This window comes from Pseudomonas sp. TWR3-1-1, from assembly GCF_049896545.1.
In the GTDB taxonomy this organism is placed as follows: Bacteria; Pseudomonadota; Gammaproteobacteria; order Pseudomonadales; family Pseudomonadaceae; genus Aquipseudomonas; species Aquipseudomonas weihenstephanensis.
Map to the genome: position 1 here is coordinate 337,379 of NZ_JAFCUO010000001.1, position 56,916 is coordinate 394,294.

The window sequence follows — 56,916 nt, forward strand, 5'->3', positions numbered from 1 at the left end:
ACATTTCAGCGGTGTCGATGAAATTGATGCCGGCGTTTTTGGCGTGTTCTATCTGAGCGAAGGCTTCATCCTGCGTGTTCTGCTCGCCCCAGGTCATGGTTCCAAGGCCAATTGCGCTCACGTTCAGATCGGTTCGGCCTAGCTGGCGGTAGTCCATACGGTGCTCCTTCGGGGAAAGAATCATAAAAGCAGGTTGTAATTTTTTTCGCAATCTGGATAATTGCCGACCTCTTTCTGCAGTGGAAGTGATGCGCCGCCTGCCGAAGAATCTTGCCGTTGAACGGACGCGCTGACCCGAGCCCCCGATAGCGTCTGTACCCGGCTGCCTTTGACTTGTCAAAGTACGCACTATTCAGTAAGATCCGCCGTCTAATTTACAGGGCGGCCCCTGAGGCTATAAAGAATGAAAACTTTTACTGCTAAACCAGAAACAGTAAAGCACGACTGGTTTGTCGTCGACGCTGCTGGCCAGACCCTGGGTCGTCTGGCTACCGAGATCGCGAGCCGTCTGCGTGGTAAGCACAAGCCGGAATACACTCCGCACGTTGACACCGGTGACTACATCGTTGTTATCAATGCTGAGCAGATCCGTGTCACTGGTGCAAAAACCTCTGACAAAATGTACTACTCTCACTCCGGTTTCCCGGGCGGGATTAAGTCGATCAACTTCGAAAAGCTGATCGCCAAAGCTCCTGAGCGCGTGATCGAGACCGCGGTTAAAGGCATGCTGCCTAAAAACCCACTGGGTCGCGACATGTACCGTAAGCTGAAAGTCTATGCGGGCGCTGTTCACCCTCATACTGCTCAGCAGCCCCAAGAACTGAAGTTTTAACGGAATAGTTCATTATGTCGGCGACTCAAAACTACGGCACTGGCCGTCGTAAAACCGCAACCGCTCGCGTTTTCCTGCGTCCGGGTACCGGTAACATCTCGATCAACAACCGCACTCTGGAGAATTTCTTCGGTCGCGAAACTGCCCGCATGGTAGTTCGTCAGCCGCTGGAATTGACTGAGACTGTCGAGAAATTCGACATCTACGTCACCGTGATCGGTGGTGGTGTAAGTGGTCAAGCTGGCGCAATCCGCCACGGTATCACTCGCGCACTGATGCAGTACGACGAAACTCTGCGTGGCGCTCTGCGCAAAGCAGGCTTCGTAACTCGCGATGCTCGTGAAGTTGAACGTAAGAAAGTCGGTCTGCGTAAAGCGCGTAAGCGTCCGCAGTACTCGAAGCGTTAATTCGCAGCTTCGTTCAAAAGCGCCCAGTCTCCTTCGGAGCTGGGCGTTTTTTATGGGTGATGATTTGTTGGTGTGACAACTTGCCACATCCAGCAAATGCCTATACTACAAGGCTTGTAGCCGCCCGAGAGCGGTAATTACCTTGTCAGAGTAGGGGCTTTTCATTACCATTCTGCAAAATTTTTATAAGTTCAGATTTTTACTTAGTAGATGCCTGATTTAACAGGCCACAAAGCTGATGGGAGAGGACTGAATGAGCAATGACGGCGTAAATGTCGGCCGGCGTCGCTTCCTCGTAGCAGCCACATCCGTGGTGGGTGCTGCAGGAGCGGTGGGGGCGGCAGTCCCGTTTGTGGGGTCGTGGTTCCCCAGTGCCAAGGCGAAAGCCGCTGGCGCACCGGTCAAGATCAATATTGCAAAGGTTGAGCCAGGTCAGCAGATGATTGCTGAGTGGCGTGGTCAACCGGTTTTCATTGTCCGACGCACCGAGGAGATTCTGTCGAATCTCAAGAAGGTTGAGGGGCAGCTCGCTGACCCGAATTCCGCACAGTCTGATCAGCCCGAGAATGCCAAGAACGAATACCGCTCTATCAAACCAGAAATTCTGGTGTTGGTAGGCCTGTGTACTCACTTGGGTTGTTCGCCGACGTTCCGCCCCGAGGTTGCACCTGTTGATCTTGGCAAGGATTGGGTCGGTGGCTATTTCTGCCCATGTCATGGTTCGCACTATGATTTGGCCGGTCGCGTTTACAAGTCTCAACCCGCCCCGCTGAACCTGCCGGTGCCGCCTTATCAGTATCTCGATGACAGCACTATTCTCGTTGGCGTCGCTGAAGGGGAAGCGTAATGAGTAAGTTCATGGATTGGGTGGATGCCCGCTTCCCTGCCACAAAAATGTGGGAAGACCATCTCAGCAAGTACTACGCCCCGAAGAACTTCAACTTCTTCTACTTTTTCGGCTCCCTCGCGTTACTGGTTCTGGTCAACCAGATCGTAACCGGTGTGTGGCTGACCATGAGTTACACGCCGTCGGCGGAAGAGGCTTTTGCTTCTGTCGAATACATCATGCGTGACGTCGAATACGGCTCCATCTTGCGCTATCTGCACTCAACCGGTGCATCGGCGTTCTTTGTCGTGGTGTATTTGCACATGTTCCGTGGCTTGCTTTACGGCTCGTACCAGAAGCCGCGTGAGCTGGTCTGGCTGTTCGGCATGATGATTTACCTGGCGCTGATGGCAGAGGCCTTCATGGGTTACTTGCTGCCTTGGGGGCAAATGTCCTACTGGGGCGCGCAGGTAATCATTTCGCTGTTTGGCGCGATTCCAGTGATCGGTAACGACCTGACTCAGTGGATTCGTGGTGATTACCTGATCTCTGGCATTACCCTGAACCGCTTCTTTGCCCTGCACGTTGTGGCCTTGCCAATCGTGATTCTGGGTCTGGTGGTGTTGCACATTCTTGCCTTGCACGAAGTCGGGTCCAACAACCCGGATGGCGTGGATATCAAGAAGCACAAAGACGAAAACGGTATCCCGCTGGATGGCATTCCTTTCCATCCGTATTACACCGTTAAAGATATTGTCGGCGTAGTGGTGTTCCTGTTTGTCTTCTGCTCGATTGTGTTCTTCTTCCCGGAAATGGGTGGTTACTTCCTGGAAAAACCGAACTTTGAACAGGCTAACGCCTTCAAAACGCCGGAACACATTGCGCCTGTGTGGTACTTCACGCCGTTCTACGCGATCTTGCGTGCGATCCCTGACAAGCTGATGGGCGTTATTGCCATGGGCGCAGCGATTGCCGTGCTGTTCGTGTTGCCGTGGCTGGACCGTAGCCCTGTCAAATCCATGCGTTACAAAGGCTGGATGAGCAAAATTTGGCTGTGGGTGTTCTGCATCTGCTTCGTGATTCTGGGTGTGTTGGGTGTATTGGCACCGACCCCGGGCCGCACGTTGTTGTCGCAGGTGTGTACGTTCCTGTACTTCGCCTACTTCATTCTGATGCCGTTCTACACCAGGCTTGAGAAGACCAAACCGGTTCCGGAAAGGGTGACTGGCTGATGAAAAAGCTATTTGCTGTATTGATGCTTGCTGTAATGCCTGCACTGTCTTTCGCTGCGGAGCAGGGTGTTCAGCTCGACAAAGTCGATATCGATGTGTCTGACAAAGCTGCCATGCAGGACGGCGCGCGTACGTTCGCCAACTACTGCATGGGCTGTCACAGTGCCAAGTTCCAGCGTTACGAGCGTGTTGCAGACGACTTGGGCATCCCCCACGACGTCATGCTCGATAACCTGGTGCTGACGGGCGCCAAGATTGGCGATCACATGAACATCGGCATGACGCCTGAAGATGCCAAGGCCTGGTTCGGGGCTGCACCGCCTGACCTGACATTGGTAGCTCGCGTTCGTGGTACCGATTGGTTGTACAGCTACCTGCGTGCTTTCTATGAAGACCCGTCGCGCCCTTGGGGTGTGAACAACAAGGTCTTCCCGAACGTGGGCATGCCTAACGTCCTTGCGCCGCTGCAAGGTCGTCAGGTCATTGGCTGCAAGCAAGTTCAGATCGTCGAAGACGGCAAGAAGCAGTATGATCCGCTCACCGGCACGCCTTTGACACATGAAGCGTGCGACCAGCTGACAGTGTTGCCAAAAACTGGCGCCCTGACTGAAGAGCAGTTCGATGAGAAGATCAAGAACCTTGTGACCTTCCTGGCCTATTCGGCCAACCCGGTGAAGCTTGAACATCAGCGCATCGGTACTTACGTACTGCTCTATCTGGCCTTCTTCTTTGTATTCGCCTATCTGCTGAAGCGTGAATACTGGAAAGACGTGCACTGATATCGTTACACGCATTGCTGTTAAACGTGCGCGCCCGAGGGTGTCTCTGAATAGGTAACAGTGCAGGATGGGTGGCAAGTGAGGTCTTACGACATTGCTTGCCACGGTTCTGCGGTTACTGGAGGCTCACCTCGGGCGCTTTCGTTTTTCTGCTTCTGACCATTTCAACAAGCGAGGAGGACCGCCATGGGCGTGACCAATCGGTTGGCCTGTTACTCCGACCCCGCCGACCACTATTCCCATCGAGTACGCATTGTGCTCGCCGAGAAAGGTGTCAGCGCCGAGATCATTAGTGTGGAAGCGGGTCGTCAACCGCCCAAATTGATCGAAGTGAACCCCTACGGCAGCCTGCCAACACTGGTCGATCGCGACCTGGCGTTGTGGGAGTCGACGGTGGTGATGGAATACCTGGATGAGCGTTATCCACACCCCCCTTTGCTGCCGGTTTATCCGGTGGCGCGTGCCAATAGCCGCCTGTTGATTCATCGCATTCAGCGTGACTGGTGCGCCTTGGTCGATTTGATTCTCGACACACGCACCAAAGAGCCTGCACGGGTGCAGGCGCGTAAAGAGTTGCGCGAGAGCCTGACAGGTGTATCGGCGTTATTTGCAGACAAACCTTTTTTCCTCAGTGATGAGCAAAGTCTGGTCGATTGCTGTCTATTGCCGATACTCTGGCGTTTGCCAATTTTGGGTATTGAACTGCCGCGGCCTGCCAAGCCGCTGCTTGATTATATGGAGCGCCAGTTTGCGCGTGAGGCTTTCCAGGCAAGCTTGTCTGGTGTCGAACGCGACATGCGCTAAGGCTTTAGGAGCCCTTGATGAATTCAAGTCGACCTTATTTGGTGCGTGCGCTCTATGAGTGGATTGTGGACAACGATTGCACGCCGCACATGTTGGTTAATTCCAATTACCCGAAGGTGCAAGTGCCTCAGGGTTTTGCCAGTGACGGGCAGATTGTACTGAACGTATCGCCCGTTGCTGTGCGCAACATGCACATGGACAACGAAGCTGTCAGCTTCGAAGGTCGCTTTGGCGGTGTGCCACATACGCTGTACGTGCCTATTGAGGCCATTTTGGGGGTTTACGCCCGTGAGAATGGTCAGGGCATGGTGTTTGACCTGGAAGAGTCTCTTGAGGCTGATGACGAGGTTGAGCCGGATGATGATCTGCCGCCTCCAGGTTCCGAGCCGCCGCGTCCTAGCGGTCGTCCAAGCCTGAAAGTGGTGAAGTAATAAAAAAGGCGACCTGAGAAGGTCGCCTTTTTTGTACCTGCGTTGCAGGCCTCAACGTGCTCGCGATGATGGCGGCGCGGTCTATTGCAACGTTCGGGGGGCGTCGTGATCAGTCGATGTATTCGAACAATTTGACGATTTTTTGTACGCCCGACACGCTCTGGACCAAGTTGGTGGCGCGGGTGGCTTCTTGCTTGGTGACCAGGCCGAGCATGTACACAATGCCGTTTTCCGTCACAACTTTGATGCGAGAGCCTGGAATGGCGCTGTCGGTCAGCATTTGCGATTTGATCTTGGTGGTCAGCCAGGCGTCATTGTTGCGGGCCAGGATTGAAGACGGCGCCATGACTTGCAGTTCATTGTTGACCTTCTTTACGCGCTGCACCGACGCGGCGGCTTGTTCGGCCATGGCTTTAAGGTCGGCACGCGGGGTTTGTCCGGCCAGCAGCACAATGCCGTTATAGCTGGTGACGACGATATGTGAGCCGTTGTCCAGATCAGGGCTGGCCTTGGCGACGTTGACGGCCACTTTGGTCTCGATCAGAGAGTCGTCAATCTTGCTGCCGAAGGTGCGGGTGCCCCGGTCATCTTCAATCGGCGTGTCGCGCGTAGCCGTCAAGACTGAGCTGCAACCGGCAGTCAAACCCAGGCACAAGGTCAGGGCTACTAAGCCAAGGCGATTAAAAGTCATTCTTCACTCCCGAACAGTTGGCTGTCGATCAGATCGCACAGGCAGTGGATCGCCAGCAGGTGGACTTCTTGGATGCGTGCGGTAACAAGGGCGGGTACGCGAATTTCCACGTCCTCTGGCAGTAGCAGGGAGGCCATGCCGCCACCATCCCGGCCGGTCAGCGCGACCACGGTCATCTCACGGTCGTGGGCCGCCTGAATGGCCTGAATGATATTGGCCGAGTTACCGCTGGTTGAAATTGCCAGCAGCACGTCACCGGGTTGACCCAGGGCGCGGATTTGCTTGGAGAAGATTTCGTTGAAGCTGTAATCGTTGGCTATCGAGGTCAGCGTCGAGCTGTCGGTCGTCAGGGCGATGGCCGGCAAGCTAGGGCGCTCGCGCTCGAAGCGATTGAGCAACTCGGAGGAGAAGTGCTGCGCATCGCCTGCTGAGCCGCCGTTGCCGCACGAAAGCATTTTGCCCTCGTTAAGCAAGGCATTGACCATCACTTGGCTGGCTAGCTCAATGTGGGGTGCAAGCACTTCCATCGCCTGCTGTTTGGTGTCGATGCTGGCCTGAAAAAGCTGGCGAATCCGGGATTGCATGTCCATCTATGTGACCTTAAGTAGGGCGGCTGGTCGGGCGTGATTCAGGTGTTCCTGAGTGACTTCCCGGCACAAAAAATGTGCGGCCCGCAAAGCAAAGCAAAATCGTTAATAAAAGGGTGCTGGAGTCGGTTCGCCAGCGTTTAGCTGTCGAAGGCATTCCGTAGCCAGTTCAAATGGGGTGTGGTGCTGTCGATGGCGACGACATCGAATCTGCACGGGTGATTGGCCCAGCGGGTTTCGCGCTGTAAAAAATACTCGGCAGCCAGCACCAGCTTTCGGCACTTGCTGGCATCAATGCTGGCCAGTGCACCACCCCATTGCGCGTGCGTGCGGTAACGAACTTCGACGAATACTACTGTATCGCCGTCGAGCATGACCAGATCCAGCTCGCCGCGCTTGCACAGCCAATTCTGGGCCAGCAAGCGCAACCCGTGTTGCTCAAGGTGCCGGAGCGCCAGGTGCTCGGCATCCTTGCCGGATTGTTGGCGTGAGCGGTCGGGCATCAGTTGCGCGTGTCCGGGAGGTTTTGAACCTGGCCGTTGACGAACTCGGCCCACGGCAATTGACGCTCGATGCGCTGGCTTTGGCTCATGCTCAAGCTGCCGGACAGGCCGTCAATGCGGCTGTCAGGTAGCGCCTTTAGTTGCCCCAGACTTGGCGTCAGGCGATAGGCGTCTACACCCATCGCGTAGAGACGGCCCAGGCTGCCGTTCGCTTGTGGCCATTGCGCAGACACTTGTTGGCGCAATGGATTGGACGGATTGAGCAGCCACGGGGTTTCGCAGAAATGGATGCCGTTCATGTCGTTGTATTGGTTTTGGTCGCCGCTGGCACTGAATACGTGGGACGTTGCGTAAACCGGCAAGTCACCCGCGTATTGGTAGTTAAGGGTCGGTTTGATCTGTTGGGCTTGCTGTGGGGTCGCGGCGAGGAAGATGAACTGCATGTCCTGGCGACGCGAAGGCTCGCTTGAGTTGCCGCTTTTGCGCAACTGCACCAGATCGGCCACTTGCTTGGCCAGTGTCACCGGTTTGTCGATGTGCTCGACCCCGACGAGGGTGCCGCCATTGGCTTCCCACTCCTGACGGAAGGCGTTGAGCACGCGATTGCCCCATTCACCTTGCGGAACCATCGCGCCAGCGCGGGTCAGGCCGTCAGCGCGAGCGCGGCGGGCAACTTCACGGGCTTCGTCTTCGGCAGCCAGGCCAAATTGGAACAGCTGTGCCGGGCCTTGTGCGCCCTCGCTGTAGTTCAGCGCCAGTGTGGTAATGGGCAGTTGCGCGCGTGCATTCAGCTGTTTGACCAGTGGCTTCTCCAATGGGCCTACCACCAGTTGCACGCCGTCGGCCTGGGCTTTGCGATAGAAGTCGTCAAGCGAAGTCAGGCGTGAGCTGTCATAGAACAAAATTTGCGGCGGGTTTTGACCGGCCTGCTGAGCCTGGTAGTGGGCGGCCATGAAGCCGTCGCGCAAGGCTTTGCTGACTGACGCCAGTTGGCCGTCCTGAGGCAGCAGCAGGGCAATTTTGGTCAAGGGTTGGTTGGCCAGTGCCTTGAGCTTGATCAGGGGTGTCGGGAGCTGAACGGCGGCCGGATGGGCGGGGTTCTGCGCGCGCCACTGGTCGATCGCGTTTTGCTGATCTGCGAGCGTGCCGGCGCTTTTGACCGCCAGTGCGAGGGACATCCAGCCGCCCAGCACGTCATTGCTTTGAGCTTTCAATTGATCGACTGGCAACGCGGCGACCAAGGACCAGAGAGCATCATTGTTGCTGGTGGCGGCATCGCCGGTCAGCAGGGTGTTCATGGCTGCGCGTTCACGGGCTGCCGCGAGTGTCTGGCCATCGGCTTCAAGGGCGCGAGCGTGAATGGTATGGGTGCGCACTTGCAAGTCGGCTGGCATCTCGTTGATGCGAGCAATGCTGGGGTGGCTCAAGGCAACCAGCGCTTCTTTGGTCTGATTGCGGCTCATGGCCAGCTCGGCTGACAAAGTGCTGGCAAACGCTTGCTGAGCCGGTTTGAGCTGATCCATCGGGATGAGCGCCAGAATTTGCGTCGCACGATCAAAATTGTGCTGTTTGTAGGCCAAGTCGGCAGCAGACAGTCGCAGCAGGGCTGCCTGATCTGGTTTTTGGCTCTGGGCGGCCTGCTGGAGCAACTGCTCTAGGCTGGCGTCCGGGGTTCTAGGGAGTTCGCCAAGGCTGGACGAGGGCGAGCTGGCGCAAGCCGCCAAAAGGGCAGCGAGGCAGAGGGCAGTGAACAGCCGCAGGCAAGCGATCATGTAGTGTTCCTGATACTCGATCAAATAAGGGGGGGAAGTGTACCCAAGCGCTGGCCGGGGTGCGATGTTACTGGTGATAAAGCCTAAATTTAGATGACTTCAGGCGTCTGTGACGGACAATCTTTTCCTTATATCTCTTTTGTGTCGCGCCTCAGGGTGCTGTGAGTGAGGTTCTACGCGCTACAATGGCGCCTTTCACTCTTTTGAGGTACGCGTTTTGACTGCTCCAGGTGCTCTGAATTCCGTTGTTGGCTCGCTTTATGTGGTGGCCACGCCCATCGGTAACCTGGACGACATCAGTGCGCGTGCGCTCAAGGTGTTGCGTGATGTTGCACTCATTGCGGCCGAAGACACCCGGCATTCGCTGCGACTGATGCAGCACTTTGGTATCTCTACGCCGCTGGGTGCGTGTCACGAACATAACGAACGTGATGAAGGTAATCGTTTCATTCAGCGTTTACTCGCCGGTGAAGACGTTGCCTTGATCTCTGATGCAGGCACCCCGCTGATTTCCGATCCTGGTTATCACTTGGTGCGTCAGGCGCGAGCGGCAGGCGTGCCCGTTGTGCCGGTGCCGGGTGCGTGCGCTTTGATTGCTGCGCTGTCGGCCGCGGGACTGCCTTCTGATCGTTTTATTTTCGAAGGGTTCCTCCCCGCCAAAGCAGTTGGTCGCCGTTCTCGGCTGGAGTTGCTCAAAGAGGAGCCGCGCACACTGATCTTTTATGAAGCGCCGCACCGTATTCTTGAGTGCCTGCAAGACATGGAGCTGGTATTTGGCGCGCAGCGCCCGGCCTTGCTGGCAAGGGAGCTGACCAAGACGTTCGAAACGCTCAAGGGTTTGCCACTGGCTGAGTTGCGGGCTTTTGTCGAGGCTGACAGTAATCAGCAGCGCGGTGAGTGTGTGGTGTTGGTGTCCGGTTGGACCGCCCCTCAAACCGACGAAGTCGTCAGCAGCGAAGCGATGCGCATTCTGGATTTGCTGCTCAAGGAAATGCCGCTTAAGCGTGCCGCTGCCTTGGCTGCCGAGATCACCGGTGAGCGCAAAAACGTGCTGTATCAGGTAGCGCTCGAAAAGCAAAAAACCGATCAGTAAGCGTCGAGCTGCTGGCCATTGGCTGCTTTTGAGTTGTTTTAGTGCCTGGTGTGAGCCTTTCAGATAAGGGCTTCAAGGCGTTGTGCGGCTTTTAAAGCTTGTCCTATACGCGTTGTGCCGTTAATCTTCGCGCCGGAGAGTCGATTGGACAGTCGCTGCCCTCTATGAAAATTAGGGGGGGGAGGAAAGTCCGGGCTCCATAGGGCGAAGTGCCAGGTAATGCCTGGGAGGCGTGAGCCTACGGAAAGTGCCACAGAAAATAACCGCCTAAGCGCGCAAGCGCCGGTAAGGGTGAAAAGGTGCGGTAAGAGCGCACCGCACGACTGGCAACAGTTCGTGGCTAGGTAAACCCCACTTGGAGCAAGACCAAATAGGGTTCCAAGGCGTGGCCCGCGCTGGAACCGGGTAGGTTGCTAAAGATGTCCAGTGATGGCCATCGTAGACGAATGACTGTTCACGACAGAACCCGGCTTACAGATCGACTCTCCACCTTTTTTATCTTCTGCTTGCGCTGCGAGCAGTTGGCACGATGAACACGCGCTTGACCCCCTCGCTTTAATCGCCAGAAAAAAACTCAATGTAATGCCAAAAAGTTCTTACTCTTAAGAAACTACTTTAAGTTTGAGCTTCAGGGCTTTGAGTTTGCTGCGCATCCCTCGTCAAAAAATCTTATCTCCTCCTGCTGTACGTCTATTTACCTAGCTAAATCTCCGTTATGTAAGGGTTTTCCTTCGGGCCGCGCCTTGACGGTGTGGTGGGCGCATTCCTATAGTGTGCGCAAGTGGCGAAAAGTGGCATAAAGTGGGTTTTCTAGACGTAAAACGCTAACATTTGGAGAAACGCAGCCGTGTTTCGTGGAGCCAACGCTATCAGTCTCGATGCCAAGGGTCGTCTCGCAATGCCGAGCCGGTACCGTGACGAGCTGATTTCGCGCAGTTCCGGGCAACTGATTGTGACCATTGATGCGGTAGATCCCTGCTTATGTGTGTACCCGCTCGATGAGTGGGAGCTGATTGAAACCAAGCTGCGGGCGTTGCCTTCATTGCGTGAAGAGAACCGCCGTTTGCAACGTCTGTTGATTGGTAATGCTGTCGACCTTGAGCTCGATGGCAGTGGTCGTTTTCTGGTGCCGCCGCGTTTGCGTGAATATGCCAAGTTGGAGAAGCGCGCAATGTTGGTGGGCCAACTGAACAAGTTTCAACTGTGGGACGAGGATGCCTGGGAAGCCGTTTCGGCCGCCGACCTTGCAGCCATTCAACAACCGGGCGCGATGCCTGACGAACTGCGTGATTTAATTCTGTGACTATAGATAGCGGCTTCAACCACATCACCGTACTGCTCGACGAAGCCGTAGAGGCTCTCGCCGTACGTCCTGATGGATGCTATCTGGATGGCACCTTCGGTCGCGGCGGACATAGCCGCCTGATACTCCAGAAGCTCGGCCCGCAAGGGCAACTGCTCGGGTTTGATAAAGATCCACAAGCGATTGCCACCGGGCAAGCGCTAGCGGCCGAAGACGGCCGCTTTGTCATTGTGCAACGCAGCTTTGCCGAAATGGGCTCAGAGGTCGCAGCGCGCGGCTTGGCTGGAAAGGTCAGCGGTGTATTGCTCGATCTGGGCGTGTCCTCGCCGCAACTCGATGACCCAGAGCGCGGTTTCAGTTTCATGAACGATGGCCCGCTGGACATGCGCATGAATCCGGACAGCGGTATCAGCGCTGCCGAATTTGTGAACAGCGCTTCTCAGGAAGAAATCGCCCGCGTGTTCAAAGAGTACGGCGAAGAGCGTTTTTCTGGCCGTATGGCGCGTGCGGTTGTCGAGCGGCGTGACATCCAGCCGTTCGAACGCACGGCTGACCTGGCAGAAGTGTTGAAAGTCGCTAACCCAGCCTGGGAGAAGGGCAAGCACCCGGCGACCCGCACCTTCCAGGGCCTGCGCATTCACGTTAACAATGAATTGGGTGATCTTGAGGCGGGCCTTGAAGCTGCGCTGGAGTCGCTGGAAATCGGCGGCCGGCTGGTGGTAATCAGCTTTCACTCCCTTGAAGACCGTATCGTCAAATTGTTCATGCGCAAGCTGGTCAAAGGCGAGCCGGACAACTTGCCGCGTGGCTTGCCGGTTCAGCACGTTGCCTTTGTTCCAAAAATTAAAATTCACGGCAAGGCGCAGACAGCCTGCGAAGCAGAAATCAAAGCCAATCCGCGCTCGCGCAGCGCTGTTATGCGCGTTGCGGAGAAGCTTCGTTGAACAAGCTCTTCGCCAAACCACTTCCCGGCGGAAGTTTTTTCATGCTGCTGTTGTTTATTGGCGTGCTGGTATCGGCTGTGGGCGTTTCTTACAGTGCCCACTGGAACCGTCAACTGCTCAACACCCTGTATGGGGAGTTGAGTGTGCGTGACAAGGCGCAGGCCGAATGGGGCCGCTTGATCCTTGAACAAAGCACCTGGACCGCCCACAGTCGCATCGAAACCCTGGCCAGTGAACAGCTGAAAATGCGCATCCCCGGCGCCGCAGAAGTGCGGATGGTGGCGCCATGATCAAACTCGAAGGCGCGCTTTACCCGTGGCGTTTTCGTGTAGTGCTGGCCTTGCTGGCACTGCTGGTAGGCGCTATCGCCTGCCAAATCATTTACCTGCAAGTGATCGACCATGACTTCCTCAAGGGTCAGGGCGATGCGCGCAGCGTGCGGCACATTCCGATTCCGGCGCACCGCGGCCTGATCACCGACCGTAATGGCGAGCCTTTGGCGGTCAGTACCCCGGTGACCACGTTGTGGGCCAATGCCAAGGAAATGCAGGTAGCCAAAGACCGCTGGCCCGCCTTGGCGCATGCGCTTGGGCAAGACCCCAAAGTGCTGACGGCGCGTCTTGAACAGCAAGCCAACAAAGAATTTATCTATCTGGTGCGTGGCCTGACGCCTGAGCAAGGGCAGGTCGTGCTCGATCTAAAAGTGCCTGGCGTGTATGGCATTGAGGAATTCCGCCGCTTCTACCCGGCCGGTGAAGTGACCGCGCACATGGTTGGCTTTACCGATATTGACGACAAGGGTCGCGAAGGTGTCGAGCTGGCTTACGACGAGTGGCTGGCAGGGGTTGCGGGCAAGCGACAGGTCATCAAGGACCGACGCGGGCGTCTGATCAAAGACGTGCAAGTGACTAAAAACGCCAAGGCAGGGAAGACCTTGGCGTTGTCGATTGACCTGCGCCTGCAATACCTGGCCAACCGCGAACTGCGCAACGCGCTGGTTGAAAATGGCGCCAAGGCGGGCAGCCTGGTGATCATGGATGTGAAGACCGGCGAGATCCTGGCCATGGTCAACCAGCCCACCTATAACCCGAACAACCGTCGTAACCTGCAACCGGCAATGATGCGTAACCGCGCCATGATCGACGTGTTCGAGCCGGGTTCGACGGTCAAACCGATCTCGATGAGTGCCGCACTGGAAACCGGTCGCTGGAAGCCCACTGACAAGGTTGAGGTGTATCCGGGCACGTTGCAGTTGGGCAAATACACTATTCGCGACGTGTCGCGTACCGAAGGCCCGATCCTCGACCTGACCGGTATTTTGATCAACTCCAGTAACGTGGGCATGAGTAAGGTGGCCTTCGATATTGGCGGCGAAGCGATTTTCCGTCAGATGGCGAAAATGGGCTTGGGTCAGGACACGGGCCTGGGTTTTCCCGGCGAGCGTGTTGGCAACCTGCCTAACTACCGCGAGTGGCGCAAAGCTGAAACCGCGACCCTGTCTTACGGCTACGGCGTGTCGGTGACCGCGATCCAGTTGGTGCACGCGTTCTCGGCCTTGGCCAACAACGGCAAGCTGGCCCCGCTGACGCTGCTCAAGGCCGACAAACCGGCCCAGGCGGCGCAGGTAATGCCTGAGCAAGTGGCCAAAACCGTGCAAGGCATGCTTCAGGAAGTGATCGAAAACCCGCGTGGTGTGTGGCGAGCCAAAGTGCCCGCGTACCACGTCGGTGGCAAATCGGGTACGGCGCGTAAAACGTCCTCCGGTGGCGTCAAAGGTTACGCGGTGAACTCTTATCGTTCCCTGTTTGCAGGCTTCGGCCCGATGAGCGATCCGCGTTACGCGATCGTGGTGGTGATCGACGAGCCGAGCAAAGCGGGCTACTTCGGTGGCCTGGTTTCGGCACCGGTGTTCAGTAAAGTCATGTCCGGCACCCTGCGCCTGATGAACGTTACGCCCGATAACCTGCCCACAGCGGCGGAGCAACAAGCAGCAGCGGCCGCTGCGGCAGCCAAAGGAGGGCGCGGCTAATGTCCCTGAGCCTGAACAAAATTTTCCCCCACGCCGGTCACGACTTGCTGATCCGCGAGCTGACCCTCGATAGTCGCAATGTGCGCGCAGGCGATCTGTTTCTCGCCGTGCCAGGTGGCAAGCTCGATGGGCGTGAGCACATCAGTGACGCGTTGGCCCGTGGTGCCGCCGCCGTTGCCTATGAAGTGGAAGGCGCCTCGGTGTTGCCTATCACCTCAGTGCCGCTGATTCCCGTCAAAGGGCTGGCGGCGCAATTGTCCGATATCGCCGGGCGGTTTTATGGCGAGCCGAGCCGCCAGCTCAATCTGGTGGGCGTCACCGGCACCAATGGTAAAACCAGCGTGACTCAGCTGGTGGCGCAAGCGCTTGACCTGCTGGGGCAACACTGCGGCATCGTCGGCACATTGGGCACCGGTTTTCATGGTGCGCTGCAAAGCGGTCGTCACACCACGCCTGACCCGATTGCGGTGCAAGCCATGTTGGCTGACTTGAAAAAAGCCGGCGCCAAAGCGGTTGCAATGGAGGTTTCCTCTCACGGTCTGGATCAGGGGCGGGTCAGCGCGTTGGCGTTTGATGTGGCGGTACTGACCAACTTGTCGCGCGATCATCTGGACTACCACGGCACGATGCAAGTCTACGCGGCGGCCAAGGCCAAACTGTTCGCCTGGCCAGGTTTGCGTTGCCGTGTACTGAATCTGGACGATGACTTTGGCCGTCAGTTGGCCGCTGAAAAACACGATTCGCGCTTGATCAGTTACAGCCTTGAAGACAGCAGCGCGTCCCTGTATTGCCGCGACGCGATATTCGATGACAACGGCGTGCGTGCCACCGTGGTAACAGCTCAAGGCGAGCACTTACTGCGCAGCAGCTTGCTGGGGCGTTTCAACCTGAGCAACGTGCTGGCTGCGATTGGCGCGCTGCTGGGGCTTGAGTACGCGCTGGATGAAATTCTCAAAGTGCTGCCAAAACTGGAAGGTCCGGTAGGTCGCATGCAGCGCTTGGGCGGCGGTTCTAAACCGTTGGTGGTGGTTGATTACGCGCACACCCCCGATGCGCTGGAAAAAGTATTGTTGGCGCTGCGTCCGCACGCCAAAGGCAAGTTGTTGTGCCTGTTCGGCTGCGGCGGCGACCGTGATCGCGGCAAGCGTGCGTTGATGGCCGAAGTGGTTGAACGTTTGGCAGATGGCGTCCTGGTAACGGACGACAACCCGCGCACTGAAGCGCCGTCGAACATTTTTGACGACATTCGGGCCGGTTTTACTGTGCCTGACCGCATCCAGTTCGTGCCGGGCCGTGGCGCCGCCATCGCCCGGATGATTGCCAGCGCCAGCGCCGACGACGTGATCGTACTGGCCGGCAAAGGTCACGAGGACTATCAGGAAATCAATGGCGAGCGCCATGATTTCTCAGATCTGGTCGAAGCCGAAAAAGCCCTGGCTATTTGGGAGGCTGCCCATGCTTAAGCCACTGCGGTTGAGTGAGGTCTGCGCCCAGCTGGATGGCCGTCTGGTTGAAGCTGACGCGAGCTTCAATGGTGCCAGCATCGACAGCCGTGCCATCACCAAGGGCCAATTGTTTATTGCCCTGACCGGCCCGCGTTTCGATGGGCATGACTACCTCAATGAAGTGGCGGCCAAAGGTGCCGTTGCCGCGCTGGTGGAGCGCGAAGTCCCCGAATCGACGCTGCCGCAACTGATCGTCAAGGACACTCGCATTGCGTTGGGCCAATTGGGCGCGCTCAATCGCGCTGACTACGACAAACCGGTCGCCGCGATCACCGGTTCCAGCGGCAAAACCACGGTTAAGGAAATGCTTGCCTGCATCCTGCGCACCCGTGGTCCGGTACTGGCCACTAAAGGCAATTTGAACAACGACCTGGGTGTGCCGCTGACCCTGCTGGAACTGGCGCCTGAACACACGGCCGCGGTGATCGAGCTGGGTGCCTCGCGTCTGGGCGAAATCGCCTACACCGTCGCCATGACCCGTCCTCATGTGGCGGTGTTGAACAATGCGGGCACGGCCCATGTCGGTGAGTTTGGTGGCCCCGAAAAAATCGTCGAAGCCAAGGGCGAAATCATTGAAGGGCTGGACGCTGATGGCGTCGCCGTACTCAATCTGGATGACAAGGCTTTTGCTATCTGGCAGGCGCGCGCTGCCGGGCGCAAGGTGCTCAGCTTTGCCCTGACAAATTCTGATGCACATTTTTACGCCAGCCAATTGTCCCGCGATGCACGCGGCTGCCCCGCTTTTACGCTGCACAGCCCTCTGGGTGCTGAGCGGGTTCAGCTCAATTTGCTGGGCACCCATAACGTCGCCAATGCCCTGGCCGCTGCCGCTGCTGCTCATGCGCTGGGTGTCTCGCTGTTTGGCATTACCTCAGGGCTTGAAGCCGTACAGCCGGTCAAAGGCCGCGCAGTCGCTCAACTGACCGCTGGGGGGCTACGAATTATTGATGACACTTACAATGCAAACCCCACCTCAATGTGCGCTGCCGTTGATATACTCGCCGGCTTTTCCGGTCGCACCGTCCTGGTGCTCGGAGACATTGGTGAGTTGGGTGAGTGGGCGGAGCAAGGACATCGTGAAGTAGGCGCATATGCCGCCGACAAGGTTTCAGCGCTCTATGCGGTGGGGCCGATGATGGCTCATGCCGTCGCTGCATTTGGACACCCGGCTCGTCACTTCGCCAATCAGGCCGACCTGATCAAGGCGCTTCGCGCTGAACACGAAACAAACACCACTATTTTGATCAAGGGCTCGCGCAGCGCAGCGATGGAAAACATCGTTGCGGCGTTGTGCGGTTCCAGCGGGGAGAAACATTAATGCTGCTGCTGCTAGCGGAGTATCTGCAACAGTTCTACAAGGGCTTCGCGGTCTTCCAGTACCTGTCCTTGCGCGGGATTCTGGGCGTACTGACCGCGCTGTCGTTGTCGCTGTGCCTTGGGCCGTGGATGATCCGCACCCTGCAAAACCGTCAAATCGGCCAATCGGTGCGTAACGACGGCCCGCAATCGCACTTGTCCAAATCCGGTACGCCGACCATGGGCGGGGCACTGATTCTGTCCGCCATTACCATCAGCACCTTGCTTTGGGCCGACCTGAGCAACCGTTACGTGTGGGTGGTGATGCTGGTGACTCTGTTGTTCGGAGCCATCGGCTGGGTCGATGACTACCGCAAAGTGATCGAGAAAAACTCCCGTGGCCTTCCGAGCCGCTGGAAGTATTTCTGGCAGTCGGTGTTTGGTCTGGGTGCAGCGATCTTTCTGTACATGACCGCGCCGAGCGCCGTCGAAACCACGCTGATCCTGCCGATCCTTAAAGACGCCAGTATCCCGCTGGGAATTGGCTTCGTGGTGCTGACCTACTTTGTAATCGTGGGTTCGAGCAACGCGGTCAACCTGACTGACGGCCTCGATGGCCTGGCAATCATGCCGACGGTGATGGTGGGCGGTGCGCTAGGCATCTTCTGCTACCTGTCGGGTAACGTGAAATTTGCCGACTACCTGCTGATTCCTTACGTGCCGGGCGCAGGCGAACTGATTGTGTTCTGCGGCGCCCTGATCGGTGCAGGGCTGGGGTTTCTGTGGTTCAACACCTACCCGGCCCAAGTGTTTATGGGTGACGTCGGCGCTCTGGCACTCGGCGCTGCATTGGGCACCATCGCCGTGATCGTGCGTCAGGAAATCGTGCTGTTCATCATGGGCGGCGTGTTCGTGATGGAAACCCTGTCGGTGGTGATCCAGGTAGCGTCTTTCAAGTTGACCGGCAAGCGGGTGTTCCGCATGGCGCCGATTCATCACCACTTTGAACTCAAAGGCTGGCCCGAGCCGCGCGTGATCGTCCGTTTCTGGATTATCACCGTGATCCTCGTGTTGATCGGTCTTGCTACGCTGAAGCTGAGGTAGAACCTGTGTCTCTGATCGCTTCTGACCACTTCCGCATCATTGTCGGCCTCGGCAAGAGCGGCATGTCCCTGGTGCGCTTTCTGGCGCAGCAGGGCGTGTCGTTTGCCGTGGCAGACACGCGGGAAAATCCACCGGAGCTGGCCACGCTGCGCCGTGACTACCCGCAAGTGGAAGTGCGTTGTGGCGAGCTGGATGTCGAATTCCTGTGCCGCGCCGACGAGCTCTACGTGAGCCCCGGCCTGGCGTTGGCAACACCTGCCTTGCAAGCGGCTGCCGCCCGTGGCGTGAAGCTGTCGGGTGATATCGATCTGTTCGCGCGTAACGCGAAAGCGCCCATCGTGGCAATCAGCGGTTCCAACGCCAAAAGCACCGTGACCACGCTGGTCGGCGACATGGCGGCAGCGGCGGGCAAACGCGTTGCAGTCGGCGGTAACCTCGGCACGCCTGCGCTGGACCTGCTGGGCGATGACATCGAGTTGTATGTCATGGAACTGTCGAGCTTTCAGCTGGAAACCACCAACCATCTGGGCGCTGAAGTGGCCACCGTGCTCAACGTCAGCGAAGACCACATGGACCGCTACAGTGGTCTGCCGGCATATCACTTGGCCAAGCACCGGATTTTTCGCGGTGCCAAACAAGTCGTCGTCAACCGCCAGGATGCGCTGACCCGTCCGCTGATGAGCGAAGGCCAGCCTTGCTGGACATTCGGCCTCAGCGCGCCGGACTTCAAAGCGTTTGGTCTGCGCGAAGAGAACGGCGAAAAATACCTCGCCTTCGAATTCCAGAATCTGATGCCTGTGCGCGAGTTGAAGGTGCGCGGCGCGCACAACCAGGCCAATGCGCTCGCCGCCCTGGCACTCGGTCACGCCGCCGGTTTGCCGTTCGATGCGATGTTGCACAGCCTGCGCAACTTCACCGGCCTTGAGCACCGCTGCCAGTGGGTCCGTGAACTCGATGGCGTGAGTTATTACAACGACTCCAAAGCCACCAACGTGGGCGCCGCACTGGCGGCCATCGAAGGTCTGGGCATGGACATGGCCGGCCAACTGATCCTGATCGCCGGCGGTGACGGCAAGGGCGCTGACTTCAGCGGCCTGCGTGACTCCGTGGCGCAATACTGCCGCGCCGTGGTGTTGATCGGGCGCGATGCTGATCTTATTGCCGATGCATTGGGCGACGCCGTGCCGCAAGTGCGCGCGGGTTCGCTGGATGAGGCGATTGCCTTGAGCCGCTCACTGGCTGAGCCGGGCGATGCGGTCCTGCTGTCGCCCGCGTGCGCCAGCTTTGACATGTTCAAGAACTACGAAGAGCGCGGCCAGCTGTTCGCCCGCGCAGTGGAGGCCCTGGCATGATCTTCGGCATCCTCAAACCGTATCCTTCACCGCTGATCACGGGCCGTGGCATCGACCTCGACTTCCCGTTGCTCGCCGGTTGCCTGGCATTGCTCGGCCTGGGGCTGGTGATGATCACCTCGGCCTCCTCGGAGGTCGCGGCGTTGCAGTCGGGTAACACGCTTTACCACATGATCCGCCACCTGTTTTACATCGTGCTCGGTCTGGGCGCGTGCATCGTGACCATGATGGTGCCGATTGCAACATGGCAGCGCTGGGGCTGGATGTTGCTGGTCGGCGCTTTCGGTTTACTGGTAGCCGTGCTGATCCCGGGGATTGGCCGTGAGGTAAACGGCTCCATGCGCTGGATCGGTTTCAGCTTCTTTAACGTACAGCCTTCGGAAATCGCCAAGGTCTTTGTGGTGATTTACCTCGCGGGTTATCTGGTACGTCAGCAAAAAGAAGTGCGTGAAAGCTGGATGGGCTTCTTCAAGCCGTTCATCGTGCTGTTGCCAATGGCGGGTCTGTTGCTGATGGAGCCTGACTTCGGGGCCACTGTCGTCATGATGGGCGCGGCGGCGGCGATGCTGTTTCTGGGCGGTGTGGGCCTGTTCCGCTTCGCATTGATGGTGGCGTTGGCCGTGGGCGCGGTGTTCGTTCTGGTACAGGCGCAGCCTTATCGAATGGCACGTTTGATCACCTTCACCGACCCGTGGTCCGATCAGTTCGGTTCGGGCTATCAACTGACACAGGCGTTGATCGCCTTTGGTCGCGGCGAGTGGTTCGGTGTAGGTCTGGGCAATAGCGTGCAGAAGCAGTTCTACCTGCCCGAGGCTCACACCGACTTCGTGTTCTCGGTATTGGCTGAAGAGCTGGGCGTGGTGGGTTCATTGCTGACCGTGGCCCTGTTTGTCTTCGTTTGCGTGCGCGGCATGTACATCGGCTTGTGGGCTGAGCGCGCCAAACAATATTTCGCGGCCTATATGGCGTACGGCCTGTCGTTCCTGTGGATCGGCCAGTTCCTGATCAACATCGGGGTGAACGTTGGCCTGTTGCCGACCAAGGGCTTGACCTTGCCCTTCCTCAGTTATGGCGGCAGTTCGTTGGTGATTTGCTGCGTGTGCATGGGGTTGTTGCTGCGCATCGAGTGGGAGAGTCGAACCCACTTGGGCAGCGAAGAGACCGAGTTTAAAGAAAGCGACTTCGCAGAGGAGCCGAACCGTGGGCGCTAATGTGCTGATCATGGCGGGCGGCACCGGTGGACATGTGTTCCCGGCTTTGGCCTGCGCGCGCGAGTTTGAAGCCCGTGGCTACACCGTGCACTGGCTGGGTACGCCGCGCGGTATTGAAAACGAACTGGTGGAGCCTGCGGGCTTTACCTTGCACCGAATCAACGTGGCGGGCCTGCGTGGCAAAAGCAAATTGTCACTGCTCAAGGCCCCCTTTGTGTTGCTCAAGGCGTTGTTTGAAGCGCGCAAAATCATTCGCCAGCTCAAGCCTGTGTGTGTGCTGGGTTTTGGCGGCTATGTGACAGGCCCCGGTGGTCTGGCGGCCAAAACCTGCGGCGTGCCGGTGATTATCCACGAACAAAATGCTGTGGCCGGTACCGCGAACCGCTTGCTGTTACCGATGACCGAGCGCGTGCTCGAAGCGTTCCCGGACACCTTCGACGCCTCGCACAAGCGCCATACCACAGGCAATCCTGTGCGCCCTGAGCTGTTCACTCTGGCCGAGCGTGCGCCGCTGCCAGGGCGCAAGGCCCGCTTGCTGGTGTTGGGCGGCAGCCTTGGGGCGGAGCCGTTGAACAAACTGCTGCCCGAGGCCCTGGCTCAAGTGCCGGTCGACGTGCGTCCTGAAGTGTTTCATCAGGCGGGCAAACAACACGATCAAATCACCGCCGAGCGCTACCACGCGGTCGGTGTAGAGGCTCAGGTACAGCCTTTTATTAAAGACATGGCCCATGCCTATGGCTGGGCCGACCTGGTGGTTTGTCGCGCAGGCGCGCTCACCGTCAGTGAACTGGCTGCGGCCGGTCTGCCTTCGCTGCTGGTGCCTTTGCCCCACGCGATCGATGACCATCAGAGCCGCAATGCCGACTTTTTGGCTCGGGAAGGCGCGGCTTTCCTGATGCCACAAGCGACGACTGGCGCAGCCGAACTGGCTGCTCGCCTGACAGAGGTTTTGATGCAACCGGAACGACTGAACAGCATGGCGACCAACGCTCGCCGCCTGGCCAAACCTGATGCGACCCGCAACGTTGTCGATATCTGCCTGGAGGTGGCCCATGGTTGAGAATCAAAAAGCCATGCCGCAACCGGAAATGCGCCGTATCCGCCGCATCCACTTCGTCGGTATCGGCGGTGTGGGCATGTGCGGTATCGCTGAGGTATTGCTCAATCTGGGTTATCAGGTGTCGGGTTCTGACCTGAATGCTTCGCCGGTGACGGAACGTCTTGAGTCGTTCGGCGCACAGATCTTCATCGGCCACCGTGCTGAAAACGCAGCCAATGCCGATGTGTTGGTGGTGTCGAGCGCGGTGAACACGTCGAACCCGGAAGTGGCGAGCGCGCTGGAGCGCCGCATTCCTGTAGTGCCACGCGCCGAGATGCTGGCTGAGTTGATGCGCTACCGTCATGGCATTGCCGTTGCCGGTACGCACGGCAAAACCACCACCACCAGCCTGTTGGCATCGGTGTTTGCAGCAGGCGGGCTGGACCCGACGTTTGTGATCGGTGGCCGGCTGAATGCAGCGGGCACCAATGCACAACTGGGCACCAGCCGTTACCTGATCGCCGAAGCAGACGAAAGTGATGCCAGCTTCCTGCATCTGCAACCGCTGGTGGCGGTCGTCACCAACATTGACGCCGACCACATGGCGACGTACGAAGGCGACTTCAACAAACTGAAGAAAACCTTTGTCGAGTTTCTGCACAACCTGCCGTTCTATGGCTTGGCGGTGCTGTGCTTGGACGACCCGGTGGTGCGTGAAATCCTGCCGTTGGTCAAGCGTCCGACCGTGACCTATGGCTTCAGCGAAAACGCTGACGTACGCGCGATCAATGTGCGCCAGCAAGGCATGCAAACCTTTTTCACCGTGTTGCGACCTGATCGTGCGCCGCTGGATGTGTCGGTAAACATGCCGGGCAACCACAACGTGCTCAATGCACTGGCCACCATCTGCATCGCATCGGACGAAGGCATCAGCGACGAAGCCATTGTTCAGGGTTTGTCGTGCTTTCAGGGTGTGGGGCGTCGCTTCCAGGTCTATGGCGAACTGCCGGTTGAAGGCGGCAGCGTGATGCTGGTCGATGACTACGGCCATCACCCGACCGAAGTGGCTGCGGTGATCAAGGCTGTGCGTGGTGGTTGGCCGGAGCGCCGCCTGGTGATGGTTTACCAGCCGCACCGTTTCAGCCGCACCCGCGACCTGTACGACGATTTTGTGCAAGTGCTGGCCGACGCCAACGTGCTGCTGCTGATGGAAGTCTACCCGGCGGGCGAAGAGCCTATCCCGGGCGCGGACAGCCGCCAGCTGTGCCACAGCATCCGTCAGCGTGGCCAGTTGGACCCGATCTACATTGAGCGCGGCGTGGAGCTGGCGCCGATCGTCAAGCCGCTGCTGCGTGCTGGCGACATTCTGCTGTGCCAAGGGGCGGGCGACATTGGCCGCCTGGCCCCCCAACTTATTAAAAGCCCGTTGTTTGCCGGCGCCGTTGTGGCAGCCAGCGAAGGAAAGTTGAAATGACTGCTGCCTACGCCACTCTGTTCTCGACCCTTGCCCCAGCCGACTTCGGCCGTGTGGCGGTGCTGTTCGGCGGCAAAAGCGCTGAACGTGAAGTGTCGCTCAAGTCGGGCAATGCGGTATTGAGCGCGCTGCAAAGCGCTGGCGTTGATGCATTCGGCATCGACGTGGGCGACGACTTCATCACCCGCATCACGAGCGAGAAGATCGACCGCGCGTTCATCATTCTCCACGGCCGCGGCGGAGAAGATGGCAGCATGCAGGGCCTGCTGGAATGCCTGGGCATCCCTTACACCGGCAGCGGCATCCTGGCCTCGGCTCTGGCGATGGACAAGTTGCGCACCAAACAGGTGTGGCACAGCCTGGGGATTCCGACCCCGCGCCATGCGGTCCTGAGCACGCAAGCCGATTGTATTTGCGCCGCGAAGGAACTGAGCTTCCCTTTGATCGTCAAACCGGCCCATGAAGGTTCAAGTATCGGTATGGCCAAAGTGAACAGCGTTGAGGAACTGATCAGCGCGTGGACCGAAGCCAGTAAGTACGACTCGCAAGTGTTGGTAGAGCAATGGATCTCGGGTCCCGAGTTCACCATCGCCACCCTGCGTGACCAGGTGTTGCCACCCATTGCCCTGGGCACCCCGCATACGTTCTACGACTACGACGCCAAATACGTGGCCAACGACACTCAGTACCGGGTGCCGTGCGGTCTGGACGAGGCCAAGGAAAAAGAATTGATGGACCTCACGGCCAAAGCCTGTGAGGCAATCGGTATCGCCGGTTGGGGACGTCTGGACGTGATGCAGGACACCGATGGCCAGTTCTGGCTGCTGGAAGTCAACACCGCGCCGGGCATGACGGACCACAGCCTGGTGCCGATGGCGGCCAAGGCGGCGGGTCTTGATTTTCAACAGTTGGTGCTGTCGATTCTGGCAGCCAGTGTAGAGGCGCGGGGTTAAGTCCATGCAAGGCGCACAGCATCGCCAGCCACCACTCGCTCCCGGCCGCAAGCCGGTGCCGCGGGGTGCAAGCCGAATGGTGGCTAAAGAGCCGATGTCGGTGCGCCTGCCGAAAGCCAACTTTGGCTTTCTCAAGGCATTGTTTTGGCCTGTGCTGTTGGTTGCGCTGGGATTTGGCACCTATGAAGGCGCGCAACGGCTCATGCCTTACGCGGATCGGCCGATTACCAACGTCAACGTGCAAGGTGATCTGACTTACATCAGTCAGCAAGCCGTGCAACAACGCATCGCCCCCTACATCGCCGCGAGCTTTTTTACGGTCGATCTGGAAGCGATGCGTACCGAGCTGGAACAGATGCCCTGGATTGCCCACGCCGAAGTGCGTCGGGTGTGGCCGGACCAGGTCGTGATTCGCCTCGAAGAGCAACTGCCGGTGGCGCGTTGGGGGGATGAAGCACTGCTCAACAACCAGGGGCAGGCGTTTACCCCGCGTGAACTGGCCAATTACGAACATTTGCCGCAGCTGTTCGGGCCGCAACGGGCTCAACAGCAAGTGATGCAGCAGTATCAGGTGTTGAGCCAAATGCTGCGTCCGATGGGTTTTTCCATCGCCCGGCTGGAGCTGCGTGAACGCGGTAGCTGGTTCCTGACAACGGGGGCTGGCAGTGCAGGGCCGGGTATCGAGCTGCTGTTGGGGCGCGATCATCTGGTAGAGAAAATGCGTCGCTTCATAGCCATCTATGAAAAAACGCTGAAAGAACAGATTACGAACATAGCGCGCATTGATTTGCGTTATGCCAACGGATTGGCCGTCGGCTGGCGGGAACCTGTGGCACCCACGATAGCCCAACCCGCTGTCGCGAAGAATTAAGAAGAGGCAGGACCCATGGCAAACGTGCAAAGCGGAAAAATGATCGTCGGTCTCGATATCGGCACCTCCAAGGTGGTGGCGCTGGTGGGCGAGGTCGGCGAAGACGGCATGATTGAAATCGTCGGTATTGGCACGCATCCGTCCCGGGGCCTGAAGAAAGGCGTGGTGGTGAACATCGAGTCCACCGTGCAATCGATCCAGCGCGCCATTGAAGAAGCGCAGCTGATGGCCGGTTGCCGGATCCACTCGGCGTTTGTCGGCGTGGCCGGTAATCACATTCGCAGCCTGAACTCCCACGGCATCGTGGCGATTCGCGACCGTGAAGTCAGCGCGGCTGACCTTGAGCGAGTACTGGATGCTGCCCAGGCGGTCGCCATCCCCGCTGACCAGCGTGTGTTGCACACGTTGGCGCAAGACTACGTGATCGATAACCAGGAAGGCGTGCGTGAGCCACTGGGCATGTCGGGCGTGCGTCTGGAAGCCAAGGTGCACGTGGTGACCTGCGCGGTGAATGCTGCGCAGAACATCGAGAAGTGCGTGCGTCGCTGTGGCCTGGAGGTGGACGACATCATCCTGGAGCAACTGGCGTCGGCGTACTCGGTGCTCACCGATGACGAAAAAGAGCTGGGCGTGTGCCTGGTGGACATCGGCGGCGGCACCACGGACATCGCGATCTTCACCGAAGGCGCCATTCGCCACACGGCGGTGATCCCGATTGCGGGCGATCAGGTGACCAACGACATCGCCATGGCGTTGCGCACACCGACCCAGTACGCCGAAGAAATCAAGATCCGCTACGCCTGCGCACTGGCCAAACTGGCGGGCGCCGGTGAAACCATCAAAGTGCCAAGCGTGGGCGATCGCCCGCCGCGCGAGCTGTCGCGTCAGGCATTGGCCGAAGTGGTCGAGCCGCGTTACGACGAGCTGTTCACCCTGATTCAGGCTGAGCTGCGCCGCAGTGGCTACGAAGATTTGATCCCGGCAGGCATCGTCCTGACGGGCGGTACGTCAAAAATGGAAGGCGCGGTCGAGCTGGCCGAAGAAATCTTCCATATGCCCGTGCGTCTGGGCGTGCCGCACAGCTTCAAGGGTTTGACCGATGTGGTACGTAACCCGATTTACTCCACGGCTGTGGGCTTGCTGCAATACGGGCTGCAAAAGCAGTCCGATGGCATCTCTCTGTCGGGCCTAGGCAACCGTGACAGTTACAGCAGTGAAGAACAAAAAGCCCCGGTACTTGAACGTTTGAAGCGTTGGGTACAAGGCAATTTCTAAGCAGTAAATGATTCAAAAGCAGTAGAAGTAGGCGAAAAAAACTAGAGAAGGTAAGGAGAGGGACCATGTTCGAACTCGTAGACAACATCCCGCAAAGCCCGGTAATCAAGGTTATCGGTGTTGGTGGTGGCGGTGGCAATGCTGTTAACCATATGGTTAAGAGCAACATCGAAGGTGTGGAATTCATCTGCGCCAACACCGACGCACAAGCACTCAAGAGCATTGGTGCACGCACCATCCTGCAATTGGGCACAGGCGTGACCAAAGGCCTGGGCGCTGGCGCCAATCCTGAGGTCGGTCGTCAGGCCGCTCTGGAAGACCGCGAGCGCATTGCCGAAGTGTTGCAGGGCACCAACATGGTGTTCATCACCACGGGCATGGGTGGCGGTACCGGTACCGGTGCAGCACCGATCATTGCCGAAGTGGCCAAAGAAATGGGGATTCTCACCGTTGCGGTGGTGACACGTCCGTTCCCGTTCGAAGGTCGCAAGCGCATGCAGATTGCTGACGAAGGTATTCGTCTGCTGTCCGAAAGCGTCGATTCGTTGATCACGATTCCGAACGAAAAACTGCTGACCATCCTCGGTAAGGACGCCAGCCTGCTGTCGGCTTTCGCCAAGGCGGATGACGTACTGGCCGGCGCCGTTCGCGGCATCTCCGACATCATCAAGCGTCCGGGCATGATCAACGTCGACTTTGCCGACGTGCGCACCGTGATGAGCGAAATGGGCATGGCGATGATGGGCACTGGCTGCGCCAGCGGTCCGAACCGTGCACGCGAAGCGACCGAAGCGGCCATCCGCAACCCGTTGCTCGAAGACGTCAACCTGGAAGGTGCGCGTGGCATCCTGGTGAACATCACCGCCGGTCCAGACCTGTCGTTGGGTGAATACTCGGACGTGGGTAGCATCATCGAAGCGTTTGCTTCGGAGCACGCGATGGTCAAAGTCGGTACGGTTATCGACCCGGACATGCGCGACGAACTGCACGTAACCGTTGTAGCGACCGGTCTGGGCGCGAAAATCGAGAAGCCGGTCAAAGTGATCGACAACACGGTTCAATCGTCCTACTCGGCGTCTTCGGCTCAAGCCGCGGCGGCACGTCAGGATGTGCGTCAGGAGACTCGCCAGGAGCTGCCAACGGTTAACTACCGTGACCTGGATCGCCCGACCGTGATGCGTAACCAAGCCCAGCAAGGCGCCACCACGGCTGCCAAGCTCAATCCTCAAGACGATCTGGATTACCTGGACATCCCGGCTTTCCTGCGTCGACAGGCTGATTAATGAAATCAATCAGGGGGATTAAGGTGATTGGTATTCAGCAAAGGTTCGGTCTGCTATTATCGCCAGCCTTTGTTGATACCAGTTCGCAATTTGCGCTGAAGCGGCCAATGCCATGATTAAACAACGCACCCTGAAAAATATTATCCGTGCCACAGGTGTCGGCCTGCACTCCGGTGAGAAGGTCTACCTGACCCTCAAGCCTGCGCCTGTGGACACCGGCATCGTGTTTTGTCGTGCAGACCTTGACCCTGTGGTGCAGATCCCTGCTCGCGCGGAAAACGTCGGCGAGACAACCATGTCGACCACGTTGGTCAACGGCGATACCAAAGTAGACACGGTAGAGCACTTGCTCTCGGCCATGGCTGGCCTGGGGATCGATAACGCCTACGTCGAACTCTCCGCGTCTGAAGTCCCTATCATGGACGGTAGCGCTGGACCTTTCGTATTTTTGATTCAATCTGCCGGCCTGGAAGAACAGGACGCGCCGAAGAAATTCATCCGCATCCTGCGTGAAGTGACAGTGGAAGATGGCGACAAGCGCGCCACTTTTGTCCCTTTCGAAGGCTTCAAGGTGACTTTCGAGATCGATTTCGATCACCCGGTTTTCCGTAATCGCACCCAAAGTGCAAGCGTGGATTTCTCAAGCACTTCGTTTGTAAAAGAAGTCAGCCGCGCCCGTACCTTCGGCTTCATGAGTGATATCGAGTACCTGCGCAAGCACAACCTCGCACTCGGTGGCAGCGTGGAAAACGCGATCGTTGTCGACGCGGACGGCGTACTGAACGAAGACGGTCTTCGCTATGAAGACGAATTCGTGAAGCACAAGATCCTCGACGCAATTGGCGATCTCTACCTGTTGGGCAATAGCCTGATTGGTGAGTTCAAAGGCTTCAAGTCTGGCCACGCATTGAACAACCAGCTGCTTCGCAAGCTGATTGAGCAGAAAGATGCATGGGAAGTCGTGACCTTTGAAGATGCCAGCACTGCACCGATCTCGTACATGCGTCCGGTTGCGGCAGTTTAAGTAAAACTTCTTTCTCTAGTTTTTGAAGGCCACCCTCGGGTGGCCTTTTTTTTGTGCGCCCAACCGTGCTGATGGCTGAATCAGGGCTGCACCGTTGTGGCTGGGTACAGTCCTGAAACTGGATCGCTACTTGCCGGCTTGGCTCACGGCTTAAAACACATCCAGCGGGTAATCGATGATCACGCGGTACTCATCCACATTGTTGTCCACTGCCTGATACGCATCGTTACCGCGGTTGGCTGACCAGCGCAGAGCGACCCCGAGGTTTTTTGCCGGGCCTTCTTGCAGCACGTATTTGACGGTCAGGTCGCGCTCCCAATGTTTGGCATGCTTGCCGTCGGCGTTGTACCAGTTGCTGTAGCCGACGCTGTTGGGGTCAACCTTGGTCAGGTCCAACTCACCACGCGAGTAGGACACCATCGACGTCAGGCCCGCCAGACCCAGCCCTGCAAAGTCATATTCGTATTGCAGTTTCCAGGAGCGCTCGTTCGGGCCGTTGAAGTCCGAGTACTGCTGGGAGTTGTCCAGGTACACGCTGTCGCCCTGGTAGATGTAGTCAAACGGCGTGTTGCCGTTTACCCGCTGGTACACGGCAGTGACCGTGTGTCCGGCGACGGCCACGGCAAAGTGCAGGCTGAACGTGTTGTTGTCGATATCGCCGAGCAGCGCTTTGCCCGTGTCCTGAGTGTGGTAGAAGTGCAGGCCGGGGTTGAGGCTGACACGTTCGTTCAGGGCGTAGGTGTAATCCAGATCGTAGTAGTACTGGTTCCAGATGTCCTTGAGCTCGGCGGCGTAAAGGTTGCTGGTCAGCTCCGGTACGCCGTTCCACGAGGCCCCGGCCCAGTTGATGTGTTGGCTGCTCTGGCCTTTGAGGTCGCCGTACATGGTGGTCATGCGGCGCATGCCGCTTTGGTTGTACGGTTTTTCGAAACTGACCTGCCCGCCTTCGAACATCCAGCCTTCCAGGCTGTGATTGGTCAGCGTGACGCCGCGAAAAGCCTGCGGCAGCATACGCGTCTCGCCGCCGGCAATGACCGGGTTGGAGAGGAACATGTCACCGGCTTTAAGCTCGGTATCGAACGCGCGCATTTTCAGCGCTGCGCCCGCAGACGAAAACTCGGTCGGCGCCTTGCCGTTGCCATCGCTGACCGGCAGGATGCTGCTGCCATCGGTGCCGCCACCGCCATCAAGTTTGAGGCCGAGCATGCCGTAGGCATCCACACCAAAGCCCACGACACCTTGGGTGAACCCCGACTCAAACGTGCCAATAAACCCCTGGCCCCACTCTTTGCTGTCATCGCCTTTCGGGCTGCGAATGTCGTGATTCATGTAGTAATTGCGCAGGTGCAGCTTGAGGCTGGAGCCTTCGATAAAACCTTCCTTGGCGGTGTCATCGTCAGCGTGAGCGAATGTCGGGATCGTTGCGGCCAGCGCGAGGAATAGCGGGCTGAGCTTGAGTGTGTTCTTCACCGGTAAATGGCTCCTTTTTTGGGGTGGCAGTTTTTATTTTCTGTAGGCATTTGAATGCGTATTCAAAGACGCCAAACGCTGTGGCGGCTTTTTTTAAAACAAAAAAAAGCCGCTATAGTAGCGGCTTTTGAAACAATCAGTCACATATAAAGGCCGTGACTGACTGGGTCGGGAAGACTTCAGGTGGGCAATCAGCTGTCTTTGGTATCAACTCTAGCGCTGGTTTTGACCTGTGATGGCTGAGGCTTGGCCTCGTTTTGGTGGTTGGCCGTCAGTTCCTGTTGGTGCTGCTCATAGGCGGCTGCGCGGGCTGCATTTTGCGCGACGAACGCGGGCGACTCTTCCGCCATGGCCAAGGGCGACAACAACAAAGACGACAAAGCGAAAACGCTGGCCATACCCATACTGCTGGACATTTCAAAGACCTTCTTGCTGAGCAAGTTCTGTGTGGTGCGATCAAAATATAGACAACCCGCCCCCTGAAAAAGCCCTGCGCTGGATAAGGACTTTTGCGTTTTGAGTAACAACGCGATAACCGCTCCTACGCGGTATGTGGCGGGAGGTGCAGGCCGAAGGTATTCATTCCGTCGCGACTGTAGGCAAACACATCTCCGCCATGCATGTGCGCGATTGCTTTGACGATGGCCAATCCCAACCCGTGATTGCTCCCGCTGTTGTGGCGCGCGGCATCCACGCGATAAAAACGTTCAAACAGGCGGGGCAGGTGTTCATCGGCTATCGGAGCGCCGGGGTTGCTGATGCTGATGCTGATCCGCTCAGGGCCTTGAGTGATGTGTACGTCAATCTGCTGGCCGGCCCCGGTGTGTTGCACGGCGTTGTTCAGCAAGTTGATGAGCGCCCGGCGCAGGTGCGGTGTTTCAATGCTGGCCTGGGCATCGCCGCTGACCTGTACCTGCACGCGCGCATCTTCAAGGATGAAGTCCAGGTAATCCAGGGTCGTGGCCACTTCGTCCGCCAGCCAGGCACGGGTTAACGCACAGGCTTTGCTGCCTTGATCGGCACTGGCCAAAAACAGCATGTCGTTGATGATGCTGCGCAAGCGTTCCAGTTCTTCGAGGTTCGATTGCAGCACTTCAAAGTAATGCTCGGCCGAGCGCCCACGGGTCAGTGCGACTTGGGTCTGGCCAATCAGATTGGTCAGCGGCGAGCGCAGTTCGTGGGCCACATCGGCATTGAATGACTCCAGCCGCGTGTAAGCCTGTTCGACGCGATCCAGTGTGGCGTTGAATGCATTGACCAACTGATCCAGCTCAGGCGGCAGGGGTGACACCCGCAAACGCCCGGACAAGCGTGGAGATGCCAGTTTTTGTGCTTCTTCACTGAGTGTGATCAAGGGTTTGAGACCCACGCGCGCGACCCAATAGCCCAGCAGCGAGGCCAGCACGACCCCGATGATTGCCAGGCTGATCAGCGCAATCAACAAGTGGTGTTGGGTTTGGTGGAAGGTCTCGGTGTCGATGGCAATCAAAAAGCGCAGCGCGGGGCGTTGATCTTTGGCCGGCACGTCGCTGGTCAGCACTTTGAGCGGGGACGACATGCCGGGCAACGTCAGGTCACGAATACCTTCCGGGCCTTGGGCGAAGGTGCGAACGCTTGCATCGGCATCCCCGAACTCATAGTCAGGGTGCGGGCTGATGACCCAAAACCGGATGCGCTTGTCTTCTTCGGTCAGCAGTTTGAGTTTGGCGCTGATCTTGGCCCAATGGTCCGGGTTGCCGAAACGGTTGATCGACGACTCCAGCACGCTGTAGCGCGCCTCAAGTTCAGCTTCGGGGAGCCTGGCGATGCTTTTGTCGACTTGCTGGTACAGCGCGCCGCCAATCAACACGAACACCAGCAGGGCCACGAGCGTGAACAGCAGGCTCAGACGCAGGGCGATGGCGTTCAAACGCAGCGCGGGCTTAGACACTGCGCCGCTCCAGCACGTAGCCCATGCCGCGAATGGTGTGCAGCAACTTGTGTTCGAATGGCCCGTCGAGCTTGGCGCGCAAGCGTTTGATCGCGACTTCGACGACGTTGGCGTCGCTGTCGAAATTGATGTCCCAGACCAGTTCGGCGATGGCGGTTTTAGACAGGATTTCACCTTGGCGCCGCGCCAGTACGCTGAGCAATGAAAACTCTTTGGCAGTCAGGTCCAGACGGCCCCCGGCGCGGGTGGCCTTGCGGCTGATGAGGTCAATCCACAGGTCATCGACCATGACCTGTACCGGTTCATGGCCGCCGCTGCGCCGGGTCAATGCTTGCAAGCGCGCCACCAGTTCCAGAAACGAAAACGGCTTGCCCAGGTAATCGTCAGCCCCTTCGCGCAACCCGCGAATGCGGTCTTCGACCCGTTCACGGGCGGTCAGCATGATCACCGGGGTTTGCTTGCGGGCACGCAAGGCGCGCAGCACGCCAAAGCCATCGAGGCCGGGCAGCATGACGTCGAGCACAATGACCGCGTAATCGCTTTCGAGTGCCAAATGCAGGCCCTCAATACCGTCGCGCGCCACGTCCACGGTGTAGCCCTGTTCGGTCAAGCCGCGGCGCAGGTAATCAGCCGTTTTTTCTTCGTCTTCAATAATCAGAACGCGCATAACCCGCCTCAGTGATCAGTCGCCAGCAAGCTGACGGGTTTGGACCGGTGGAACAGCCTTTCAAGCCACAAGTATATGACTGGCGTGGTAAACAGCGTCAGCGCCTGACTCACCAGCAGCCCGCCCACCACCGCAATGCCCAAAGGCTGACGCAGCTCGGCGCCGGTGCCGTAGCCGAGCATCAGCGGCAGTGAGCCCAGCAATGCGGCGAGCGTGGTCATGATGATCGGCCGAAAACGCGTTAGGCAGGCCTCATAGATGGCGTGCTCGGGCGCCAGCCCACGAGTGCGTTGAGCATGCAGGGCAAAGTCGATCATTAGAATGCCGTTTTTCTTCACGATGCCAATCAGCAGCACCAACCCGATCAACGCCATGATCGAAAAGTCTTGCCCGCAGATCCACAGCATCAGCAACGCGCCGAGGCCTGCCGAGGGCAAGGTTGAGATGATGGTCAGCGGGTGCACGAAGCTTTCGTACAGCACGCCGAGAATGATGTACACCGCCACCAGCGCCGCCAGAATCAACCACGGCTGACTGGCCAGCGAGCTTTGAAAGGCCTGGGCCGCTCCCTGAAAGTTGCCGCTGATCGTGCTGGGCATGCCGATGTCATTTTTTGCCTGATTGAGCATCAACACCGCATCGCCCAGCGCCACGCCGGGAGCGAGGTTGAACGACAGGTTAGCGGCCGGGAACATGCCGTCATGGCTGATGGACAGTGGGCCACTGATCGGCGCATCGACCTTGGCCACGGCAGACAGCGGCACCATGTCGCCGGTCTGCGGCGAACGCAGGTAGAAGTAGTTCAGGCTTTGGGCCTTGGCGCGTTGTTGCGCGTCGAGTTCAAGGATGACGTTGTACTGATTGATCTCGGTCTGGAACTCATTCACCTGTCGCTGGCCAAAGGCGTCATAGAGCGCTTCATCGACATCGGTGGCGGTCAGTCCGAAGCGCGCGGCGGCGTTTCGGTCGATGCTGATGTGGGTGATGCTGGCGCCCAGTTGCAGGTCGTTGGACAGGTCGCGAAAGGCCGGGTTGGTGCGCAGTTTTTCCGTCAGGCGCTGGGTCCAGGCAGTCAGGGTCGGCCCGTCATTACTCTTGAGCACGTATTGATACTGGCTGCGGCTGGGGCCGGCGCTCAGGTTGATGTCTTGTCCGGCGCGCAGGTACAGCACGATGCCGGGCACTTTGGCCAGTTGCGGGCGTATACGGTCGATGAACTCACTGGCCGACACATCGCGCTCACTGCGGTCTTTGAGGGCGATCCAGAAACGCCCGTTGGCGATGGTCTGGTTGCTGCCGGTCACGCCCACGGAATGCGAAAACGCCTTGACGGCAGGATCGTTGCTGACGATGTCGGCCAGGGCCAAATGTTTTTTCACCATGTCCGGGTAGGACACGTCGGCGGCAGCCTCGCTGGTGCCCAACACAAAGCCGGTGTCTTGCACCGGGAAGAACCCTTTGGGGATCAGCACATAACCGGCCACGGCCATGGCCAGCGTTACGCCAAACACCCCCAGCATTAACCGTTGGTGCGCCAGGGCGCGCGTTAAGCCTTTTTCATACAGCGCGAGCAACCGTTCACCGAAGCCGGGTGTTGCATCGGCCGGGTGCACCGGGGCTTTCATGAACAGCGCGGCCAAGGTCGGCGCGAGGGTCAGGGACACCAGTACCGAAATCAAAATGGTCGAAGTCGCGGTCAGGGCGAATTCCTTGAACAGCCGCCCGACCACACCGCCCATGAACAACAGCGGGATAAACGCCGCCACCAGCGACAGGCTGATCGACACCACGGTAAAGCTGATTTCGCTGGAACCCTTGATTGCCGCGTCGCGCATGCTGTCGCCCGCTTCGAGGTGACGATGGATGTTTTCCACCACCACAATCGCATCGTCGACCACAAAGCCCACGGCCACCACAATTGCCACCAGCGTCAGATTATTGAGGCTGAAGCCCAGCACGTACATCAGCGCGAAACTGGCGATCAACGACACGCCCAATACTGACGAGACGATCAGCGTGGCTGACCATTGACGCAGGAACAGCGCCATCACGGCAATCACCAGCAGCACGGCAATCAGTAGCGTGATTTCGACTTCGTGCAGCGAGGCGCGGATGGTTTGCGTGCGGTCACTGAGCACCTTCACCTCGACCGACGCCGGGAGCATGGCTTGCAAGCCGGGCAGGGCAGCCTGAATGCGGTCCACGGTTTCAACGATGTTGGCGCCGGGCTGACGTGAAATCACCAGGTTCAAACCTGGCTGATGCCCGGACCAGGCTTGCACGTAGTCGTTTTCTGAGCCGTTGATCACCCGCGCCACGTCGCGCAATTGCACTGGCGCGCCGTCTTTGTACGCGACGATCAGTTGGGCATAGTCATCGGCGTTAAACAGTTGATCGTTGGTCGACAGCGTGGAAATGCTCGATGGCCCATACAGCGCGCCCTTGGCCAGGTTGAGGCTGGTTTGCTGAATCGCCAGCCGGATATCGGCCAGGGTCAGGCCAATGGCCGCCAGTTTGTCGGCAGACGCCTGAACGCGGATTGCCGGACGCTGCTGGCCGGTGATATTGATCAGCCCTACGCCGTCGATCTGGCTGATTTGCCGCGCCAGCAGGGTTTCAACGTAGTCGCTCAATTCGGTGCCGGGCATCTGCATCGAACTGATGCTGAGAATCAGCACCGGGCTGTCCGCCGGGTTGACCTTCTTCCAGGTGGGTAGCGTCGGCATGTCTTTGGGTAATTTGCCGGAGGCGGTATTGATGGCCGCCTGAACTTCTTGGGCGGCCGTGTCGATACTTTTATCGAGGGTAAATTGCAGGGTCAGGGTGGTCGAACCCAGCGCGCTGCTGGAGGTCATTTGCGTCACGCCGGGGATGGCGCTGAACTGCACCTCCAGCGGGGTCGCCACCGACGACGCCATGGTGTCGGGGCTGGCGCCGGGTAACTGGGCCGAGACTTGAATGGTGGGGAACTCCGCCTCGGGCAGCGGCGCAATGGGCAGGCGTGGAAACGCAATCAAACCGACCAACACCAGCGCGAAAGTCAGTAGCACCGTGGCCACCGGGTGATCAACGCACCAGGCTGAGAGTGAGCGACTGGCGGTCATGGTTGCACCGACGCGTCAGGCGTCTGCGCAGGTTCATGCAAGACCTCAATCCGCGAACCGGGCTTGAGCCGCGACTGACCGTCACTGACCAGCGTGTCGCCCCCGTTGACGCCGCTGATGATGTTCAGTTCGGTGTCTTGATACACCATGCGCACCGGCACACTTTCGACGCCATCGCCTTTAACCCGGTACACGAAGTAGTTATCCAGCCCGCGTTGCACCACGCTCGGCGGCACCACCAAAGCGTTCTGCTCAACCCCGGTTTGAAGCTCGACATTCACCAGTTGGCCGGGCCACAGCGTGTGCTGGGGGTTATCAAACTGCGCCTTGACCTTGATCGTGCCGGTAGTCGCCGACACCTGATTGTCGATCAGGCTTAAACGCCCTTCGCCCAAGGGGGTGATGCTGTGCTCGCTGTCGCCGATAAAGGCTTTGACCAAGGCCGGTGTCTTGGCCTAAAGCAAGTCATGGAGGGTGGGCAGTTGTTGTTGTGGCAGCGAAAATTCCACGGCAATCGGGTCGATCTGCGTCACCGAAAACAGGCCCTGCGCGTCGCTGACCCGCAGGAAATTACCGGGGTCTACCGCACGGATCCCCACGCGCCCGGTGACCGGAGAATGAATGTGCGTATACGACAACTGCACCTTGGCCGCCGCGATGGCGGCCTGATTGCCTCGGGCTGTGGCTTTGAGCTGATTGACCAGCGCTTGCTGCTGATCGAGGGTTTGTTTGGAGATGCCGTTGTCGACGCTCAGCAGTTGATAGCGTTTAAGGTCGATCTGCGCCACCCGCAACTGCGCCTGATTTTGCCCCAGTTGCGCGTTGGCTTGATCGAGGCTGGCCTGAATCGAGCGATCATCCAGCGTGGCCAGCAAATCCCCGGCCTTGACGCTTTGGCCTTCCTTGACCAGCAACTGGGTGAGGATGCCGTCGATTTGCGGGCGGATCATCACACTGTGCAGTGACAGCACCGCGCCTATCGCGCTCACATAGCGTGGCACATCGCGTTGCACCACCTGCATCACGCGCACCGGAACGGTTGGCGCGTGGGTGGGTTTGGTTTTAGCCGGGCGAGTGAGCAGCCAGAGGCCGGTCACGATCAAGGCCATGATCAGCAGGCTCAGCAGGATTTTGTTGTTTGAAATGCGCATGCCGGGTAAACGCCGTGTGCGTGAAATGAGAGTGTTTGCAATGTGCCAGCGGTTATAGCGCGTCAACCCGGTCAGTAGCGTGACGTCAAACTGACATTGCTGACAGTTAAGTGAAAAGCCGGTTTATAACCCTAAAGAAAACAGGGTCTTGGCCGATGGTCTGGTTATAAGAGTGGGGCGCTGGCGCGTCCCTGAACCGGGGGGTAATTGATGAAAATATTTGCACTGGGGCTGGCAGCTTGTGTGTTGTTTGGGCTTTCCAATGAGGCGGTGTCTGAAACCGCCGCCAAGGGTGGCACGATTGAATTTCGCGGCAAGGTGATGGAGGCCGCGTGTGAGCATGGCCGCTCGGGCGCCGTGGATTTTGGCGAACAGACGAAACTGATTGAAGTGGCCCCCAGCGTGGTGCTGGCAGTGAACATGGCGAACAATGCCTGCCGCACGGGCCAGTTACCGTTTGTCGCCTCCTATCAGAAGCTCAACACCCCGGCTTACAGTGAGGAGCAAGGTGTACGCAATGGTGTGCTGACTATTTCCTACCTCTGAGTGCAACGCGGGGCGAGGATGGCAGGTATACTGCGCGGCTTTATTCCTACCCCCGCATTCTCCGGAGCTTTCATGACTTCCCCTAAACAACCGACGGCTCCCGAAACACTGGCGGCAGAACAGGTCGAGCTTGAAACAACTGCGAACGCTGCTGACAAACCGGCCGTTCCTGCGTTCAGCTTTCCGTTCAACCCGGCGGCGTTTGCCCAAGGCAAAAAAGATAACCAGCCGTGGTATCAAAAATCCGGCAAGGGCGGTCACGACAAAACCCCTGGCGCGCCGCCGCACGGCACGCGCAAAACCATGGGTAAGCGCTGATTATTGGCGTCGAAAAAACGTCATTTATCCCCCATTTTCATCGTGTGCCCGATTAACTTCGGCACACCTGCGCTAGATCAGTGTTTGGTTAATAGGTGCGCTTAGAGTCGACAGCCCTGCCGACTCTCACCTAATAATTCGAGCGCGCCTGTCATGAAAATCAATCTACCGATTACCGGCCGATCCGTTGATTTTGCACCCGACGCAAACATTCTCTCCACCACCGACCTCAACAGTTGCATCACTTACGCCAACCCCGACTTTATAAACGTCAGCGGGTACGCGCTGAGTGAGCTGTTGGGCAGCCCGCATAACCTGTTGCGTCATCCTGATATGCCCGCCGCTGCCTTCAGTCACATGTGGCAGACGCTCAAGTCAGGTCGCTCGTGGATGGGCATGGTGAAAAACCGCTGTAAAAATGGCGATCACTATTGGGTCAGCGCTTACGTCACGCCGGTCAAGCGCAATGGCGAAATCGTGGAGTACCAATCGGTGCGTACCCATCCGTCCCCCGAGCGGGTCGCCGTGGCTGAAGCCTGCTACGCGCGCATGCGTGCCGGGCGCGGATCTGTGTTGCAGCGCTGGGGGCACCTGGGGCTGAGGAGCAAGCTGGCGCTGTTTGTCAGTGCGGTGTTTGGCGCAGTGACGGCTTTGGGCGCGCTGCTGTTGCCCCAGATTGACTTGCAAGCGGCGGTGATGGTGTGGCTGGTGGGCAGCCTGCTGAGTTCGGCGGCCATTAGCTGGCTGCTCCAGCCTTTGAATGCTTTGGCCCTGCGTGCAAAAGGCGTGGGCGATAACCCGCTGAGTCAGCAGATTTATACCGGGCGGCGCGATGACGTCGGCCAGATAGCGTTCGCGCTGAACATGCTGGAAGCGCAAGTCGGGGCGGTGGTGGGACGTATCGGTGACGCCTCGCAACGTTTGGCCGGGCATGCCAGCGAGTTGGTTGAACACCTGCAAAGCAGCCATGACAGTACGCTGCATCAGCAACTGGAAACCGACCAGGTGGCGATCGCCATTAACGAAATGGCGGCCAGTGTGGCGCAAGTGGCCAACAATGCGCAGCAAGCCTCTCAAGCCGCCGACCGGGTCGAACATGAAACCCGCGAAGGCCATGACCTGGTGATGCAAAGCCGCACCTCGGCGCAGTATCTGGCCAGCGAGCTGGCGCGTGCCACTGAGGTGGTGCATCACCTTGAGAGCCACAGCAGTGATATTTCATCGGTGCTGGAGGTGATCCGCAGCATCGCTGAGCAAACCAACCTGCTGGCGCTCAATGCAGCAATCGAGGCGGCGCGTGCAGGTGATCAAGGGCGCGGTTTTGCCGTGGTGGCGGACGAGGTGCGGGGGTTGGCGCAACGTACCCAGCAGTCCACCCAGGAGATCCAGCAGATGATCAGTAACTTGCAGGGGGGAGCGCGTGCTGCGGTAGAAGTCATGCAGCACAGCAGCGAATATGCGCAGACCAGCGTCAATCAGGCGCAGTTGGCCAGCAGTGCGTTGAGCGGTATCAGCCTGCAAGTGAAGAGAATCAACGAGATGAACCTGCAAATTGCCTCGGCGGTGGAAGAGCAAAGCGTGGTCAGCGAAGACATTAACCGCAACATTGCAGGCATTCGCAGCGCGTGCGAAGTCACAGTCGATGCCGGACAACACAGCCACCGCAACTCGGGGGAAGTGGCCGATCTGGCCGCAGGCTTGCGCTCGCTGGCGCAGGAGTTCTGGCAAACCCGGCGTTAAGCGCTTAAAGGCTGAGCCTTTGCACCAGCGCCATGCCGTGTTTTGTGTACAGGCAGCAGGCCTTGAGGTTGTGCGCCATGACCTTGAGGTCGACGCAGGCTTCGCCCCGCTGCTTGAACACGCTGAACACATGCGCCAATAACGCGCTCGCAATGCCTAGACCTTGATAGTGCGGGTGCACGACCAAGTCTTTGAGGTAGGCGCTGGTCCAGCCTTGGGCGACGCCCACCACGCGGGCGTCCTGCATCGCTAAAAAACACAGTTGCGGATCGTATTCGGCATCGTGAATCAACGCCTCTCGCCACAGCTCCAAAGGTTCAACGCTGCCGTGGCCGGGCGCATAGCCTTCGACAAGCAAGGCGTGCGCGTCGGGCAGGCATGAGTCACTGAGGCTCACCACGCGGATGCCTGCTGGCCAGTGCGCGGGAGGGAGTGGCCCGCGCAAGTCTTTGCGCAGCAGCAAGCACGTGTCACCCGTCACGCTCAGTAACCCTGCGCGGCAACCGTGCGTGCGGCTTCAATCAGACATTTGGTCAGGTCAGGCGACGAGAACTTGGTCAGCACCGCATTGGCCCCGGACAGACGCGCTTTTTCGCTGTTCATCGCGCTGTTGAGCGAGGTGTGCAGCAGCACATAAAGGTGCTTGAAGTCCGGGGTTTCGCGCAGCGTGCGGGTGAAGGCGTAACCGTCCATTTCAGACATTTCGATGTCCGACACCACCAGGTTGATTTGCTCTTTGGTGCCTTGCAGTTCCAGCAGACGGTCGATGGCTTCCTTGGCGCTGCGGGCGGTGTGGCATTGCAAGCCCAGATTGCGCAGGGTAATCACCGACTGTTGCAAAGCCACCTGACTGTCATCGACCACCAGAATGCGGGCATTGGCCAGCAACTCGGCCTCTTCCATCGTCACCGCATCCGGCTCCTCGATGATTTTCGAGGGAGCGATGCCGTGAATCACTTTTTCGATATCGAGCACTTGTACCAGCACATCATCGACCCGGGTCACGCCGGTGATGAACGAGCGCGAGCCGCCTGCGCCGTAGGGTGGCGGGCGAATATCTGTGCTCAGGCAGTGAATGATCTTGCTCACTGCCTGCACGTGCAAACCTTGTTTGGAGCGACTGACATCGGTCACGATCAGACAACCGCCGTTGGGGTCTTCCAGTGGTTGCTCGCCGATGGCACGGCTCAGGTCGATGACCGACAGCGACGCACCGCGCAGCACGGCAATGCCTTTTACGTGAGGGTGCGACTCAGGCATTTTGGTCAGCGGCGGGCAGGGAATGATTTCGCTCACTTTGAGCAAGTTAATCGCCATCAGCTTGCCGCTGCGCAAAGTGAATAGCAGAAGCGAAAGAGAGTCTGCGCGGGCGTTGTGGGATGACATAAAAACCTTCTGTGTAAAGAGATGCGCGCGGGCTAAAAGCCAACAGCAGCGGGCGATACAGGGTTATCGACCTGATTTAGTGGGTCTTTAGCCAGTAGGGCCAATCAGATCACAACGCGACCTTGAGCACTCGCTCTCTATTGCGGCCTGCATGGCAGGCCACAGTGTTACCCGCCTACTGAGAGATCGCGCAAAAAGTTTTTCAATCTCGACTGTTGGCCGCACCCAATAAGCAACCACAGTAAGAGTCTGGCTTTGCGCGGGCACAGAAAGCCGCTCATATGCAGGCCTTTGCGGGTCAAGTCGATTTCTCCCCCTTTGAACCCATAGGTGTTGAAGGCCGTGGAGCCCGCCCCTGTGCGTGAGCCAACGATGACCGGTATTTTGGCCGCAATCGGTTGTAGAACCTCAGCCCAGAGTTCGCTCAAATGCCCGGCGCCAAAGCCTGCAATGACCAAGCCTTCATAGCCCAACCCCACTAGTTGCTCCACAAGTAGGACATCGGCTGACAGCGAGGCTTCCAGTAACGCGACTTTATGAGACGTGCGCGAAGGCAGAGGCAGCGTCATGCGTGCCGTGGAGGGGCACAGATAGTGCACGCAGTGATCAATCAACAATCCTGCCGGGCCTAATGTTGGCGAGCTGAACGCGTGCAAGGCCAGGGTGTGGTTTTTACGAATACGCAGAGCGTGATGCACCTCAGCATTCATCACCACCAAAACCCCTCGGCCTTTGCTTGATGCACTCAGGGCGACATGACAGGCATCCAGCAGATTGGCCGGACCATCAGCCCCTGCCTGGTCAGCGCAACGCATTGCGCCGGTTAAAATCAATGGCTCATCGTGCGTCCACAGGTATTCAAAAAAGGCTGCGGTTTCTTCAAGTGTATCTGTGCCTTGGGTGATAACTACTGCCTGCACCCCTTGTGCGATCTGGCGATTGGCCCAATCGAGGACATGCAGCAAAAAGTCGAAATCCAGAGAGGCGCTGGGCACCAGGCTCAGGCTTTCAACCCGGATGTCAGCCAATGCGTAGAGTTCAGGGACTGAAGCCAGCAATTGGGCGCCGCCCAGAGAGGGTGTAATGCCTTGATCGGGCTGGCAGCTTTGCATGCTCAGGGTGCCGCCCAACGTCGCGATGGCAAGTGTCGGTCGAAACATAGTGTGCTCACTGATCCGCAGTGGACGGGTTGCAAAGATCGAAACCCGTCACACGCAAGTGGGAAGTTATTTGGAAACCAAAACACTGATCAAAGGAACGATCAGTAACGTACTGATCGCCATCGACAGCACATTGCCGATGTAAGGATGCAGGTACTTTGGCAGCCGTTGAGCAATTGCGCAGGCCAATGGCGGTGCGATCAGCGCCCCCAGAAAAGCACTGGCGAGCAATACGGTTGCGCTGCCCCCGCAGGTCAGCACGGCGGCCGGGACAACGGAAACCAGAGGTACATACGTGGGATACCAGCCCCGCTTTTTCCATTGGCCTCGCCACATGATGACACCCAGTAATGAAGTCAATCCTTGCGCCGCCACCATGTGTAGCAGCAAGCCTATACCGTATGCGGGGCTCAATGGGTTTAACGAATAGGCCAGCAGCACGCCCATCAGCAAACCCAGGCTAGCCCATTCATTGCCAAAAAACGGCGCTTCTGAAAAGTCCGCCAGAACGCGGCGAAGTGTCCAGATCACACCGTAGTCAGGCACTTTTACTGTGGGGGAGGGAGGGCTCTGTGACGTTGATTCGGGCTTGGGGCTTACCAGAATGGGCAGTACGCGACACAGTAAAAAAGCGGCCACGCTACCGAATGCCATTCCCAGAACATTGCCAACCACCACTGGCAGCCCAAGCGGAACACACAGAAAGTTGACGAACAACAAGCAGGCCGGTGTGACCAGTAAGGCACCCAAAACGGCAGCGTTCAGAGTGACTTTCCATCCCCCGCCAAAAAACAGCACCATTGCTGCGGGCAATGAGACGAACGCAGCAAAAGTGGGTTGCCACGTGTCAGCGGTCAAGGTCCAGCCCCAGAGTGCATTGCTTAGCAACAGCCCCAGCAGCGAGCTGGTTACCAGCCAGGGCCACAGCCCAGTGCCATAGCTGATGCTGAAACCTTGCCACGCAGGTGCGTAGCGGCTAGCCCAGAATCCCACCGCACCTCCGAGCAGCAAACCGAACGAGGCCAACTCGTGCTTATAAAACGCGACTTCGCTGATATCGCCCAGTATCCAGCGCAACCAAGAGAGGGGGGAGGGCAGATCCGCCATCATGTCGCCATAGCTTGGCCAGTAGCTCGGACTGGAGGCCGAATGGCTCAGTGCTACCCAAGCGAACAATCCACCTATTGCCAGTGCGATGACAATGATGCTTGTTAGCAGACGGCTGGTTGAGCGTGATGCCTCGCGTACAGGTAAGGACTCCATAGCGGCTCCCTCCATCAACGCGGCAGGCAAGGGTGCTGGCGATAGCCGAGCATTTCGTCATACAGATCGGTGCGACGATCCCTTTGCAGGTCATTCAAACTGTTCCAGATCGGAGCGCTACGGGCGGTTGACAGGTCGATATCGGCATAAATGATGGTTTGCGAGTCAGCGGGTGCGACTTCGCCAATGGGCCATCCGTGGGTGCCCGCAATCAGCGAACAGCCTAAATACCGCTCTCCCTGTTCTTCGCCGATACGGTTGGCTGCTGCAATAAACACGTTGTTGACATGGGCAGCAGTCATTGTCAGGTAAGACGCCATACATTTTCCCGCTTCATCGAACAGCGGCGGTGGTGTCCATACCCAGTTGTTCAGGCTGCAAATGATATCTGCGCCTTGCTGGGTCAGCAGTCGCGGGACCTCGGGAAACCATATATCCCAGCAGATCATCAGGCCGATACGGCCAATGGGCGTTTCAAACACAGGAAAACCAAGATTGCCCGGCGTGAACCAGAGTTTTTCCCGATTCCATAAGTGAGCTTTGCGGTATTTGCCGATAAAACCGTCCGGCCCCAGTAGCACGGCGGTATCGAACAACTGCATGCCGTCCCGCTCCGCCAGTCCCGCCACCAGATAGACCTGATGTTGCGCCGCGAAATCGATCCATGCCTGAGTGCTGGGACCTTCAGGAATGGACTCGGCATGCAGATAAGCATCCTGACGGCTGGCAAATAAATAGCCGGTGTTGGCCAGCTCGGGCAGCACAATCAAATTTGCCCTGTTGGTGACAGCCTCTTGGGCTAGATGCAGGCTGTTTTCCAGATTTTTTTGCTGGTGATGAATACCGACTTGCGGATCGAACTGAACCACAGCAACGCGCACGGGACTGACAGCGACAGTGTTACTCATGGCTGAAACCTCTTCTTATTTTTATCGGGTAATGAGTAAGAAGATTTTTCAGGCTAAGCGTCTATCGGCTGATTCCTTTTGGTGGGTAGTTCGTTGCCTGATGTTTTGCAAGAGCGATCTATTTACCTACAAAGCAAAGAGAAGTCGCGTAGCAACAGGCGAGTGGTGCGAGGCAGCGTCCGGGGGGGCACTACGATACCGTTGTCGTAAAACCAATCAGTGCGTCATGCCGCCTCGCGATGCTCTTCAGCGACAGGCCAGTGCTTGAGGCTTATTTCAACCCCAACCGTTTGGCCATACGGCCGAGGTTGGCCCGATCCAGCCCCAGTTCTCGCGCCGCGCTGGCCCAGTTGTTTGGGTGGCGTTCAAGGCAGGCGCTGATGAGCTGGCGTTGGTAGGCTTCGGTCGCCTGGCGCAAATCACCGACGGCCGCAGGGGGTGGGGTTGGTGGTGCCGTGGCCGTCTCAATAACCTCGCAGGAGGGCAAGTCCAGGTCTTGCGCGGTCAGGGTCAAAATACGCGGCCGTGTGCTGCAATTGCCCAAGGCTTTTAAGGCGCTGCGCCCGATCAGGTGTTCCAGTTCGCGCACGTTACCCGGCCAGTCGTACTGCACGAGTGCAGCTTGGGCGTCGGGACTCAGGCGCAGGCTGCCCAAGCCCATGCGCGAGCGGTTTTGTTCAAGGAAGAAGCCGCTGAGCAGCAACACGTCGCGCCCACGTTCACGCAAGGCGGGCACTTTGAGCGGGTACACGCTCAGGCGGTGATAAAAGTCGGCGCGGTAGCGGCCACTGCGCACTTCTTCGGCCAGGTCACGGTTGGTGGCGGCGATCAGACGCACGTCGACGCGGTGTTCCTGATCCGAACCCAAGCGTTGCAATTGGCCGCTCTGTAGCACGCGCAGCAGTTTGGCTTGCACGGTGAGTGACAATTCGCCGACTTCGTCCAGGAACAATGTGCCGCCATTGGCCAGTTCGAATTTGCCGCGCCGGTCATTCATCGCGCCGGTAAAGGCGCCGCGTACATGGCCGAACAGTTCACTTTCGACCAGCGTGTCGGGCAACGCCGCGCAGTTGAGGCTGACCATGGGTTTGTCTGCGCGTGGTGAGGCGGCGTGAATCGCTTGCGCGACCAACTCTTTGCCGACGCCGGTTTCACCGGTGATCAACACGGTCAGGTCACTGCTGCCTACGAGCGCGATTTCATCGAGCAAGCGTTTATGGGCTTTGCTCTGGCCGATCAGTTCTTTGTTGGGCGTACCGTGCGCCTGGCGATACAACTCGGCTTTGAGTTGCTCGTCCTCAACCCGCAAGGCGAGTCGCTCAATGCGTTGGGCAACATTGACGGTGGCCGCTGCGAGGCTGGCGAAAGCTTGCAGGGCGTCCAGTTCAATCGGCTCAAAACGTTTGGGGTCGAGCGCGTCCAGCGTCAGCAACCCCCAGGGCTTCTCATCTATAAACAGCGGGCAACCCATGCAGTCGTGGATTTCCAAGTGTTCGGCCAAGCCGTCAACCAGCCCGTCATACGGATCGGGCAAGTCGCAATTGCTGGGGAATCGTGTGGGGCCGGGGCTGCTGAGCAGCACGTCAAAGCGTGGGTGTTCACTGACTTTGAAGCGACGCCCCAAGGTGTCCAGGCTCAGTCCGTCCACGGCCAATGGCACCAGCCAATCGCCGTCCAGCCGCAGCAGTGCCGCTGCGTCGCAAGGGAGCAGGGCGCGCATGGCTTCGAGCAGGCGTCGGTAACGCTCACTTTCAGGCAGCTCGCGTGACAGATCTGCTACCAGAGGTAGCAGGGTGGTTAGCAGTAATTTTGCAGTCATTTTGACCTCGTGTAGTCGAAGTGACTATAAAACAAGCTGAGTCATAATGACTATTTAGTTTGCAAGTCGCTGTTTTTAAAGGGTTTTAAAGTTGGCACGATTACTGATAGCTAAAAGGTAATCAAAGTTTAGTTAATGCCTACGTGCTCAGGAGTCAACTTTATGCTTACTGCTCAGGATCGTGCCATCGTCAAATCCACTGTGCCGCTGCTGGAAAGCGGCGGTGAAGCGCTGATCACCCATTTTTACCGTTTGATGCTGTCTGAATACCCCCAGGTGCGCCCGCTGTTCAATCAGGCGAACCAGGCCAGCGGTGATCAGCCGCGTGCGTTGGCCAATGGCGTGCTGATGTATGCGCGCCACATCGACCAACTTGACCAGTTGGGCGATCTGGTGGCCAAGATCATTAACAAGCACGTGGCCCTGCAAATCCTGCCGGAGCATTACCCGATTGTCGGCACCTGCTTGCTGCGTGCTATCGAAGAAGTGCTGGGCAGTGATATTGCAACGCCCGAGGTGTTGGCCGCCTGGGGGGCTGCGTACGGTCAATTGGCCGATATCTTGATTGGCGCCGAAGCGGCGATCTACGACCAGAAAGCCGCAGCGCCGGGCGGCTGGCGTGGCGGTCGTGAGTTCAAGCTCGCGGCCCGCATTCAGGAGAGCGCGGAAATCACATCGTTTTATTTTCGCCCGGTGGACCAGCAACCGATCCTTGAGTTTGAGGCCGGGCAGTACATCGGCATCAAATTGGACATCGACGGGGTCGAAGCGCGTCGCAACTATTCGCTGTCGGCGCTGGCGCAGGTCGGCCGCTACCGTATCAGCGTCAAGCGCGAGGCGGGTGGGGTGGTGTCGAACTTCCTCCACGACCGTCTGCAAGTGGGTGACATTGTTGAGTTGTTCCCGCCCGCAGGTGAGTTCACCCTGACGGCCAGCGACAAACCGCTGGTGTTGATCAGTGGCGGTGTGGGTATTACCCCGACCTTGCCCATGCTGGAAGCGGCACTGGCGACCCAGCGTCCGATTCATTTTATTCACTGCGCGCGTAATGCCCAGGTGCATGCATTTCGGGGCTGGGTGGATGAACTGGCCGAGCAATTCCCGCAATTGCAACGTTTTTACTGCTACGCCGAACACGACGGGCAAGGCCCTGCGGTAGACCATGTGGGCATGCTCAACGCTGAAGTACTGGAAAAATGGTTGCCCGAGGATCGTGATGTAGACGCTTATTTCCTGGGGCCTAAAGGCTTCATGGGCGCGATCAAGCGTCAGCTCAAAGCCTTGGGTGTGCCGGAAAAACAGAGCCGTTACGAGTTCTTCGGCCCGGCGGCTGCGCTGGAGTAAGCCCTTTGGGTGAGTGCATCTGATTGGCGCGTAAGCCCGCAGCGGTCGCATTCGACGATGGCTGCGGGCTTTTTGTTAATCGCACTTTAATCTGACTCGCAGTTAAATCCCTTCCTACAGTTGCCCTGCATCTACATTCGGGGTCTGGGTGTAAACTGCGCGCTTTATTCGGCTGTATGGCCATTCGAAAATCAGGCAAAGGGAAGCGGTATGACGGATGACATGATGCGACTGGGGCGCGAGAAGCGCTTTCTGGTCTTGCTGGGGCTAATCTGCCTGGCGCTCATTGGCGGTGCGCTGTATATGCAGATCGTGCTCGGTGAGGCGCCTTGCCCGCTGTGCATCCTGCAACGTTATGCACTGCTGCTGATCGCGCTCTTTGCCTTTGTTGGCGCGGCCATGCGCACCACACGCAGCATTACGGTGTTTGAAGGGTTGGTGGTGCTGAGTGCCATCGGTGGCATCGTTGCGGCGGGGCGCCATGTCTACATTTTGGCCAATCCGGCGGTGAGCTGCGGTCTGGATGCCTTGCAACCGATTGTGGATGGCCTGCCGCTGGCGGCGATCTTCCCGCTGGGCTTTCAGGTTGACGGCTTCTGCTCAACGCCGTACCCGCCGGTGCTCGGCCTGTCGTTGGCACAATGGGCGCTGGTGGCGTTCGTGCTGACCGCCGTACTGGTTCCGCTGGGGATTTACCGCAACCGGAACAAATCCGCCTGAATCACTAAATCAGGGTATAGCCGCCTCGTCCTTCTCCCGAAGTGCGGGGCTTTTTTTCGTCTACGAAAAATGTGAAGGGAATGTGATGCGGCGCAGTGAAGGGGGTTGCGACACTGCGACATATTGTCACGGATAAATTGTCACAAGGCATGTTTTTATTTCACAATACACAGCTGAAACGTCTCATCTGTTTTAGGGGGGATGAGGCGTTTTGACGCTGATGCCGGGGTTGAAATCGCTGGGTCGTGGCCCGATGAAAAACCCCTGAAACCCTTTTTATTTGGGCGTCTTGAGGCACCGGGACGCGCGCGCAGGTGCGCTAAAAAGGGGCGATTTTTAAGTGGCAGCAAGGGCGTGCTACAGGTGCGTCGGGGGGAGGGTATAAACGCGGGGCGTAATAATAGTGTGGGATTGTTACCGCAGCCGAGAATAATTATTTCGGGATGAGACATGGTTTATAGAGAGCTACCTAACTACAATCGCCCGCACTGAACGTCCAGCCTGCTCATCCCTGAGCCCAAGCGGGAAGTTGAAGGTCGTCTGGGCAGTGAGTGACAGGCTACCCATGCGACTCCCAAGGTACTGGCAACCCTTCTAAGTTCCGCACCAAATGGAATTGGTCTGTGACAAGGCCTTTGACCACGTATCGAATAAGAAATCACTGCTAACCCAGGATTTGCCCACTCGCCTTACAGCGATGAAGCAGGCCCTTATTCAATCGGAAAAATGCCAACCCTTGGCAGGGTGAAGTGTTGGCGCATAAAACCAACTGCATTATGCAAGCTGTTTTAGAGGTCGTGAGATGACTAAAAAAAGGTACCCCAGACTCTTTGGCTTATTGCCACTTTTCGGCATGTTGTTGCTGGGAGGCTGCAATATGACGTTGCTCGATCCGGTGGGGCAGGTCGGCATCGATGAGAAGAATCTGATCATCACTGCAACATTGCTGATGCTCTTGGTCGTGGTTCCGGTCATCCTGATGACCATCATTTTCGCGTGGAAGTATCGCGCGTCGAACAAAAACGCCACTTACGCACCGAAATGGTCGCACTCCACCAAGATCGAAGTTGTGATCTGGACCGTGCCGATTTTGATCATCATCGCCCTGGGCGTGATCACCTATAAGTCGACCCACGCACTGGACCCTTACCGTCCGATTCAGTCTGACGTCAAGCCAGTCACCATCGAAGTGGTGGCAATGGATTGGAAGTGGCTGTTTATCTACCCGGATCAGGGTATTGCGACCGTCAACAAGATCGTGTTCCCGGCCAACACACCGGTTAATTTCCGTATCACCTCCGACACGGTCATGAACTCGTTCTTCATCCCGGGCCTGGGCGGCCAGATCTACGCCATGGCCGGTATGACGACCAAGCTGCATTTGATTGCCAACAAGAACGCCGAGCTGGATGGCATCTCTGCCAACTACAGCGGTGCGGGCTTCACCGGCATGAAATTCAAAGCAATCGCGACTTCCCAAGCTGATTTCGATGCGTGGGTAAGTGAAGTCAAAGCGTCACCTAAACAGCTTGATACAGCTGAATACGCAGCCTTGACCAAGCCGAGTCAGAACAATCCCGTTGAGCTCTACTCCTCGTACGCACCGAACCTGTTCCAGACCATCATCGACAAGTATGAAGGCATGAAACCAGGCAAGCCGGTAAACCACGAGAAGAAAGAAGTGGCCGGGACCGAAGGTTTGGACACCAGTTCGCATTCAGCTGCCGGGGCAGAGGAGTAAACGATGTTTGGTAAATTAAGTCTGGACGCCATACCGTTCCACGAGCCGATAGTGATGATCACCGTCGCTATGATTCTGCTCGGTGGTCTGGCGTTGGTTGCAGCACTCACGTACTACAAAAAGTGGACCTACCTGTGGACCGAATGGCTAACGTCAGTCGACCACAAGAAGATTGGCGTGATGTACATCATCGTCGCCATGGTCATGTTGCTGCGCGGCTTTGCCGACGCCGTCATGATGCGTACCCAGTTGGCGATGGCCACCGAAGGTTCGCCGGGCTACCTGCCGCCTGAACACTATGACCAGATCTTCACCGCCCACGGTGTGATCATGATCATCTTCATGGCGATGCCATTCTTCACCGGCCTGATGAACCTTGCAGTGCCGCTGCAAATCGGCGCACGTGACGTTGCCTATCCGTTCCTGAACTCCCTGAGCTTCTGGCTCCTGGTGTCGGGCGTGGTACTGGTCAACCTGTCGCTGGGCGTCGGCGAGTTCGCCAAGACCGGTTGGGTTGCGTATCCGCCGCTGTCGGGTCTGGCCTACAGTCCGGGCGTGGGTGTGGATTACTACATCTGGGCGCTCCAGTTATCGGGGTTAGGTACGACGTTAACCGGGGTTAACTTCCTGGCCACCGTGCTGAAAATGCGTACCCCGGGCATGAAAATCATGGACATGCCGATTTTCACCTGGACCTGCACCTGGGCAAACGTTCTGATCGTGGCCTCGTTCCCGATCCTGACTGCTACTCTGGCGCTGCTGACACTTGACCGTTACATGGATTTCCACATTTTCACCAATGAACTTGGTGGCAATCCAATGATGTACGTCAACCTGTTCTGGGCGTGGGGTCACCCTGAGGTGTACATCCTCATTCTGCCGGCGTTCGGGGTCTTCTCTGAAGTCATCTCGACCTTCACTGGCAAGCGTCTGTTCGGTCACCACTCGATGGTCTACGCCAGTGGCGCGATCTCGATCCTGGGCTTCATGGTTTGGCTGCACCACTTCTTCACCATGGGTTCGGGTGCCAGCGTCAACGCCTTCTTCGGTCTGGCAACGATGCTGATTTCGATCCCCACGGGTGTGAAGCTGTTTAACTGGCTATTCACCATCTACCGCGGTCGTCTGCAATTCACCAGCCAGGTGATGTGGACACTGGGCTTTATGGTGACCTTCGCCATCGGCGGCATGACTGGCGTATTGCTGGCCATTCCGGGTGCTGACTTCGTACTGCACAACAGCCTGTTTGTAATTGCTCACTTCCACAACGTGATCATCGGCGGCGCCGTATTCGGCTACATCGCTGGCTTCAGCTTCTTCTTCCCTAAAGCGTTCGGCTTCAAGCTGAACGAGAAGTGGGGCCTGGCTGCCTTCTGGTTCTGGATCGTTGGCTTCTTCGTTGCGTTCATGCCGCTCTATGCACTGGGCTTCATGGGCATGACCCGTCGTCTGAACGCCAGCACCAACCCTGAGTGGGTGCCTTACCTGTACGTGGCTGCATTCGGTGCTGCCTTGATTGCTGTCGGTATTGCCTGCCAGTTGATCCAGCTGTATGTCAGCGTACGTGACCGCAACAAGCCAGAGAACGCCTGCGAATTCGGCGATCCATGGAATGGTCACACCCTGGAATGGTCGACTTCGTCGCCACCTCCGTTCTACAACTTTGCTGTGCTGCCAAAAGCCGACGGTATCGACCCGTTCACTGAAGCCAAGGAAAACGGTACTGCGTACCAGACTCCGGCCAAGTACGAACCGATCCACATGCCAAACAACACCGCTACCGGTGTGGTGATGGGCGCACTGCTGACCGTGTTCGGTTTTGCAATGATCTGGCACATCTGGTGGTTGGCGATCGTCAGCCTGGTTGGCACTGTCGCGTACTTCGCGATCCACGCTGCCCGTGATGACCAAGGCTACATGGTGCCGGTGGAAACCATCGAGCGCATCGAAGCCGAGCAGCACAAGCGTCTGGTAGCGGCTGGCAAGATCCCGGCTACCCGTGTTGAAACCAAGTTGGAACAGGCATAAACCATGTCGAACTTAGCGACCCATGCTGGACACGCCCATGGTCAAGACCATGGGCATGATGACCATCACCACGACTCGGGCGAGATAACCATATTTGGTTTCTGGCTCTACCTGATGACCGACTGCATCTTGTTTGCGTCGATCTTCGCGGTGTACGCGGTACTGGTTAACAACGTAGCGGGTGGCCCGTCGGGCCACGACATCTTCGAACTGCCGTACGTGCTGGGTGAAACCGCACTGCTGTTGGTCAGCTCGATCACCTACGGCTTCGCCATGCTGGCGTTGTTCAAGGGCAAGAAAAGCCAGGTGCTGTTCTGGCTGGCCATGACCTTCCTGTGCGGTGCCGGCTTCATCGGCATGGAAATCAACGAGTTCCACATGTTGATTTCTGAAGGCTACGGCCCTAGCCGTTCGGGCTTCCTGTCCGGGTTCTTCACCCTCGTCGGTACCCACGGTCTGCACGTGACCAGCGGTCTGATCTGGATGGCGATCATGATGTATCAGGTCCAGAAAAATGGCCTGACAGCGACCAACAAAACCCGTCTGAGCTGCCTGAGCTTGTTCTGGCACTTCCTGGACGTGGTGTGGATCTGCGTATTCACCGTTGTTTACCTGATGGGGACTCTGTAAATGGCTAACGCACATTCTGACGGCGCGAACCACGGCAGCGTGAAGTCCTACGTAATCGGCTTCATCCTGTCGGTCATCCTGACCGTCATTCCGTTCGGGCTGGTGATGTACCCATCGCTGCCTAAAATGACCACCCTGGCGATCGTGCTGTTGTTCGCTGTGGTTCAAGTGATTGTTCACCTGGTGTATTTCCTGCACCTGGACCGTTCGCCTGCACAACGCAATAACGTCACAGCGCTGGTATTCGCAGCCCTGGTTATTGTGCTGCTGGTGGGCTTGTCCCTGTGGATCATGTTCAGCATCCACACTGAAATGATGGCGAAGTGAGGTAAGCCCGATGTCCTTTAAGCACTTTATCCAAATCACCAAACCGGGGATCATTTTCGGTAACGTGCTTTCTGTGGCAGGCGGGTTCTTCCTGGCCTCGAAGGGGCATTTTGATCTTGCTCTGTTCCTGGCTGCGGTGATCGGCACCTCCTTGGTGGTTGCGTCGGGTTGTGTGTTCAACAACTGCATCGACCGCGACATAGACATCAAGATGGACCGCACCAAGAACCGCGTGCTGGTGCAAGGCCTTATCTCCCTCAAGGTGGCGTTGGTTTACGCCACCTTGCTGGGGGTTGCAGGCTTAGTGCTGCTGTATCGCGTGGCCAACCCGCTGGCAGCATTGTTTGCCGCGATCGGCTTCGTGATCTACGTCGGTCTGTACAGCCTGTACTTCAAGCGCAAGTCGGTTCACGGCACGCTGATTGGCAGTCTGTCGGGTGCAATGCCGCCTGTTATCGGCTACGTGGCTGTGAGCAACAGCTTCGACCTGGCCGCACTGACTTTGCTGGTGATGTTTAGCCTGTGGCAGATGCCGCATTCCTACGCCATCGCGATCTTCCGCTTCAACGACTACCTGGCCGCATCGATTCCGGTGTTGCCTGTTAAGCGCGGGATCAAAGTGGCCAAGAAGCACATCCTGCTCTACATCCTCGCGTTCCTGATCGCGACCCTGATGCTCACCCTCGGCGGTTACGCCGGTATGAGCTACATGGCCGTGGCGGCTGCGATGGGCATGTACTGGCTGTACATGGCGTGGACCGGTTACAAAGCGGTCGACGACAAGGTCTGGGCACGCAAGCTGTTCGTGTTCTCGATCTTCACCATCACCGCGCTGAGCGTCATGATGTCCCTGGACTTCAAAGTGCCGACGGAGTTGTTACTGACTTACGCGCACTAAGAGCCTCAGGACAAAAGATCCCCGCCCTTCGAAAGAAGCGCGGGGATTTTTTTTAGTCCAGGTGGGCGACGGTCTTGCAGGCAGGCTTGCTGAGGGGCCTGCATGGCTTCACAGGCGTTGATCCTCAGCTCTTCGGGGGCCATGTCCTCGAAGTCCTTTTGTGCTGGCCATGCAGCGCTGTCCTGTGGCAAAGCGCTGCACGGTGCCGGCTCCAACAGGCAGCGGGGTTAGAGGCTAAAACGCGCCACCATTGCATTCAGGTCGGTGGCCAGGCGCGCCAAGTCATTGCTGGCAAGGCTGGTCTGGCTGGCGCCACTGGCCGATTGCACAGACAGGTCGTTGATGTTGATCAAGTTGCGATCCACTTCGCGGGCCACTTGTGCCTGTTCTTCAGCCGCGCTGGCGATCACCAGATTGCGCTCGTTGATTTCGATCACCGCGCCGTTGATGGTCTCCAGCGAGATACCTGCGCCACGGGCGATGTTGAGGGTCGACTCGGCGCGCTCGGTGCATTGGCGCATTGAGCTGACGGCGTGTTCGGTGCCGCCCTGAATGCTGCCGATCATGTGCTCGATTTCGCTGGTCGATTGCTGGGTGCGGTGGGCCAGGGCACGGACCTCATCGGCCACGACGGCAAAGCCGCGTCCCGCTTCGCCTGCGCGCGCAGCTTCAATGGCGGCGTTGAGGGCCAGCAGATTGGTTTGATCGGCCAGGCCGCGAATCACGTCCAGGACTTTGCCAATGTCTTGCGACTCTTTGGCCAGATTGCCAATCAGGTCGGCGGTGGTTTGCACGTCGCTGCCCATGCTCTCGATGGCGGTCACGGTTTCTTGCACCAGGTCGCGCCCGTCACCCGCCGAATCAGCCGCACTTTTGGAGGCTTGGGAAGTGCTCACGGCATTGCGGGCCACTTCTTCGACCGCGCTGGTCATTTCGGTCACGGCGGTGGCGGCCTGTTGAATCTCATTGTTTTGTTGCGTCAGCCCACGGGCGCTTTCGTCGGTCACGCTGTTCAACTCTTCTGCGGCGCAGGCCAGTTGGGTGGCGGAACCTGCGATGTGCTGCAAGGTGTCGCGCAGCGTGTTTTGCATGCTCTGCATCGCCAGCAGCAACCGCGCGGCTTCATCACGGCCTTCGACGTTGATCGGGCGCGTCAGATCGCCACTGGCAATGGTCTCGGCTGCTTGCAAGGCTTGGCTGATGGGGCGGGTGATGCTGTTGGTCAGCAGCCACGCGCACAGAATGGTCAGTGCGGTGGCAATGATTAGCAGGGCGATGGTGAAGTTGAAGGTGGTGGCGTAGTTTTCAGTGCTTTGGCGATTGGCGAGAGCGCTTTGTTTGGCGTTGATGTCCAGCATGGATTCGATGGCGGCGCTGATATTGCGTGACACCACACTTAGCGGGCCGGCTTGCAGACGTTTCAATTCGTCTTGTTGATCGTTGCGCGCCAGCTGGATCAATTGCGCTTCCAGGGTGCGGTACTGCGCTTGCTCACGGCTTAATTGCTCATAACTGGCTTGTTCTTGCGCGCTGCTGATGAGCGCAATGTAATCGGCCATGGCCTTGTGCGTGCTTTCTTCCAGTGATTGCAGCTCGCTGAATATACGGGCCTTGGCGTCTGGGTCCGGCTCATCTCGCAGTTGATAGCTCAGTACGCGTTGGCGCTGGTTGAAGTAACTGAAATTATTGAGACCGACCAGGCTGGGCATGTCGCTGGTCGCAATGCTCTGTCCCACTTGATGGATTTTGTTCATTTGTACTAGGGCGTAAATGCCCAAAATCAACATCAGGGTGCCGATCAGGGAGAATCCCAACAGCGCACGCGGGGCAATGTTCATGTTACGTAAGTTCATCAGCGATCCTAAAAATCAAAGGCAGCCTGCACGGGGGGTGCAGGTAAGACAGCGGCGCGAACAGGCTCGCACCAAAGAGTAATGGCGCAATGCTATCGTCCGGTGGATGGATAACTTGACCTTAGAGTCAAACTAATTTGTGAAAAAGTGTGCGCCGAGGTCGGCCTGCTTGCATTGCTTGACCCGTGCGTTGAGCAAGGCATCGTCTTGCTTGAATGCGTTGGGGCGAACAGGGCGCGGTCAAGACTGGCTGCGCACGTCTGAATACGCCCGTTACAACCTCACAATCGGTCTAAGGTGTAGGCATCGTTTTTCATCACACCCAGAGGAATAGCGCGTGATCACCATCGACAGCAACGTTCAACCTTCTGCGCACAGCGTGATTGAGTTCTGGAAACAGGCAGGTCCAAAGCATTGGTTCGCCAAGGATGAAGCGTTCGATAACCGGTTTCGCGATGTCTTTTTCATCCCCCACTTCCAGGCCGCCCGCCGCGAATTGGCCCATTGGATGTCGGCACCTGACAGTGCGCTGGCGTTGTTGATCCTGCTCGATCAATATCCGCGCAATGCCTTTCGTGGCACCGGCCATATGTTCGCCACTGATCCGCTGGCACGTTTTTATGCGCGGCAGATGATTGAGGCGGGAATGGACAAGCAGATCGAAGCCTCCTTGCGGGTGTTTTGCTACTTGCCTTTCGAGCACTCCGAAGATTGGGCCGATCAGCAGTTGTCGGTAAAACTGCACCAGGACTTCGAGCCAAAAGACGTCAAATGGGCCAAGGATCACGCGGACATCATTGAAAAATTTGGTCGTTTTCCGCATCGCAATGAGGTTTTGGGGCGCGAGACAACCGATGAAGAGCGCGCCTTTTTAGCGAGTGGGGGATTTGCCGGGTAAGGCGCTTGAGCCTGAATAATGCCGCCCTGATCGGTGGTTCATAATGTTCAAGGTTTTCTGTCAGGCAGTTCACGAGACAGTGAGCGGGTAGTCATTACCTCTCATTAAAAAGGAACGCGTCATGTCTGATCATGAAAACCTCGGCTCCCCCTACCGTTCGCAACTGGCTGCGTGCAATGACCATTACCACGCGGTGCGCTCGATCAATAAATACGGCCCTATCGCCCATACCCACGCCTTGGCGCAGGTGTTTATGATGCAAAAAGTGGCGGATGACGAGTGGCAAGCGCTTGAAATGGCGCGTGTGTCGCTCGATCAAACCCGGCGCCTGGCCGCGGGTGAACTGCTTAACAAGCAAGCCCATGCCGTACTCAATGCACATTCTGCCCGGCACG

Annotated in this window: 52 protein-coding genes, 1 other RNA gene and 4 pseudogenes (2 of these 57 only partly in view); 38 read left to right on the forward strand and 19 right to left on the reverse strand. The window is 57.9% G+C overall.

The annotated features are described in order from the left end of the window. Positions 1–157: the 5' end (the start) of an NADP(H)-dependent aldo-keto reductase gene (locus ACP7A4_RS01665; protein ID WP_426245281.1), read on the reverse strand. Its footprint begins 884 nt before the window's first position; only the first 157 of its 1,041 coding nucleotides appear in the window; its start codon is at positions 155–157; its stop codon lies beyond the left edge, outside the window. Between the two features lie 246 nt (positions 158–403). On the opposite strand from ACP7A4_RS01665, the gene rplM reads away from it, so the two are divergent. The 7 genes from rplM to ACP7A4_RS01700 all read left to right on the forward strand — a co-directional run bounded on the left by rplM (position 404) and on the right by ACP7A4_RS01700 (position 5,311). Next, positions 404–832: a 50S ribosomal protein L13 gene (rplM, locus tag ACP7A4_RS01670; RefSeq protein ID WP_048362545.1), complete on the forward strand. Its 429-nt coding sequence runs from the start codon at positions 404–406 to the stop codon at positions 830–832. Between the two features lie 14 nt (positions 833–846). Continuing rightward, positions 847–1,239, forward strand: a complete 393-nt coding sequence (gene rpsI, locus ACP7A4_RS01675) for a 30S ribosomal protein S9 (protein WP_003216038.1) — start codon at positions 847–849, stop codon at positions 1,237–1,239. Between the two features lie 253 nt (positions 1,240–1,492). Next, positions 1,493–2,086, forward strand: coding sequence for a ubiquinol-cytochrome c reductase iron-sulfur subunit (gene petA, locus ACP7A4_RS01680; protein WP_048362546.1), 594 nt, complete (start codon positions 1,493–1,495; stop codon positions 2,084–2,086). After that, positions 2,086–3,297, forward strand: a complete 1,212-nt coding sequence (locus ACP7A4_RS01685) for a cytochrome b (protein WP_048362547.1) — start codon at positions 2,086–2,088, stop codon at positions 3,295–3,297. The genes petA and ACP7A4_RS01685 overlap by 1 nt, the downstream gene beginning before the upstream one ends. Then, positions 3,297–4,076 carry a cytochrome c1 gene (locus tag ACP7A4_RS01690; protein WP_203302288.1) on the forward strand — a complete coding sequence of 260 codons (780 nt, stop codon included), beginning with the start codon at positions 3,297–3,299 and terminating at the stop codon, positions 4,074–4,076. Before ACP7A4_RS01685 ends, ACP7A4_RS01690 begins: the two co-directional genes overlap by 1 nt. 186 nt (positions 4,077–4,262) lie before the next feature. Continuing rightward, positions 4,263–4,880 carry a glutathione S-transferase N-terminal domain-containing protein gene (locus ACP7A4_RS01695; RefSeq protein WP_048362549.1) on the forward strand — a complete coding sequence of 206 codons (618 nt, stop codon included), beginning with the start codon at positions 4,263–4,265 and terminating at the stop codon, positions 4,878–4,880. 17 nt (positions 4,881–4,897) lie between these two features. After that, complete coding sequence (locus ACP7A4_RS01700; RefSeq protein WP_059765097.1) at positions 4,898–5,311, forward strand: ClpXP protease specificity-enhancing factor; 414 nt, start codon at positions 4,898–4,900, stop codon at positions 5,309–5,311. Between the two features lie 109 nt (positions 5,312–5,420). On the opposite strand, the gene ACP7A4_RS01705 is transcribed toward ACP7A4_RS01700, so the two are convergent. The 4 genes from ACP7A4_RS01705 to ACP7A4_RS01720 all read right to left on the reverse strand — a co-directional run bounded on the left by ACP7A4_RS01705 (position 5,421) and on the right by ACP7A4_RS01720 (position 8,864). After that, positions 5,421–6,002, reverse strand: coding sequence for a BON domain-containing protein (locus ACP7A4_RS01705; protein ID WP_048362551.1), 582 nt, complete (start codon positions 6,000–6,002; stop codon positions 5,421–5,423). Next, positions 5,999–6,592, reverse strand: a complete 594-nt coding sequence (locus ACP7A4_RS01710) for a phosphoheptose isomerase (protein WP_048362552.1) — start codon at positions 6,590–6,592, stop codon at positions 5,999–6,001. Before ACP7A4_RS01710 ends, ACP7A4_RS01705 begins: the two co-directional genes overlap by 4 nt. A gap of 137 nt (positions 6,593–6,729) precedes the next feature. Next, entirely contained in the window at positions 6,730–7,092 is a 363-nt protein-coding gene (locus ACP7A4_RS01715; RefSeq protein ID WP_059765094.1) for a YraN family protein, read from the reverse strand. After that, on the reverse strand, positions 7,092–8,864 hold the full coding sequence (locus tag ACP7A4_RS01720) for a penicillin-binding protein activator (protein WP_059765092.1): 1,773 nt from the start codon (positions 8,862–8,864) through the stop codon (positions 7,092–7,094). Before ACP7A4_RS01720 ends, ACP7A4_RS01715 begins: the two co-directional genes overlap by 1 nt. Positions 8,865–9,099: 235 nt before the next feature. Here ACP7A4_RS01720 and rsmI point away from each other — a divergent pair, with 235 nt between their 5' ends. The 18 genes from rsmI (at position 9,100) to lpxC (ending at position 28,620) form a co-directional block, all read left to right on the forward strand. Beyond that, complete coding sequence (rsmI, locus tag ACP7A4_RS01725; RefSeq protein ID WP_203302415.1) at positions 9,100–9,957, forward strand: 16S rRNA (cytidine(1402)-2'-O)-methyltransferase; 858 nt, start codon at positions 9,100–9,102, stop codon at positions 9,955–9,957. A 136-nt stretch (positions 9,958–10,093) separates the two neighbouring features. Beyond that, positions 10,094–10,447, forward strand: an RNA gene (gene rnpB / locus ACP7A4_RS01730) — RNase P RNA component class A. A gap of 357 nt (positions 10,448–10,804) precedes the next feature. Continuing rightward, positions 10,805–11,260 carry a division/cell wall cluster transcriptional repressor MraZ gene (gene mraZ / locus ACP7A4_RS01735; RefSeq protein ID WP_047273774.1) on the forward strand — a complete coding sequence of 152 codons (456 nt, stop codon included), beginning with the start codon at positions 10,805–10,807 and terminating at the stop codon, positions 11,258–11,260. Continuing rightward, positions 11,257–12,204: a 16S rRNA (cytosine(1402)-N(4))-methyltransferase RsmH gene (gene rsmH, locus ACP7A4_RS01740; protein WP_048362555.1), complete on the forward strand. Its 948-nt coding sequence runs from the start codon at positions 11,257–11,259 to the stop codon at positions 12,202–12,204. Before mraZ ends, rsmH begins: the two co-directional genes overlap by 4 nt. Beyond that, complete coding sequence (gene ftsL / locus ACP7A4_RS01745; RefSeq protein WP_019823808.1) at positions 12,201–12,494, forward strand: cell division protein FtsL; 294 nt, start codon at positions 12,201–12,203, stop codon at positions 12,492–12,494. Before rsmH ends, ftsL begins: the two co-directional genes overlap by 4 nt. Next, on the forward strand, positions 12,491–14,233 hold the full coding sequence (locus ACP7A4_RS01750; protein WP_048362556.1) for a peptidoglycan D,D-transpeptidase FtsI family protein: 1,743 nt from the start codon (positions 12,491–12,493) through the stop codon (positions 14,231–14,233). Before ftsL ends, ACP7A4_RS01750 begins: the two co-directional genes overlap by 4 nt. After that, entirely contained in the window at positions 14,233–15,696 is a 1,464-nt protein-coding gene (locus ACP7A4_RS01755; RefSeq protein ID WP_059765089.1) for a UDP-N-acetylmuramoyl-L-alanyl-D-glutamate--2,6-diaminopimelate ligase, read from the forward strand. The genes ACP7A4_RS01750 and ACP7A4_RS01755 overlap by 1 nt, the downstream gene beginning before the upstream one ends. Beyond that, entirely contained in the window at positions 15,689–17,056 is a 1,368-nt protein-coding gene (locus ACP7A4_RS01760; protein WP_426245288.1) for a UDP-N-acetylmuramoyl-tripeptide--D-alanyl-D-alanine ligase, read from the forward strand. Before ACP7A4_RS01755 ends, ACP7A4_RS01760 begins: the two co-directional genes overlap by 8 nt. After that, positions 17,056–18,138 (forward strand): phospho-N-acetylmuramoyl-pentapeptide-transferase, encoded by a 1,083-nt coding sequence (mraY, locus tag ACP7A4_RS01765; RefSeq protein WP_047273782.1) that lies wholly within the window; start codon positions 17,056–17,058, stop codon positions 18,136–18,138. The genes ACP7A4_RS01760 and mraY overlap by 1 nt, the downstream gene beginning before the upstream one ends. A 5-nt stretch (positions 18,139–18,143) precedes the next feature. Next, a complete protein-coding gene (murD, locus tag ACP7A4_RS01770; RefSeq protein WP_059765085.1) occupies positions 18,144–19,490 on the forward strand; it encodes a UDP-N-acetylmuramoyl-L-alanine--D-glutamate ligase in 1,347 nt (448 codons plus the stop codon). Then, entirely contained in the window at positions 19,487–20,701 is a 1,215-nt protein-coding gene (gene ftsW / locus ACP7A4_RS01775) for a putative lipid II flippase FtsW (RefSeq protein WP_059765082.1), read from the forward strand. Before murD ends, ftsW begins: the two co-directional genes overlap by 4 nt. After that, positions 20,691–21,761 (forward strand): undecaprenyldiphospho-muramoylpentapeptide beta-N-acetylglucosaminyltransferase, encoded by a 1,071-nt coding sequence (murG, locus tag ACP7A4_RS01780; protein WP_203302293.1) that lies wholly within the window; start codon positions 20,691–20,693, stop codon positions 21,759–21,761. Before ftsW ends, murG begins: the two co-directional genes overlap by 11 nt. Continuing rightward, complete coding sequence (gene murC / locus ACP7A4_RS01785) at positions 21,754–23,214, forward strand: UDP-N-acetylmuramate--L-alanine ligase (protein ID WP_048362562.1); 1,461 nt, start codon at positions 21,754–21,756, stop codon at positions 23,212–23,214. The genes murG and murC overlap by 8 nt, the downstream gene beginning before the upstream one ends. After that, positions 23,211–24,167, forward strand: coding sequence for a D-alanine--D-alanine ligase (locus ACP7A4_RS01790; RefSeq protein WP_203302295.1), 957 nt, complete (start codon positions 23,211–23,213; stop codon positions 24,165–24,167). The genes murC and ACP7A4_RS01790 overlap by 4 nt, the downstream gene beginning before the upstream one ends. Before the next feature lie 4 nt (positions 24,168–24,171). Then, complete coding sequence (locus ACP7A4_RS01795) at positions 24,172–25,038, forward strand: cell division protein FtsQ/DivIB (RefSeq protein WP_048362564.1); 867 nt, start codon at positions 24,172–24,174, stop codon at positions 25,036–25,038. A 15-nt stretch (positions 25,039–25,053) separates the two neighbouring features. Then, on the forward strand, positions 25,054–26,313 hold the full coding sequence (gene ftsA, locus ACP7A4_RS01800) for a cell division protein FtsA (RefSeq protein WP_048362565.1): 1,260 nt from the start codon (positions 25,054–25,056) through the stop codon (positions 26,311–26,313). 65 nt (positions 26,314–26,378) lie between these two features. Next, positions 26,379–27,596 (forward strand): cell division protein FtsZ, encoded by a 1,218-nt coding sequence (gene ftsZ, locus ACP7A4_RS01805; protein WP_048362566.1) that lies wholly within the window; start codon positions 26,379–26,381, stop codon positions 27,594–27,596. A 112-nt stretch (positions 27,597–27,708) separates the two neighbouring features. After that, complete coding sequence (gene lpxC, locus ACP7A4_RS01810) at positions 27,709–28,620, forward strand: UDP-3-O-acyl-N-acetylglucosamine deacetylase (RefSeq protein WP_047273792.1); 912 nt, start codon at positions 27,709–27,711, stop codon at positions 28,618–28,620. 150 nt (positions 28,621–28,770) lie between these two features. Here lpxC and ACP7A4_RS01815 read toward each other — a convergent pair whose 3' ends face one another. The 6 genes and pseudogenes from ACP7A4_RS01815 to ACP7A4_RS01840 form a co-directional block, all read right to left on the reverse strand. Further along, positions 28,771–30,090 carry an OprD family outer membrane porin gene (locus tag ACP7A4_RS01815; protein WP_203302296.1) on the reverse strand — a complete coding sequence of 440 codons (1,320 nt, stop codon included), beginning with the start codon at positions 30,088–30,090 and terminating at the stop codon, positions 28,771–28,773. A 191-nt stretch (positions 30,091–30,281) separates the two neighbouring features. Continuing rightward, positions 30,282–30,506 (reverse strand): hypothetical protein, encoded by a 225-nt coding sequence (locus ACP7A4_RS01820; protein ID WP_426245293.1) that lies wholly within the window; start codon positions 30,504–30,506, stop codon positions 30,282–30,284. 125 nt (positions 30,507–30,631) lie between these two features. Next, the gene (locus ACP7A4_RS01825) at positions 30,632–32,020 is read right to left on the reverse strand and encodes a heavy metal sensor histidine kinase (RefSeq protein WP_420877417.1); all 1,389 of its coding nucleotides are present in this window, start codon (positions 32,018–32,020) and stop codon (positions 30,632–30,634) included. Beyond that, the gene (locus tag ACP7A4_RS01830; protein WP_048362568.1) at positions 32,013–32,687 is read right to left on the reverse strand and encodes a heavy metal response regulator transcription factor; all 675 of its coding nucleotides are present in this window, start codon (positions 32,685–32,687) and stop codon (positions 32,013–32,015) included. The genes ACP7A4_RS01825 and ACP7A4_RS01830 overlap by 8 nt, the downstream gene beginning before the upstream one ends. 8 nt (positions 32,688–32,695) lie before the next feature. After that, positions 32,696–35,791 carry a multidrug efflux RND transporter permease subunit gene (locus tag ACP7A4_RS01835; RefSeq protein WP_426245296.1) on the reverse strand — a complete coding sequence of 1,032 codons (3,096 nt, stop codon included), beginning with the start codon at positions 35,789–35,791 and terminating at the stop codon, positions 32,696–32,698. After that, positions 35,788–36,942 (reverse strand): annotated as a pseudogene (locus ACP7A4_RS01840) (efflux RND transporter periplasmic adaptor subunit). Before ACP7A4_RS01840 ends, ACP7A4_RS01835 begins: the two are co-directional and overlap by 4 nt. Before the next feature lie 210 nt (positions 36,943–37,152). Between ACP7A4_RS01840 and ACP7A4_RS01845 the strand changes: the two are divergent. The 4 genes and pseudogenes from ACP7A4_RS01845 to ACP7A4_RS01860 all read left to right on the forward strand — a co-directional run. Beyond that, positions 37,153–37,488, forward strand: coding sequence for a hypothetical protein (locus ACP7A4_RS01845; protein ID WP_426245298.1), 336 nt, complete (start codon positions 37,153–37,155; stop codon positions 37,486–37,488). A 72-nt stretch (positions 37,489–37,560) separates the two neighbouring features. Beyond that, complete coding sequence (locus tag ACP7A4_RS01850) at positions 37,561–37,806, forward strand: hypothetical protein (protein WP_059765067.1); 246 nt, start codon at positions 37,561–37,563, stop codon at positions 37,804–37,806. A 153-nt stretch (positions 37,807–37,959) separates the two neighbouring features. After that, positions 37,960–38,241 (forward strand): annotated as a pseudogene (locus tag ACP7A4_RS01855) (PAS domain-containing protein); the annotation flags it as partial. A 312-nt stretch (positions 38,242–38,553) separates the two neighbouring features. Next, a pseudogene (locus tag ACP7A4_RS01860) lies at positions 38,554–39,546 on the forward strand (methyl-accepting chemotaxis protein); the annotation flags it as partial. 4 nt (positions 39,547–39,550) lie between these two features. On the opposite strand, the gene ACP7A4_RS01865 reads toward ACP7A4_RS01860, so the two are convergent. From ACP7A4_RS01865 to norR, 6 genes are all read right to left on the reverse strand, one after another. Further along, the gene (locus tag ACP7A4_RS01865) at positions 39,551–40,027 is read right to left on the reverse strand and encodes a GNAT family N-acetyltransferase (RefSeq protein ID WP_059765063.1); all 477 of its coding nucleotides are present in this window, start codon (positions 40,025–40,027) and stop codon (positions 39,551–39,553) included. Between the two features lie 2 nt (positions 40,028–40,029). After that, positions 40,030–40,932: a chemotaxis protein CheV gene (locus ACP7A4_RS01870; protein WP_048362575.1), complete on the reverse strand. Its 903-nt coding sequence runs from the start codon at positions 40,930–40,932 to the stop codon at positions 40,030–40,032. Between the two features lie 167 nt (positions 40,933–41,099). Next, complete coding sequence (locus ACP7A4_RS01875) at positions 41,100–42,092, reverse strand: asparaginase (protein WP_426245301.1); 993 nt, start codon at positions 42,090–42,092, stop codon at positions 41,100–41,102. A gap of 66 nt (positions 42,093–42,158) precedes the next feature. Further along, on the reverse strand, positions 42,159–43,355 hold the full coding sequence (locus ACP7A4_RS01880) for a hypothetical protein (protein WP_426245303.1): 1,197 nt from the start codon (positions 43,353–43,355) through the stop codon (positions 42,159–42,161). Positions 43,356–43,369: 14 nt separating this feature from the next. Next, a complete protein-coding gene (locus ACP7A4_RS01885; protein ID WP_426245305.1) occupies positions 43,370–44,263 on the reverse strand; it encodes a nitrilase family protein in 894 nt (297 codons plus the stop codon). 271 nt (positions 44,264–44,534) lie between these two features. Continuing rightward, a complete protein-coding gene (gene norR, locus ACP7A4_RS01890; RefSeq protein ID WP_426245307.1) occupies positions 44,535–46,082 on the reverse strand; it encodes a nitric oxide reductase transcriptional regulator NorR in 1,548 nt (515 codons plus the stop codon). Positions 46,083–46,244: 162 nt separating this feature from the next. On the opposite strand from norR, the gene hmpA reads away from it, so the two are divergent. From hmpA to cyoE, 7 genes are all read left to right on the forward strand, one after another. Further along, positions 46,245–47,426 carry an NO-inducible flavohemoprotein gene (gene hmpA / locus ACP7A4_RS01895; protein ID WP_059765057.1) on the forward strand — a complete coding sequence of 394 codons (1,182 nt, stop codon included), beginning with the start codon at positions 46,245–46,247 and terminating at the stop codon, positions 47,424–47,426. Between the two features lie 210 nt (positions 47,427–47,636). Beyond that, entirely contained in the window at positions 47,637–48,146 is a 510-nt protein-coding gene (locus tag ACP7A4_RS01900) for a disulfide bond formation protein B (RefSeq protein ID WP_059765055.1), read from the forward strand. Between the two features lie 802 nt (positions 48,147–48,948). Continuing rightward, on the forward strand, positions 48,949–49,887 hold the full coding sequence (cyoA, locus tag ACP7A4_RS01905) for a ubiquinol oxidase subunit II (RefSeq protein ID WP_048362579.1): 939 nt from the start codon (positions 48,949–48,951) through the stop codon (positions 49,885–49,887). A gap of 3 nt (positions 49,888–49,890) precedes the next feature. Beyond that, the gene (gene cyoB / locus ACP7A4_RS01910; RefSeq protein WP_203302304.1) at positions 49,891–51,915 is read left to right on the forward strand and encodes a cytochrome o ubiquinol oxidase subunit I; all 2,025 of its coding nucleotides are present in this window, start codon (positions 49,891–49,893) and stop codon (positions 51,913–51,915) included. A gap of 3 nt (positions 51,916–51,918) precedes the next feature. Next, positions 51,919–52,545, forward strand: a complete 627-nt coding sequence (locus tag ACP7A4_RS01915; protein ID WP_048362581.1) for a cytochrome o ubiquinol oxidase subunit III — start codon at positions 51,919–51,921, stop codon at positions 52,543–52,545. Further along, positions 52,546–52,872 (forward strand): cytochrome o ubiquinol oxidase subunit IV, encoded by a 327-nt coding sequence (cyoD, locus tag ACP7A4_RS01920; protein WP_048362582.1) that lies wholly within the window; start codon positions 52,546–52,548, stop codon positions 52,870–52,872. Between the two features lie 10 nt (positions 52,873–52,882). Beyond that, positions 52,883–53,770: a heme o synthase gene (gene cyoE, locus ACP7A4_RS01925; RefSeq protein WP_047273811.1), complete on the forward strand. Its 888-nt coding sequence runs from the start codon at positions 52,883–52,885 to the stop codon at positions 53,768–53,770. Between the two features lie 227 nt (positions 53,771–53,997). Here the strand turns inward: cyoE and ACP7A4_RS01930 are convergent, their stop codons facing one another. Then, entirely contained in the window at positions 53,998–55,128 is a 1,131-nt protein-coding gene (locus tag ACP7A4_RS01930) for a methyl-accepting chemotaxis protein (protein ID WP_371260641.1), read from the reverse strand. Beyond that, a pseudogene (locus tag ACP7A4_RS01935) lies at positions 55,129–55,623 on the reverse strand (MCP four helix bundle domain-containing protein); the annotation flags it as partial. A 346-nt stretch (positions 55,624–55,969) separates the two neighbouring features. Between ACP7A4_RS01935 and ACP7A4_RS01940 the strand changes: the two are divergent. Together ACP7A4_RS01940 and ACP7A4_RS01945 are read left to right on the forward strand one after the other, a co-directional pair. After that, positions 55,970–56,521, forward strand: coding sequence for a DUF924 family protein (locus tag ACP7A4_RS01940; RefSeq protein WP_420877420.1), 552 nt, complete (start codon positions 55,970–55,972; stop codon positions 56,519–56,521). 121 nt (positions 56,522–56,642) lie between these two features. Continuing rightward, positions 56,643–56,916, forward strand: partial view of a hypothetical protein gene (locus ACP7A4_RS01945; protein ID WP_059765046.1) — the 5' portion only. The gene runs 47 nt beyond the window's last position; the window shows 274 of its 321 coding nt (coding positions 1–274); it begins with the start codon at positions 56,643–56,645; its stop codon lies beyond the right edge, outside the window.

Coding starts and splice junctions, on each gene's coding strand:
- ACP7A4_RS01790 (WP_203302295.1), top strand. CDS start 23,211: ATGACTGCTGCCTACGCCACTCTGTTCTCGACCCTTGCCCCAGCCGAC.
- ACP7A4_RS01760 (WP_426245288.1), top strand. CDS start 15,689: ATGCTTAAGCCACTGCGGTTGAGTGAGGTCTGCGCCCAGCTGGATGGC.
- rplM (WP_048362545.1), top strand. CDS start 404: ATGAAAACTTTTACTGCTAAACCAGAAACAGTAAAGCACGACTGGTTT.
- petA (WP_048362546.1), top strand. CDS start 1,493: ATGAGCAATGACGGCGTAAATGTCGGCCGGCGTCGCTTCCTCGTAGCA.
- ACP7A4_RS01880 (WP_426245303.1), bottom strand. CDS start 43,355: ATGGAGTCCTTACCTGTACGCGAGGCATCACGCTCAACCAGCCGTCTG.
- cyoB (WP_203302304.1), top strand. CDS start 49,891: ATGTTTGGTAAATTAAGTCTGGACGCCATACCGTTCCACGAGCCGATA.
- cyoE (WP_047273811.1), top strand. CDS start 52,883: ATGTCCTTTAAGCACTTTATCCAAATCACCAAACCGGGGATCATTTTC.
- murC (WP_048362562.1), top strand. CDS start 21,754: ATGGTTGAGAATCAAAAAGCCATGCCGCAACCGGAAATGCGCCGTATC.
- mraY (WP_047273782.1), top strand. CDS start 17,056: ATGCTGCTGCTGCTAGCGGAGTATCTGCAACAGTTCTACAAGGGCTTC.
- ACP7A4_RS01750 (WP_048362556.1), top strand. CDS start 12,491: ATGATCAAACTCGAAGGCGCGCTTTACCCGTGGCGTTTTCGTGTAGTG.
- ACP7A4_RS01835 (WP_426245296.1), bottom strand. CDS start 35,791: ATGACCGCCAGTCGCTCACTCTCAGCCTGGTGCGTTGATCACCCGGTG.
- ACP7A4_RS01915 (WP_048362581.1), top strand. CDS start 51,919: ATGTCGAACTTAGCGACCCATGCTGGACACGCCCATGGTCAAGACCAT.
- norR (WP_426245307.1), bottom strand. CDS start 46,082: ATGACTGCAAAATTACTGCTAACCACCCTGCTACCTCTGGTAGCAGAT.
- ACP7A4_RS01715 (WP_059765094.1), bottom strand. CDS start 7,092: ATGCCCGACCGCTCACGCCAACAATCCGGCAAGGATGCCGAGCACCTG.
- ACP7A4_RS01695 (WP_048362549.1), top strand. CDS start 4,263: ATGGGCGTGACCAATCGGTTGGCCTGTTACTCCGACCCCGCCGACCAC.
- ACP7A4_RS01875 (WP_426245301.1), bottom strand. CDS start 42,092: ATGTTTCGACCGACACTTGCCATCGCGACGTTGGGCGGCACCCTGAGC.
- ACP7A4_RS01710 (WP_048362552.1), bottom strand. CDS start 6,592: ATGGACATGCAATCCCGGATTCGCCAGCTTTTTCAGGCCAGCATCGAC.
- ACP7A4_RS01830 (WP_048362568.1), bottom strand. CDS start 32,687: ATGCGCGTTCTGATTATTGAAGACGAAGAAAAAACGGCTGATTACCTG.
- ACP7A4_RS01930 (WP_371260641.1), bottom strand. CDS start 55,128: ATGCTGGACATCAACGCCAAACAAAGCGCTCTCGCCAATCGCCAAAGC.
- ACP7A4_RS01795 (WP_048362564.1), top strand. CDS start 24,172: ATGCAAGGCGCACAGCATCGCCAGCCACCACTCGCTCCCGGCCGCAAG.
- hmpA (WP_059765057.1), top strand. CDS start 46,245: ATGCTTACTGCTCAGGATCGTGCCATCGTCAAATCCACTGTGCCGCTG.
- cyoD (WP_048362582.1), top strand. CDS start 52,546: ATGGCTAACGCACATTCTGACGGCGCGAACCACGGCAGCGTGAAGTCC.
- ACP7A4_RS01685 (WP_048362547.1), top strand. CDS start 2,086: ATGAGTAAGTTCATGGATTGGGTGGATGCCCGCTTCCCTGCCACAAAA.
- ACP7A4_RS01720 (WP_059765092.1), bottom strand. CDS start 8,864: ATGATCGCTTGCCTGCGGCTGTTCACTGCCCTCTGCCTCGCTGCCCTT.
- lpxC (WP_047273792.1), top strand. CDS start 27,709: ATGATTAAACAACGCACCCTGAAAAATATTATCCGTGCCACAGGTGTC.
- ACP7A4_RS01885 (WP_426245305.1), bottom strand. CDS start 44,263: ATGAGTAACACTGTCGCTGTCAGTCCCGTGCGCGTTGCTGTGGTTCAG.
- ACP7A4_RS01690 (WP_203302288.1), top strand. CDS start 3,297: ATGAAAAAGCTATTTGCTGTATTGATGCTTGCTGTAATGCCTGCACTG.
- ftsZ (WP_048362566.1), top strand. CDS start 26,379: ATGTTCGAACTCGTAGACAACATCCCGCAAAGCCCGGTAATCAAGGTT.
- ACP7A4_RS01900 (WP_059765055.1), top strand. CDS start 47,637: ATGACGGATGACATGATGCGACTGGGGCGCGAGAAGCGCTTTCTGGTC.
- ftsA (WP_048362565.1), top strand. CDS start 25,054: ATGGCAAACGTGCAAAGCGGAAAAATGATCGTCGGTCTCGATATCGGC.
- ACP7A4_RS01870 (WP_048362575.1), bottom strand. CDS start 40,932: ATGTCATCCCACAACGCCCGCGCAGACTCTCTTTCGCTTCTGCTATTC.
- ACP7A4_RS01700 (WP_059765097.1), top strand. CDS start 4,898: ATGAATTCAAGTCGACCTTATTTGGTGCGTGCGCTCTATGAGTGGATT.
- ACP7A4_RS01845 (WP_426245298.1), top strand. CDS start 37,153: ATGAAAATATTTGCACTGGGGCTGGCAGCTTGTGTGTTGTTTGGGCTT.
- ACP7A4_RS01705 (WP_048362551.1), bottom strand. CDS start 6,002: ATGACTTTTAATCGCCTTGGCTTAGTAGCCCTGACCTTGTGCCTGGGT.
- ftsW (WP_059765082.1), top strand. CDS start 19,487: ATGATCTTCGGCATCCTCAAACCGTATCCTTCACCGCTGATCACGGGC.
- ACP7A4_RS01820 (WP_426245293.1), bottom strand. CDS start 30,506: ATGTCCAGCAGTATGGGTATGGCCAGCGTTTTCGCTTTGTCGTCTTTG.
- cyoA (WP_048362579.1), top strand. CDS start 48,949: ATGACTAAAAAAAGGTACCCCAGACTCTTTGGCTTATTGCCACTTTTC.
- rpsI (WP_003216038.1), top strand. CDS start 847: ATGTCGGCGACTCAAAACTACGGCACTGGCCGTCGTAAAACCGCAACC.
- ACP7A4_RS01755 (WP_059765089.1), top strand. CDS start 14,233: ATGTCCCTGAGCCTGAACAAAATTTTCCCCCACGCCGGTCACGACTTG.
- ACP7A4_RS01850 (WP_059765067.1), top strand. CDS start 37,561: ATGACTTCCCCTAAACAACCGACGGCTCCCGAAACACTGGCGGCAGAA.